At 53.8% G+C, this 57,671-nt stretch carries 45 protein-coding genes (1 of these 45 running past the window's edge); 19 read left to right on the top strand and 26 right to left on the bottom strand.

Annotation, left to right across the window (positions count from 1 at the left end):
* The first annotated feature begins 63 nt into the window (after positions 1 to 63).
* The 3 genes from J2I47_RS02025 to J2I47_RS02015 all read left to right on the top strand — a co-directional run bounded on the left by J2I47_RS02025 (position 64) and on the right by J2I47_RS02015 (position 3,217).
* Positions 64 to 1,578, top strand: a complete 1,515-nt coding sequence (locus J2I47_RS02025) for a tagaturonate reductase (RefSeq protein ID WP_207362875.1) — start codon at positions 64 to 66, stop codon at positions 1,576 to 1,578.
* Positions 1,579 to 1,756: 178 nt separating this feature from the next.
* A complete protein-coding gene (locus J2I47_RS02020; protein WP_207362874.1) occupies positions 1,757 to 2,491 on the top strand; it encodes a dioxygenase family protein in 735 nt (244 codons plus the stop codon).
* A gap of 9 nt (positions 2,492 to 2,500) precedes the next feature.
* Positions 2,501 to 3,217 carry a pirin family protein gene (locus tag J2I47_RS02015; RefSeq protein ID WP_207362873.1) on the top strand — a complete coding sequence of 239 codons (717 nt, stop codon included), beginning with the start codon at positions 2,501 to 2,503 and terminating at the stop codon, positions 3,215 to 3,217.
* A gap of 204 nt (positions 3,218 to 3,421) precedes the next feature.
* On the opposite strand, the gene J2I47_RS02010 is transcribed toward J2I47_RS02015, so the two are convergent.
* From J2I47_RS02010 to J2I47_RS01990, 5 genes are all read right to left on the bottom strand, one after another.
* Complete coding sequence (locus J2I47_RS02010; protein WP_207362872.1) at positions 3,422 to 3,913, bottom strand: hypothetical protein; 492 nt, start codon at positions 3,911 to 3,913, stop codon at positions 3,422 to 3,424.
* A 12-nt stretch (positions 3,914 to 3,925) separates the two neighbouring features.
* Positions 3,926 to 5,080 (bottom strand): zinc-dependent alcohol dehydrogenase, encoded by a 1,155-nt coding sequence (locus J2I47_RS02005; protein WP_207362871.1) that lies wholly within the window; start codon positions 5,078 to 5,080, stop codon positions 3,926 to 3,928.
* 123 nt (positions 5,081 to 5,203) lie between these two features.
* Positions 5,204 to 5,599: a thiol-disulfide oxidoreductase DCC family protein gene (locus tag J2I47_RS02000; RefSeq protein WP_207362870.1), complete on the bottom strand. Its 396-nt coding sequence runs from the start codon at positions 5,597 to 5,599 to the stop codon at positions 5,204 to 5,206.
* 211 nt (positions 5,600 to 5,810) lie between these two features.
* Positions 5,811 to 7,733 carry a DNA polymerase III subunit gamma/tau gene (locus J2I47_RS01995; RefSeq protein ID WP_207362869.1) on the bottom strand — a complete coding sequence of 641 codons (1,923 nt, stop codon included), beginning with the start codon at positions 7,731 to 7,733 and terminating at the stop codon, positions 5,811 to 5,813.
* A 113-nt stretch (positions 7,734 to 7,846) separates the two neighbouring features.
* Complete coding sequence (locus tag J2I47_RS01990; RefSeq protein ID WP_229374205.1) at positions 7,847 to 10,549, bottom strand: ATP-binding protein; 2,703 nt, start codon at positions 10,547 to 10,549, stop codon at positions 7,847 to 7,849.
* Between the two features lie 167 nt (positions 10,550 to 10,716).
* Between J2I47_RS01990 and J2I47_RS01985 the strand changes: the two genes are divergently transcribed.
* Positions 10,717 to 13,551 (top strand): alpha-amylase family glycosyl hydrolase, encoded by a 2,835-nt coding sequence (locus J2I47_RS01985; protein ID WP_207362868.1) that lies wholly within the window; start codon positions 10,717 to 10,719, stop codon positions 13,549 to 13,551.
* Between the two features lie 103 nt (positions 13,552 to 13,654).
* Here the strand turns inward: J2I47_RS01985 and J2I47_RS01980 are convergent, their stop codons facing one another.
* The gene (locus J2I47_RS01980) at positions 13,655 to 14,026 is read right to left on the bottom strand and encodes a winged helix-turn-helix transcriptional regulator (RefSeq protein ID WP_207362867.1); all 372 of its coding nucleotides are present in this window, start codon (positions 14,024 to 14,026) and stop codon (positions 13,655 to 13,657) included.
* Positions 14,027 to 14,182: 156 nt separating this feature from the next.
* Here J2I47_RS01980 and J2I47_RS01975 point away from each other — a divergent pair, with 156 nt between their 5' ends.
* Positions 14,183 to 14,800 carry an FMN-dependent NADH-azoreductase gene (locus tag J2I47_RS01975; protein ID WP_207362866.1) on the top strand — a complete coding sequence of 206 codons (618 nt, stop codon included), beginning with the start codon at positions 14,183 to 14,185 and terminating at the stop codon, positions 14,798 to 14,800.
* Between the two features lie 101 nt (positions 14,801 to 14,901).
* The gene (locus J2I47_RS01970; protein WP_207362865.1) at positions 14,902 to 15,924 is read left to right on the top strand and encodes an LLM class flavin-dependent oxidoreductase; all 1,023 of its coding nucleotides are present in this window, start codon (positions 14,902 to 14,904) and stop codon (positions 15,922 to 15,924) included.
* A 278-nt stretch (positions 15,925 to 16,202) separates the two neighbouring features.
* Here J2I47_RS01970 and J2I47_RS01965 read toward each other — a convergent pair whose 3' ends face one another.
* The 4 genes from J2I47_RS01965 to J2I47_RS01950 form a co-directional block, all read right to left on the bottom strand.
* Entirely contained in the window at positions 16,203 to 17,456 is a 1,254-nt protein-coding gene (locus J2I47_RS01965) for a dicarboxylate/amino acid:cation symporter (protein ID WP_207362864.1), read from the bottom strand.
* A gap of 24 nt (positions 17,457 to 17,480) precedes the next feature.
* A complete protein-coding gene (locus J2I47_RS01960; protein ID WP_207362863.1) occupies positions 17,481 to 18,770 on the bottom strand; it encodes a serine hydrolase domain-containing protein in 1,290 nt (429 codons plus the stop codon).
* A gap of 31 nt (positions 18,771 to 18,801) precedes the next feature.
* Positions 18,802 to 19,365: a GNAT family N-acetyltransferase gene (locus tag J2I47_RS01955; RefSeq protein ID WP_207362862.1), complete on the bottom strand. Its 564-nt coding sequence runs from the start codon at positions 19,363 to 19,365 to the stop codon at positions 18,802 to 18,804.
* 95 nt (positions 19,366 to 19,460) lie between these two features.
* A complete protein-coding gene (locus J2I47_RS01950; RefSeq protein ID WP_207362861.1) occupies positions 19,461 to 20,564 on the bottom strand; it encodes a mandelate racemase/muconate lactonizing enzyme family protein in 1,104 nt (367 codons plus the stop codon).
* A gap of 451 nt (positions 20,565 to 21,015) precedes the next feature.
* Between J2I47_RS01950 and J2I47_RS01945 the strand changes: the two genes are divergently transcribed.
* Both J2I47_RS01945 and J2I47_RS01940 read left to right on the top strand, forming a co-directional pair.
* Positions 21,016 to 22,914: a tetratricopeptide repeat protein gene (locus J2I47_RS01945; protein WP_207362860.1), complete on the top strand. Its 1,899-nt coding sequence runs from the start codon at positions 21,016 to 21,018 to the stop codon at positions 22,912 to 22,914.
* 1 nt (position 22,915) lies between these two features.
* Positions 22,916 to 24,454 carry a tetratricopeptide repeat protein gene (locus J2I47_RS01940; protein WP_207362859.1) on the top strand — a complete coding sequence of 513 codons (1,539 nt, stop codon included), beginning with the start codon at positions 22,916 to 22,918 and terminating at the stop codon, positions 24,452 to 24,454.
* A 430-nt stretch (positions 24,455 to 24,884) separates the two neighbouring features.
* Here the strand turns inward: J2I47_RS01940 and J2I47_RS01935 are convergent, their stop codons facing one another.
* Entirely contained in the window at positions 24,885 to 28,574 is a 3,690-nt protein-coding gene (locus J2I47_RS01935) for a metallophosphoesterase (protein ID WP_207362858.1), read from the bottom strand.
* Positions 28,575 to 28,705: 131 nt separating this feature from the next.
* Positions 28,706 to 29,056 (bottom strand): tetratricopeptide repeat protein, encoded by a 351-nt coding sequence (locus tag J2I47_RS01930; RefSeq protein ID WP_229374204.1) that lies wholly within the window; start codon positions 29,054 to 29,056, stop codon positions 28,706 to 28,708.
* Positions 29,057 to 29,206: 150 nt separating this feature from the next.
* Here J2I47_RS01930 and J2I47_RS01925 point away from each other — a divergent pair, with 150 nt between their 5' ends.
* The 3 genes from J2I47_RS01925 (at position 29,207) to J2I47_RS01915 (ending at position 31,747) form a co-directional block, all read left to right on the top strand.
* The gene (locus J2I47_RS01925) at positions 29,207 to 29,944 is read left to right on the top strand and encodes an electron transfer flavoprotein subunit beta/FixA family protein (protein WP_207362857.1); all 738 of its coding nucleotides are present in this window, start codon (positions 29,207 to 29,209) and stop codon (positions 29,942 to 29,944) included.
* A gap of 123 nt (positions 29,945 to 30,067) precedes the next feature.
* Positions 30,068 to 31,030: an electron transfer flavoprotein subunit alpha/FixB family protein gene (locus J2I47_RS01920; RefSeq protein ID WP_207362856.1), complete on the top strand. Its 963-nt coding sequence runs from the start codon at positions 30,068 to 30,070 to the stop codon at positions 31,028 to 31,030.
* A 117-nt stretch (positions 31,031 to 31,147) separates the two neighbouring features.
* The gene (locus J2I47_RS01915) at positions 31,148 to 31,747 is read left to right on the top strand and encodes a bifunctional nuclease family protein (protein ID WP_207362855.1); all 600 of its coding nucleotides are present in this window, start codon (positions 31,148 to 31,150) and stop codon (positions 31,745 to 31,747) included.
* 110 nt (positions 31,748 to 31,857) lie between these two features.
* Here the strand turns inward: J2I47_RS01915 and J2I47_RS01910 are convergent, their stop codons facing one another.
* The 5 genes from J2I47_RS01910 to J2I47_RS01890 form a co-directional block, all read right to left on the bottom strand.
* Positions 31,858 to 33,264, bottom strand: a complete 1,407-nt coding sequence (locus J2I47_RS01910) for a Gfo/Idh/MocA family protein (RefSeq protein ID WP_207362854.1) — start codon at positions 33,262 to 33,264, stop codon at positions 31,858 to 31,860.
* 90 nt (positions 33,265 to 33,354) lie between these two features.
* Positions 33,355 to 34,518 carry a serine hydrolase domain-containing protein gene (locus J2I47_RS01905; protein ID WP_207362853.1) on the bottom strand — a complete coding sequence of 388 codons (1,164 nt, stop codon included), beginning with the start codon at positions 34,516 to 34,518 and terminating at the stop codon, positions 33,355 to 33,357.
* Between the two features lie 68 nt (positions 34,519 to 34,586).
* Positions 34,587 to 35,018: a putative toxin-antitoxin system toxin component, PIN family gene (locus tag J2I47_RS01900; RefSeq protein ID WP_207362852.1), complete on the bottom strand. Its 432-nt coding sequence runs from the start codon at positions 35,016 to 35,018 to the stop codon at positions 34,587 to 34,589.
* Entirely contained in the window at positions 35,015 to 35,245 is a 231-nt protein-coding gene (locus J2I47_RS01895; protein ID WP_207362851.1) for a DUF8507 family protein, read from the bottom strand. The genes J2I47_RS01900 and J2I47_RS01895 overlap by 4 nt, the downstream gene beginning before the upstream one ends.
* A 98-nt stretch (positions 35,246 to 35,343) precedes the next feature.
* Positions 35,344 to 36,447 carry a tetratricopeptide repeat protein gene (locus J2I47_RS01890; RefSeq protein ID WP_207362850.1) on the bottom strand — a complete coding sequence of 368 codons (1,104 nt, stop codon included), beginning with the start codon at positions 36,445 to 36,447 and terminating at the stop codon, positions 35,344 to 35,346.
* Positions 36,448 to 36,619: 172 nt separating this feature from the next.
* On the opposite strand from J2I47_RS01890, the gene J2I47_RS01885 reads away from it, so the two are divergent.
* The 4 genes from J2I47_RS01885 (at position 36,620) to ispF (ending at position 39,220) form a co-directional block, all read left to right on the top strand.
* Complete coding sequence (locus J2I47_RS01885) at positions 36,620 to 37,858, top strand: M16 family metallopeptidase (protein ID WP_207362849.1); 1,239 nt, start codon at positions 36,620 to 36,622, stop codon at positions 37,856 to 37,858.
* 136 nt (positions 37,859 to 37,994) lie between these two features.
* A complete protein-coding gene (locus J2I47_RS01880; protein WP_207362848.1) occupies positions 37,995 to 38,345 on the top strand; it encodes a nucleotidyltransferase domain-containing protein in 351 nt (116 codons plus the stop codon).
* The gene (locus tag J2I47_RS01875) at positions 38,342 to 38,728 is read left to right on the top strand and encodes a HEPN domain-containing protein (protein ID WP_207362847.1); all 387 of its coding nucleotides are present in this window, start codon (positions 38,342 to 38,344) and stop codon (positions 38,726 to 38,728) included. The genes J2I47_RS01880 and J2I47_RS01875 overlap by 4 nt, the downstream gene beginning before the upstream one ends.
* Positions 38,729 to 38,731: 3 nt before the next feature.
* Positions 38,732 to 39,220: a 2-C-methyl-D-erythritol 2,4-cyclodiphosphate synthase gene (ispF, locus tag J2I47_RS01870; RefSeq protein ID WP_207362846.1), complete on the top strand. Its 489-nt coding sequence runs from the start codon at positions 38,732 to 38,734 to the stop codon at positions 39,218 to 39,220.
* Positions 39,221 to 39,386: 166 nt separating this feature from the next.
* Here ispF and J2I47_RS01865 read toward each other — a convergent pair whose 3' ends face one another.
* From J2I47_RS01865 to J2I47_RS01845, 5 genes are all read right to left on the bottom strand, one after another.
* On the bottom strand, positions 39,387 to 40,685 hold the full coding sequence (locus tag J2I47_RS01865) for an amidohydrolase family protein (protein WP_207362845.1): 1,299 nt from the start codon (positions 40,683 to 40,685) through the stop codon (positions 39,387 to 39,389).
* Between the two features lie 135 nt (positions 40,686 to 40,820).
* A complete protein-coding gene (locus J2I47_RS01860; RefSeq protein ID WP_207362844.1) occupies positions 40,821 to 43,892 on the bottom strand; it encodes an amidohydrolase family protein in 3,072 nt (1,023 codons plus the stop codon).
* 274 nt (positions 43,893 to 44,166) lie between these two features.
* On the bottom strand, positions 44,167 to 44,616 hold the full coding sequence (locus J2I47_RS01855) for a hypothetical protein (RefSeq protein ID WP_207362843.1): 450 nt from the start codon (positions 44,614 to 44,616) through the stop codon (positions 44,167 to 44,169).
* A 66-nt stretch (positions 44,617 to 44,682) separates the two neighbouring features.
* A complete protein-coding gene (locus tag J2I47_RS01850; protein ID WP_207362842.1) occupies positions 44,683 to 45,642 on the bottom strand; it encodes a hypothetical protein in 960 nt (319 codons plus the stop codon).
* Between the two features lie 304 nt (positions 45,643 to 45,946).
* Positions 45,947 to 46,903, bottom strand: a complete 957-nt coding sequence (locus tag J2I47_RS01845; RefSeq protein WP_207362841.1) for a hypothetical protein — start codon at positions 46,901 to 46,903, stop codon at positions 45,947 to 45,949.
* A 249-nt stretch (positions 46,904 to 47,152) separates the two neighbouring features.
* Between J2I47_RS01845 and J2I47_RS01840 the strand changes: the two genes are divergently transcribed.
* Genes J2I47_RS01840 through J2I47_RS01830 form a run of 3 tightly spaced genes read left to right on the top strand, consistent with a single transcriptional unit; the run spans position 47,153 to position 49,487 of the window.
* On the top strand, positions 47,153 to 47,836 hold the full coding sequence (locus J2I47_RS01840; RefSeq protein WP_207362840.1) for an RNA polymerase sigma factor: 684 nt from the start codon (positions 47,153 to 47,155) through the stop codon (positions 47,834 to 47,836).
* 2 nt (positions 47,837 to 47,838) lie between these two features.
* On the top strand, positions 47,839 to 48,651 hold the full coding sequence (locus tag J2I47_RS01835) for a hypothetical protein (RefSeq protein ID WP_207362839.1): 813 nt from the start codon (positions 47,839 to 47,841) through the stop codon (positions 48,649 to 48,651).
* A gap of 2 nt (positions 48,652 to 48,653) precedes the next feature.
* The gene (locus J2I47_RS01830; protein WP_207362838.1) at positions 48,654 to 49,487 is read left to right on the top strand and encodes a C1 family peptidase; all 834 of its coding nucleotides are present in this window, start codon (positions 48,654 to 48,656) and stop codon (positions 49,485 to 49,487) included.
* Between the two features lie 32 nt (positions 49,488 to 49,519).
* Here the strand turns inward: J2I47_RS01830 and J2I47_RS01825 are convergent, their stop codons facing one another.
* The 4 genes from J2I47_RS01825 to J2I47_RS01810 are packed head-to-tail and all read right to left on the bottom strand — an operon-like array spanning position 49,520 to position 53,925.
* A complete protein-coding gene (locus tag J2I47_RS01825; RefSeq protein ID WP_207362837.1) occupies positions 49,520 to 51,157 on the bottom strand; it encodes a caspase family protein in 1,638 nt (545 codons plus the stop codon).
* 3 nt (positions 51,158 to 51,160) lie between these two features.
* Positions 51,161 to 52,291, bottom strand: a complete 1,131-nt coding sequence (locus J2I47_RS01820) for a caspase family protein (protein ID WP_207362836.1) — start codon at positions 52,289 to 52,291, stop codon at positions 51,161 to 51,163.
* A gap of 12 nt (positions 52,292 to 52,303) precedes the next feature.
* The gene (locus J2I47_RS01815) at positions 52,304 to 53,122 is read right to left on the bottom strand and encodes a hypothetical protein (RefSeq protein ID WP_207362835.1); all 819 of its coding nucleotides are present in this window, start codon (positions 53,120 to 53,122) and stop codon (positions 52,304 to 52,306) included.
* Positions 53,119 to 53,925, bottom strand: a complete 807-nt coding sequence (locus J2I47_RS01810; protein WP_207362834.1) for a LamG domain-containing protein — start codon at positions 53,923 to 53,925, stop codon at positions 53,119 to 53,121. Before J2I47_RS01810 ends, J2I47_RS01815 begins: the two co-directional genes overlap by 4 nt.
* A gap of 989 nt (positions 53,926 to 54,914) precedes the next feature.
* Here J2I47_RS01810 and J2I47_RS01805 point away from each other — a divergent pair.
* Positions 54,915 to 57,671, top strand: partial view of an SdrD B-like domain-containing protein gene (locus J2I47_RS01805; protein ID WP_207362833.1) — the 5' portion only. It continues 789 nt past the right edge of the window; the window shows 2,757 of its 3,546 coding nt (coding positions 1-2,757); it begins with the start codon at positions 54,915 to 54,917; its stop codon lies off the right edge, out of view.

Below are 57,671 nucleotides of genomic sequence, written 5' to 3'. Positions count from 1 at the left end.
TAGAATATCCTTTATCGCCGGGTTGTTCTAACTTGCCGGTTTTACCGGTCTATTCTTCCGTCCATGAATCTATTGTCTGCTTCGTTAAGCCGCGCTGCATCGCCTGCCACTACCTCTCTGCCCGAACGGGTGTTGCAATTTGGTACCGGTGTACTGTTGCGCGGCCTGCCCGACTACCTCATTCAGCGAGCCAACGAGCAGGGGGTCTTCAACGGCTCTATCGTGGTGGTAAAATCGACGGGCAACGATGTAAGCGAGTTCACGGCGCAGGACAATCTGTACACGGTCTGGTCGCGGGGGATTGAAAACGGAGGGGAAATCGACCAGAAAACGGTCGTTTCGGCTATCAGCCGGGTATTGGCCGCGCCTACCCAATGGGCCGATGTGCTGGCACTGGCCCGGAAACCGTCACTTCAGGTGATCATCTCGAACACCACCGAGGTAGGACTGACGTATGTGGAAGAAAGCGTTTTCGAGATGCCACCGCGCTCCTTCCCGGCCAAGCTGACGGCCTTTTTATACGAACGTTTCAAGAGCGCCGGTGGCTCACGGAAGATGGGGCTGGTGGTAATCCCCACCGAACTGCTGCCCGACAATGGCCTCCGCCTGCGCGACGCCGTGGAGCGCGTAGCCAAGCATAATGAGCTGGGCAAGCTCTTTACCAAATGGCTTAAATTCCACGTTCGCTTCTGTAACTCGCTGGTTGACAGAATCGTAACGGGCAGGCCCGACGACGAAACGATGGAAGCCTTCGCCGCCGAAACGGGCTATACCGACGAACTGCTCACCGCCACGGAGCCGTATCATCTCTGGGCCATCGAGGGCGACGACCGGGTACGGTCTATCCTGTCGTTTGCCACAATCAGCCCCGATCAGGTTATCATCGACGAAGACATCAGCTTCTACCGCGAGCGCAAACTCCGGCTGCTCAACGGTACACATACGTTTATGACGCCCCTGAGCTATCTGCTGGGTAACGTGACCGTAGCCGAGGCCATGAACCACCCTACAATGGGGCCATTCATCGAACATCTGCTGCTCGACGACCTGGTGCCCACCGTGCCCTACGATTCCCTGGGCGATGAAGGCCCGGCGGCGGTGCAGTCATTTGCCCACGAGGTGATCGACCGTTTCAAAAACCCGTTCAACGAGCATTTTTTGTTGAATATCAGCCTGCAGCAGACCGCCAAAATGGCCCTGCGCAACGTGCCTACCCTGCTCCGGGCGGTGCAACAGCAAGGCAGTGTGCCCGACCGGATGGCCATCTGCTTTGCCGCCTACCTGCTGTTCATGCGCGTACATCGCCGCACGGAAGAGGGTGAATTTTTAGGCGAAATCAACCTCAAAAAAGGGGCCCTTGTCTACCCCATCCGCGACGAACAGGCAGCCTATTTCATGGCCCAGTGGCTGCACGTTGACCCAACCAAGGCGGGGTCGGTAACGGCACTGGTCACGTCTATCCTGTCGAACACAACGCTCTGGCAAACAGACCTGACTACCCTCCCCGGCTTCAGCAAACAGGTAGCCAGCAACCTCTTCAAAATGCTGAACGAGGGTGTAGAAACCACCTTGAAATAGCTGATTAGTAAGTTACCGGGCGATTGGCTATTCCGTTACGGATTACTTGTTAACCTAGTACGAACTAACGCCATAACCAGTATTGGGGAGATAATTCTTGGATGATGTCAACGATTGAGCGTTCTGAGGCGTATGGGGTGTAGCGACGGCAGGTAGCTGATCACAGAATCATCTCGACATGGAACGTAACGAATTTTTGAAGCGCGGATTTTCCAGCTTACTGGGGCTGGCTGTTCTGACAGCCTGTAAAAACAATGTCGTCGTGGACCCTACCACCGGCGGCACCACAGCAGGTACAGGGTCAACCAACGGCAATTCGGCTAGCAACTGTGCCGTAACACCTTCAGAAACCGAGGGGCCGTTTCCCACCAAAGTGCCGGCTAATTTTGTTCGGCAAGATATCCGCGCCGACCGAACTGGTGTGGTTACCACGATGGCCATTACGATCAAAAACGGGGCAGCCGGTTGCGCGCCTCTGGCTGGGGCTTTTGTCGATGTATGGCACTGCGACAAGGATGGTTACTATTCGGAATATGGGGGTTCGGGCATGCAAAGCCTGAACCTGACAAACGTCGATTTTCTGCGTGGTCGCCAAATCACCGATGCCAGCGGGCTGGTCAATTTCACCACCATTTTTCCAGGCTGGTATTCGGGCCGGGCACCGCACGTGCATGTACACGTATTTAATGCAGCCGGAAAATCACTGTTGGTGACGCAGATTGCGTTTCCCTACGCTGTTACCAATGTGGTGTATACTACGGCGCAGGCAAGCGGCTATACCAAGGGCACACAAGACACTACCAATGAGCGTGATAATGTTTTCAACGACGGTTATGCCAACGAATTAGGCACCGTTACAGGTAGTGTATCAGGTGGTTACTCATTAACGCATACCATCGTGGTGAATGCCTGACACACATTAATGGATAGCCACACGCAGGCCCAACTCTATTTGGCTGATAGGCGGGGAGTTTCCGAGAATGCTGTTTTACGCAGCTTTCACACGTTCAATTTCGGGGCATACACTGCCGAAGGACGCGAACCGTTTGGGTCATTATGTTTGCTCAACGACGATACCCTTTACCCTGGTGCCAGCCTGACCATGCACGCAGAAACGCCCGTTACGGTGCTGCTGCTACCCATCATGGGTGGACTGGAATACCAGTTGGGCGCGGCAGAGCCAGACTTTCTGGAGCCGGGACAGGTTGGGCAACTATCGCTGGCGGCGGGAAAAGCTTATACGGTTAGCAATCCCTACGAAACGGAGGCCATTAACTACCTGCAACTCTGGTTCAACGAACATTCAGTTACCACTAACCCATCCGCTATTCAACCCCCCTTCGACCTGACGGACCAAAACAAGCTGTTTCCCCTGTTACACGGCCAGTCAGCCAATCACGTTTACATTGGGCGATACGGCGGACGGCAGGAAGGTGTTTACAACTTGGCTAATGCTACCAATGGCCTGTTTGTGTTTGTGCTGCAGGGTGTGTTTGAAGTTGCCAACCGGCTGTTACACGCCAAAGACGGTCTCTCGCTACTGGACCCGCAAAACGGCGAAGTCGAGTTCGAGGCGTTGTCGGATGATGCCATTTTGTTACTGGTAAACGTAATGATGCACCAACAGTCAGGCCAATAGGGCTCGCTTACGCCAGTGGCAGCGGGCAAATTGGCTTCGCGCTGTGGTGGCTACGCGCGTCGTGCCCTTCGACAGGCTCAGGGTGACAACGAACTTGAATCAACTCAATTAGTTGCATCAATTGCCCTGTCACCCTGAGCCTGTCGAAGGGCCCGCAGCGCGAAGCCACCACAGCGCGAAGCCACCCTGCATACTACCGTTAGGTTACGCTTTATCTTTTTTGCGGGAGAAGAAGGCCACAACGGCCCAGGTGACTAGTGCTGTGGTGGCTACTTTCTGCACCAGGCCCAGTGGGTTGTGCTTCCACTCAGCTTTCCAACCTTTTTCGGCAAAAATGTTGGGAATGTGACCCTGCTTGAGATCATCGACCAGACCTTCTACCATATTGACGCGGTCGGCCAGCAATAACGGTAGCCAGTGCCCATAGTGCGACTCGCTGTATTTGAACGCAAACCGCCGAAGCTGTCCACTCAGGCCCTGCGGTGCCACCGTCGTACCGAAAACGGCGGGCAGGCTAGGGCGCTCGATGGATTGAAGCACTTCTACATCCTGCGATTGCTGCGCGGGACGTTCCCAGTTGTAGCCGTCGTGTTCCGAATCGGTATGGTGCTTCAGAGGATAGGTAGGGTCATTTTTCGGGTCGGCATCAATGCCCCAACCCGGTATGTGGGTGTATTTTGCTGCTAGGTTTTCCATGGTTGGTTGGCTTTACACACGGGCTGAAGGTGGAATGAGCACAGTCTTGATGCAGTTATCCAGTTTTTCGGAAAAAATGTGGTAGGCATCCGCGATTTCTTCCAGCGGCACCCGGTGCGTGATAATGGCCTTTGGACTAACGCGCCCGCTCTGGATATGGTCAATGAGTTTGGGGAGATGACGCTTCACGGCGGTCTGGTTGGCCCTGATCGTAATGCCTTTGTTTACTACGTTGCCAATGGGTACAAGGTTGTCTGTTGGTCCATACACACCCACCACCGAGACAGTACCCCCTTTCCTGACCGAGTTGATCGCCCAGTGAAGCACAGTAGCTGACCCCGCCTGTAACAGGGTTTTTCGCCCGGTAATGGTTTGCAGCACATTGCCACGAGCCTCGGCACCTACGGCGTCAATGCACACATCGGCGCCGATCCAGTCGGTGAGTTTTTTGATAAACACAACAGGATCATCCATCTCGCGGAAGTTAAACACCTCACACTGAGCATAGTCGCGCACAAACTCAAGGCGGTAGTTGACTTCATCGATCACGATCACCCGACCGGCTCCGAAGAGCCACGAACTCTTGGCGGCCATGATACCTACCGGACCGGCACCGAAAATGACCACCGTATCGCCGGGCTGGATACCACCCATTTCAGCAGCCTGATAGCCCGTTGGGAATACATCAGTTAGCAAAACGGCATCGTCGGGGTCCATGTCGGGCGGTATCACCGTAGGGCCAAAGTTGGCGTAGGGCACCCGCACGTATTCGGCCTGACCGCCGTCATAGCCACCGGCCGTGTGCGAGTAGCCGAAGATACCGCCAACGGCTGTGGCCTGGGCATTTGACTCATGGCAGTTGCCGTAGAGTCCCTGCTGGCAGAAAACGCATTTACCACATGCCACATTGAAAGGTACCAGCACGTGGTCGCCCACTTTCACTTTGTCAACAGCCGGGCCTACCTCTTCGATAATGCCCACAAATTCATGCCCAAACGTAGAGCCCACGCGGGTGTCGGGCACGTTGCCGTTGTAGAGGTGCAGATCGGAGCCACAGATGCAGGAGCGGGTTACGCGCACAATGGCATCTTCAGGATGCTTTATTTCGGGGTAGGGTTTCTGGTCAACCCGTACCCGCCGGGGTCCCCGGTAATTCATGGCTAGCATAGTCGCTTCGTTAGTTTGCTTGTACTACCTAAACTCTATAGGTTTAGTTATTTTATAACGACTATTAGTGAGGCAATGGCTTTTTATTTAGCAGTGCTTCGCGGCAGTAGTGATAAGGTGATGCTACAAAAACCGGCTTTTTAGTTCGGGCGTGGGGATCATGCAGGCGTCTTGTTTGCCAAAGACGCGGTATCGATTGCGGGCCACCAGCCGGTATACGGCATCGCGGATGAACCGGGGCACGATCATCAACCCCCACAGCAGCGACATGGCCCCGCCCATATCCCGCGCTACCCGCAACGCCGCCGTGGACTCGGTATAGAACCGCCCGTCTCTAACGTAGACGAATGAGTCGAACTGGGTGGTAGAGAGGCCAAACTGCTGTAACAAGGTCTGTCCGGCATCAGATTGCAGTGCGGCAAACCGGAACCGCCCCGCCGGGTCATGCCGGATCACAAACTGCACCACGCCGTTGCAGAGGTTACAGACACCGTCGAAGAGGAGAAGATTTGAGTTCAAGGTTTAACATTTCTGGTTGCTGACGCTGCTGGCTACGCGTGCGGTGGCTACGCGCTCTGGGTTGCTGACGCGAGGCCCTTCGACAGGCTCAGGGTGACCACAACCTTGAATCAACCCAAGAACTTGAATCAACGACCCTGTCACCCTGAGCCTGTCGAAGGGCCTCGCGTCAGCAACCCAGAGCGCGTAGCCACCGCACGCGTAGCCAGCCCTAATAATCCACTTCCAGCCCCAGCGCCTGCCGGAGTTGATGGAGGGCGGGGTTCTTGTCGGCGAGGTGGTTGTATTTGTCCTGGGGCGAGTAGAGCATCTTTTTCGTTTCCACCATCACCACTTTGTGCTCAATCTGTAGTTGCCAGTTGCTGACCGCCTGCCGCAGGTAGGCCAGCATATCGGGCAGGAGGCCGGTGAAAAGATCAGCCTGAATGTGGTTGTCCAGCTGAATGCTCACCACAGTATCGTTCAGCAAGAAATCACGGTTGAGCATAATTTGCTCACTGGCATTGTCGGTCTGTTTGTGGCGCAGCACGGCAAACTCACGCCAGGCTTTTTGCAGATCGTCCAACGTAAACGGACGGTTAACCCGTTCTACCGGAGCAACAACCGTTTCGATATCAGCCGCTAACGGGCGCGACCCTATGCCCACCGTCGACCGGAGCTTGCTGGTTACGGGCTGCACAATACCCGGCGCGGGGGCCGACGTGCGGGGCGGCAACGGCGGAATAGCCAGCTTGCCGTTAGTAACGGGCCGGGCCGGAGCCACGGTAGTGGCCAGATCAGGAGCTGGTGTTGTCTGGTAACTGCTCACCGGCTCACTCGTGAACGGCGGCGGGGGTGTGGCGGCGGGCGCTTCGCCCTCGTTGCCGAGCGGTTCGGTCGTGGCAGTGGGAGCAGGCAGTGCTACGGGACTGTCAGCTGCTGGGCTGCCGTTTTTTTTTTCGGCTGTCCCGTTCAGTGCAACGCCCTGGGTAGCGGGATTCGAACCCACCACCCTCGTGTTGGCCGCTGGTTCGGGCAGGGTTTCCCAGTTGAGCAGATCGCGCAGGCTGGCCAGTTTCATCAGCGACAGTTCGGTATGCAGTCGCTGGTCTTTGGCCTGTTTAAAATTCATGTCGCACTGCCCGCCAATGCTCAGCGCCGACAGCAAGAACGACATCGGGGCCGCCGCCGACTGCGTCAGGTACAGCTGCTGTACACGCTCCGTCACCTGCAACAACTGCACCGTAGCGGGATCTTTGCACACCAGCAGATCGCGGAAGTGCCGGTTCAGGCCTACCACAAACTGGTGGGTATCAAAACCTTTACGCAAAATCTCGTCCAGCACCAGCAGACTCTGCGGCAGGTTACCCTGCAGCAACAGATCGGTGAGGCGGAAATAATAATCGTAGTCGAGAATGTGCAGGTTGTCCAGCACCTCGCGGTAGCGCAACGTCCGGTCGGTAGAGAACGTCACGTTCAGATCAAACATGGACAGGGCATCGCGCAGACCACCGTCGGCCTTCTGGGCAATCAGTTCCAGCGATTCAGCGTCGGTACTGACACCCTCTTTCCGGGCAATGTCGGCCAGATGACCGGCCATGTCGGCGGTTTTGATCCGGTTGAAATCGAAGATCTGGCAGCGCGACAAAATCGTGGGCAGAATCTTGTGTTTCTCGGTCGTGGCCAAGATGAAGATGGCGTTACTGGGCGGCTCTTCCAGCGTCTTCAAAAACGCATTGAAAGCCGATGCCGAAAGCATATGAACCTCATCGACAATGTAAATCTTGTATTTAGCATCAGCATGAGTTGGGGCTCTCGCCATTGCATTCAGTTCACGTATGTCATCAACGGAGTTTTTAGAGGCCGCATCAAGCTCAAAAATATTGAACGAGCCGTTTTGCTTAAAACTCAAGCAAGACTTACACTGATCACAGGCTTCGGTCTGCGCTGTGATGTTCGTACAGTTGATCGTCTTGGCCAGAATACGGGCACAAGTGGTTTTGCCCACGCCACGAGGCCCGCAAAACAGGAACGCCGACGCTAACTGATTGGTCCTGATTGCGTTCTTGAGGGTGGTGGTGATGTGGCCCTGCCCCACAACGGTGTCGAAGGTAGCAGGGCGGTATTTCCGGGCGGATACCACAAAATTATCCATACCCAAATATAAGGGATATCGGATTGTGGATTTCGGATTTCGGATTGAACCGACATGAGAGTATGCTTGCGTCAGCCCAATCCGAAATCCGAAATCCACAATCCGCAATCCCTTTACCCCGGCAGGTACAACTCAAACGTGGCACCCCGACCCACTTCACTGCTGGCCCGGATTGCGCCGCCGTGGTTGTCAACTACCCGCTGCACAATGGCAAGGCCAATACCGGTGCCGTCATATTGCGACCTGGCGTGCAGGCGCTGGAATACCTGAAAAATTCGTTCGGCGTATTTCTGATCAAAGCCAATGCCATTGTCTGTTACGCTAATGCATTGATATAAAGGCACTTTGCGAACCACCATGACCTCGGGTGGCAAATCGGTTACGGCAACCAGCCGGCTACGGATTATAACAACGGGCGGCACAGCAGCCTGCCTGAATTTCAGGGCATTGGTAATCAGGTTCTGGAACAACTGCCGCAACTGCGATTCATCTCCCGGTACTGTGGGCAGGTCTATCAGTTGAATGGTGGCTCCCGTTTCGCGGATGGGTATGTCCAGATCGTCGATCACCCGCGATAGCACACCAGACAGCGCAACGGGCTTCATTTCAGCCGGTTTTGCCGACAACCGCGAGTAGGTAAGCAAGTCGTGAATCAGGCTCGACATGCGCCCCGCTGCCGTCTGCATACGCCCGATCATATCACTGCCCATTTCGCCCAGGCCGGGACCAAACCGCGCCTGTAGCACATCGCCGAAGGACTGAATTTTGCGGAGGGGCTCCTGCAAATCGTGGCTGGCTACGTAGGCAAATTGTTGCAGGCTTTCGTTGCTGCGGCGCAGGTCAGTGATCGAATGTTCAAGCTGACGCTGCAATCGTTTCAGGTTGGTATAATCGGCAAACGTGACCAGCACTTCGTTACCCATTTTGGTGGCCATGATGTCGAGCCAGGCGTCAATACCATCAGCATCATAGTGAAAGTCAAACCGTTGCGTTCGTCCTGAGGTATAAGCTTTCCGATAGGTGTCGAACAAACCGTTCTGCTTGTAGTCTGGAAACCAGCGGCTACCCAACTGCCCCGTCAAAGCGGCGGGTTCCTGCCCCACATAGGCCGCCAACTGCCGGTTAGCCAGCCGAAACCGGAAATCGACCACCTCGTTGAGGTCATCGAAAACGGGTTCAAACAAGAAAATCCCTGCCTGCGCCGTGTCGATAACGGTTGTCAGTTCGGCCGCCGACGCCTCAACCGCTTTGTTGGCCCGCTTGATGGGCGACACGTCGGTAAACGTCACAACGAACCCATCGCCGAGCTTTTGGGCAGAAATGTCGAGCCAGAAATCCAGCCCGTCGTGGTTATAGTATACTTCCGTACGGCTCGGATGGCCCGTTTCGGTGGTGTGTTTGTAAAGTTCGAACAGACCAGTTTCTACATTACCGGGAAAGATTGTCAGCAGCTTTTGGCCCATCATCTCGTCGATGGTTTTACCCAGCAAACCAATACAAGCCCGGTTGATGACCATAAATTTAAAGTCAACGATGGTGTTTTGCTGCGCCGGGTCGCGAATGGCTTCAAAGGCAATAATGCCGCTGTCTGAGCTATCCAACACGCTGTTTATCAGCTCCGTTTGGCGTTGATTATCAGCCGCTTGCTGTTCCAACGCGTGTTGTACTTCCTTCAGCAGAGTATAGTCTGTGAACGTAACAATAACCGTATCATCCAGCTTTACACTCTGCACGTCGACCCAGATATCGAACCCATCAATATCGTAGTGTATATCGAACCGCCGAATTTCGTCGGCCAGGTAAGTATGCTTAAAATGACTAAAAACGTCGGTTTCGCGGTAGCTGAGAAACCAGTTCGAAATTGGTTTACCCTGGATAGCGTCGGTCGTTTCGCTCACAAGCTGGGCCATAACCCGGTTGACGGTGGCAAAAGTAAAGTCCATCACCTGCCCCGCTTCATCAAACGTCGGTTTGAGCACTGCGATACCCGTTTGGGCCACGTCGATAATTTGCTGCAGTCTGACGGCGGCCAGTTCAGCGGTTTCACCCGCTTTATGAGCCTCTGTCGTATTTGTTGTGGTGAGCACCAGATGGCTGTCCTGCCGGGTTATCGACACCTCAAACCAGCCATTCAATTGTTCATCTTCATAATAATATTCATTGCGCCGGGGCTTTCCATCGGCCAGCGTTTGGCAGTAAAGAGCAAAAAACCCACCAGCTTTATAACCGGGATAGACTGCGCCCATTGTGTTGCCAATGATGTTCTGCACGTTAATACCAGTCATGTCGCCCAGGGTTTGGTTGGCCGCCACAATACGGAAATCCGTTACCGTCTGCTGGCTGTCGTAGACGGCTTCGAGCAGGATTACCCCATTCAGCGATCCGTCGAGCATGGCCTGCATGAGATTGGCCTGCTTGGTCACCAGTTGATTAGCCTCGCGCAGGGTTGACTCGTCGCGCAGGATGCTGAGTATGCCGCCGTTTAGTTTACTCCGGCGAACGGTATACCAACGGTTAAGGAAGTTATTCCGGTAGCCGAACTCATGGGCAACGCCGGTTGTAAATACCCGGGCGATGGCCTCGAAACCAGTTTCCTGGTTATCCGTTTCCGGAGACAGCGCCTGCCGAAACGTCATACCGGTTTGTACCCGTTGTGCATCTCCGGTCAGGTGGCGCACCTGTTCGTTGATATAGTCTATGCTAAAGTCGATGAGCTGTTGTTGAGCGTCATAAACAGGCTTCATCCAGATTACTCCGTCGGGCAGGGCGTCCAGAATATCGGTTAGCGAAACGTCGAGGAGAGAATCAGGCAACATGGTTGGAATAGCATTGAGCAACGCCCGGGGCTGACACACAGGTCACCATTCAGGCACACGAAGTTAAACCGCTGGCCGGGCCTTTCCAATGGACAACGCAACATTCGAGCCAATTGCCACCGGCGTAAGCGTTGCGTACCTTTGGTTATCCGTTTAAAGACAAACTCATGAACAAAATCTGCTACCAACGCATTGGCTGGCTTTTCTGGCTGTTGATTATCAGCACGTTAACGCCGTCTGTTGCTCAACTCGTTACCACTGTCCCCACCTTTCCCACCGCCGACAAGGAGGTGACGATCATCGTTGACCTGACCAAGTCGACGGATGGGCGAGCCAAGGGGCTGCTGGGCAAGAAAGACGACGTATATCTCTGGTCGGGCGCGGGTTCGACCGAAACCGGCGATGCCTTTCAGTTTCAGCCCCCCAACCAGAAAGATTTTAACGCCCCCTTCGCTCCCGGTGCTATGACGGCGCTGGGTAACGACCGCTGGCAGATCAAGTTTGTGCCCCGCGCCTATTATAACGTACCCGCCAACACGCCCATTCGGCGACTTGGCCTGGTGGTGAAAAGCGGCGACGGGAAGGCGCAGACCGAAGACTTTTTCGTCAAAATCTACGACGCCAAGCTGACCGTAAGCTTCGCCCGCCCAACGGTTAAGCTGCTCTTCGTGGAAACCAACACCAACGTATCGGTGCGGGCCAATGCGTCAGACAAAGCTACGCTGACCCTGACGGTGGACGGGGCCGTAGCCGCCAACGCCGCCAACGCCGACTCGGTGGTGGCGTCGGTGGCCTCTGGCGCGACCATTAACACCTTGCGGAAGGTAGTTGTAACGGCCAAAACCGCTACAGAGACCGCGTCTGACTCATTTTTGCTGTATGTAAAGCCCACACCCACGGTGGCTGCCGTGCCTGCGGGCCTGCGCGACGGCATCAACTATAGCCCCACCGACCCCACGAGTGCAACGCTGGTGCTGTATGCCCCATTGAAAACCTTTGTAAACATCATCAGCGAGCAAAACGACTTCACGCCCACACCTGCTTCGCTCATGAACCGTACGGCCGACGGCACACGCTACTGGCTACCCATCACGGGCCTCACCGCCGGGCAGGAACTCGCTTTTCAATACCTCATCGACGGGCAAATTGCCACCGGCGACCCCTACGGCGACAAGATTCTGGACCGCAACAACGACTCGTTTCTGGCCGCTACCTATGCCGGTCTGAAAGCCTTTCCGACCAAAGCGCAGGGACAAATTGTGTCGGTGTTGCAAACAGGGCAGCCGGCCTACCCCTGGAAAGTAGCCAGCTTTACGCGGCCCAATGCCAAAAACATGGTGGTCTACGAACTACTGGTGCGTGATTTTACCGCCACCCGGCAGTACAAAACCGTTGCCGATTCGTTGCCGTACCTCAAGAGACTGGGCATCAACGCCATTGAGCTCATGCCGATTATGGAGTTTTCGGGCAACGATTCGTGGGGGTACAATCCCACCTATTATTTCGCCCCTGACAAAGCCTACGGCTCGAAAAATGACCTGAAAGCGTTTATCGACAAGTGCCACGAAAACGGTATTGCCGTGATCCTGGACATGGTACTGAACCAGGCTGACTACGAGTTTCCGTACGTGAAAATGTACTGGGATGGCAGCAAACCCAGCGCCGACAGCCCATTTTTTAACCAGCAGGCTACCCACCCGTTCAGCGTCTTTTTCGACTTCAACCACGAGAGCAAAGCCACGCAGGCTTATGTGCAGCGGGTGAATCAGTACTGGCTGCAGGAATACAAATTCGACGGGTACCGGTTCGACCTCTCGAAGGGGTTCACGCAGACACCCAACCCCAACAACGTGGGGGCCTGGGGTAATTACGACGCCAGCCGCGTGGCTATCTGGAAACGTATTTACGACGAAATCCGGGCCTATGATAAATCGGCCTACGTGATTCTGGAACACTTCGCCGACAACAGCGAGGAGAAAGAGCTGGCTAATTACGGTATGCTGTTCTGGGGCAACCATAACTACAATTTCCGCTATTCGGCGCGGGGGGCGGTGAGTAATGCCGGCGACATTAACACCAACTGGATTTCGTACAAAGAGCGCGGCTGGAATAACCCCAACGTGCTGGGATACATGGAAAGCCACGACGAAGAGCGGCTGGTATATGACGTGCTGCAGAATGGCAACTCGTCGGGTACTTACAATACCAAAGACCCCGCCACGGCACTGGAACGGGCTAAACTGGCGGCGGCCCTGTTTCTGCCCGTGCCCGGCCCCAAACTCATCTGGCAGTTTGGGGAATTTGGTTACGACGTCAACATTGACTTTAATGGCCGTACGGGTGCCAAGCCCCTGAAGTGGGAGTATTTGCGTGATGCCAACCGGGCCAAGCTCCTGCGCGTATACCAGGAACTGATCAAGCTGAAGCTGACGCAGCCCGCGTTCCAGACCACCGACTTTGTATATCAGGGCGCCACACCGGTTAAAAGCCTGACCCTCAACGACGCCACCAACCCCGTGGTAGTACTCGGCAACTTCGACGTGCAGGCCAACGTGGTAGCCCTGAGCCTACCCAGGACCGGCACGTGGTACGACTATTTTTCGGGCCAAACGATTGAAGCTGGTGCGGCGCTGAACCTGAAACCCGGTCAGTGGCACATCCTGACCGCCACCAAGCTCCCCACCCCCGAAGCGGGCATTGTGCCGTGGCTTATCACCCCGCCGGTAGACCCCATTCTGGCTACCGAACCTCTCCCGAGCCTGACAATTTCGCCCAACCCCACCGCTGATCTGGCCATGCTGGACTGGAACAATGCCTACCGCGGCCCCATTACGGTGTCGGTCAGTGGCCTGTCGGGGCGGGCATTGCAGACGCAGACGGTAGAGAAAACGGCGCAGGTATTACACCACCCGATCAGCCTGCGCACCCTGCCAACGGGACTGTATCTGATTAAAGTACAGACCGATGCGGGCGTGCTGACACAGAAAGTGTTGAAGGAGTAGACGGGTAGCAAAACCGCTAATGCCATTGCTTAAAAGCAGGGCAGAAGAACTCAATCGGGGTTCTTCTGCCCTGCTTTTTGTATTACCACATCGCCCGCGGCGTTTACACAATAGCCTCAACCTGAGCAGGTTCTTTTTTGCCGATGACCTCCTGGCGGTGCATTACGCCCCATTCGCGGAGGGCCTGAATCACCGTTTCCAGGCTGCGGCTATGGGGAGTCACCTCATATTCTACCGTGATAGGGCGGGTGTTACAAACGGTGCGTGTCACCAGCTTATTCATCTCCAGTTCCTGCAACTCTTTGGAGAGGATGCGCGGCGAAATGCCGATTTCGCGCACCAGCTCCTTGAACCGCCATTTGCGCTGGAGCATGATAGAGAGAATAACGAGCTTCCACTTACCGCCAATCACGTCGAGCGTATCACGCATGGCGCGGTGGGCACCCTGGCATTCGGGAGAAGAAAACGTTTTCATAGCGGTATCCTTTTTGTAACCGGTATCCTTTAGGTAACGAGTCACAAATGTGCCACTTTTTGCCAACAACTTTGTTCTGTTAGTGTAGCAACGGTGCGAAAGCAGGGTTGTTACGCACACGCTTTATTCCAACTTACGCTTTACAACCAACGTTGCATGAACATTTTGCACCTTATCTCCAGCCCTCGTAAATGGGCATCGGCCAGTATCCAATTAGGTAACGCCATTGTTGACCAGCTTCAGAACGCCAACCCCAACAGCACCGTCACGGTGCACGACCTCACAGACAAACCGTTTCCACACCTGGAAGAGGTTCACCTGCAATCGTTCTTCACCCCAACCGAAAACCGCAGCCCGGAGCAGCAGGAAGCCGTTCGTCACTCCGATCAGGCCATTGCTGAGCTACAGGCCGCCGACGCCATTGTGATTGGTGTGCCCGTTTATAACTTCGGCGTTTCGTCGACGCTGAAAGCATGGATCGACCACATCGCCCGCGCGGGTGTTACTTTCCGGTACACCGCCAACGGTCCCGAAGGCTTGATTGAGCCGGGCAAGAAAGTATACCTGGCCGTGGCGAGCGGCGGGATCTTCTCGGAAGGGCCAGGTGCGGCTATCGACTTTGTAGTGCCTTACCTGAAAACTGCTTTGGGTCTGTTGGGCCTTACCGACGTAAGCGTGGTGCGCGTTGAAGGCACGTCTATCCCTGGGCTGAAAGAAACGGCCATGGAAAAAGCCCTGGCCAGTATCAATGTCGAGCAATTGCTGGCGGTATAACTAGTCTGGAAAGCCGTATGTAGTCGCCTTCGGCAGGCAGCCTCTACGCTTGCGTCAGCAACACTACATACGGCTTTCCAGACTATCGACTTACGACTTATATGGAAATTGGTATCGACAGTTTCGCCACCAATGTGCTCGACAACGGCAGTGGCACCATCATCAGCGGCGCGGTCGCCATGGGTCAGTTGCTGGACCGCATTGAACGGGCCGACGAGGTGGGGCTGGATGTCTTTGGCATTGGTGAACACCACCGCGCCGAATTCCTTGACTCGGCACCGGCCGTGATTCTGGCGGCTGCGGCCGCCCGCACCAAACGGATTCGGCTCACCAGCGCCGTTACGGTGCTCAGTGCCGCCGACCCGGTGCGCGTATTTCAGGAATTTGCTACCCTCGATCTGATCGCGCAGGGGCGGGCCGAAATGGTGGTAGGTCGTGGTTCATCCATTGAAGCCTTTCCGCTGTTTGGGTTCGACCTGAACGATTACGATGCCCTCTTTGCCGAAAAACTGGACCTGCTGCTCACCGTTCGCGACCATGAGCAGGTGCGCTGGAAAGGCCAATTCCGGCCAGCCCTGACGGGACAGGGCATTTACCCCCGGCCCATGCAAAACCCGCTACCGATCTGGCTGGGCGTAGGTGGCACGCCGGCCTCGTTTGTGCGGGCCGGTACGCTGGGCCTGCCCCTGATGGTGGCCATTATTGGCGGCGATACCCACCGTTTTCGCCCCCTTGTTGACCTGTATCGCGAAGCCGGTCGCCGGGCGGGGCACGCCCCAGAGCAGCTACAGGTGGGGTTGCATTCGCTAGGGTACGTAGCCGAAACAAGCGAAGAAGCCATAGAATCGTCATTTCCGGGCTATGAACGCACCTTCAATAAACGGTCGCGTGAGCGTGGTGGGCCACCCGTTTCGCGGGCAGCGTTCAACGCCCAACTGGGTCCGTTGGGGGCGTTGCTGATTGGTAATCCGGAGGAAGTAGCGCAAAAAATTATCCGCCACAGCGAGGCCCTGGGGGGCATTTCGCGCGTGACGTTCCAGCTCGACGTGGCCAGCCAACCCCACGAAAAACTCATGCACGCCATTGACCTGCTGGGTACGCGGGTGGCACCGTTGCTACGGTGACTGGCTGCGCTGACACCGAACAACCTGTTGTCCGGTTCCGATCAAGTAACAGAACCAAAAACGCCCTCCTTAGCCCAGAAATGGGCTTTTTTTATACCTAGCATATGGCTTGCGCGTAGGGCAACTGCACCAGATTGGCACTATATTTATCTCGCCCGATGGCGAAACTAAATCCGCCACGACGCCCTACCCTGTAGCCGATCCGCTAGGGTTAGAATACCCCGAAATAGGGGGTACAACCCATTTTGCTGGCTTAGCAGTCGCTGCTGCGGTACGACTTACGCTTCGTCCAGCACGGGTACGTGGTTGAGGTCAAGTTCGCCTTCCCACTTGGCTACTACGCTGGTAGCGACGGCGTTACCCATCACCGACGTGGCCGAGCGGCCCATGTCGAGGAAAGGGTCGATACCCAGGATCAGGGCCAAGCCTTCCACGGGCAGGTTGAACTGCGAGAGCGTGCCGGCAATGACCACAAGCGAGGCCCGCGGTACGCCGGCAATGCCTTTGGAGGTAATCATGAGCGTGAGCAGCATAAAAATTTGCTGTTGCAACGTCAGCGGCACGCCGTAAGCCTGGGCAATGAACCCCGTGGCGAAGGTCATGTACATCATCGACCCGTCGAGGTTGAACGAATAGCCCAGCGGTAAGACAAACCCGATGATGCGGTTGGAGATACCGAAATTCTCCAGAATCTTGATCTGCTGCGGCAACGAGGCCTCTGACGAGGCCGTACTGAACGACAGCAACAGCGCGTCTTTCATGGCTTTCAGCAACCGGAAAAACGGAATGCCCATGACCGTACAAATGGCCAGCAGCACTACAAAAATGAAGAAGATCAGCCCGCCGTAGAAGCACAGCAGCAGGTAGGCATACGACACCAGAATGCTCAGCCCCTTGCTGGCTACCACCGCCGCCATGGCGCCCAACACGGCAAACGGTGCCAGTTGCATGACGTAGCCCACCATTTTGAAAACCAGTTCGCTCAGCGCGTCCAGTGCTTTCAAAATCGACTTACCCTTATCACCGATGGCACCGAGCGCCACACCAAAAAATAGCGAAAACACCACGATCTGGAGGATTTCGTTCTCGGCCAGTGCCCGGAACGCCGAATCGGGGAAAATGTGCAGAATGAAATCTTCGAGCGAATTAAGCTTCTTCCCCTCAATGCCGAGCGACGTACCCGCCGCCGGACGGGGCCAGCTTTGGATGCTGCCCGGCTTGGTAATATTAACCACCACCAGCCCAATAATGAGTGACAGGATAGTGGCGAAGTAGAAATAGCCCAGCGTTTTGATGCCGATACGGCCCACGACTTTAAAATCACCGAGTTTGGCAATGCCCACCACCAGCGTAGAGAACACCAGCGGCCCGATGATCATCTTGATGAGTTTCAGGAAGACCTTGCTGAACAGTTGCAGCTTGGCCCCGTAGGCGGTGGCTTCTTCGGGCGAAAACGTGCTGTTGAGCACCTGCCCAATGAGTACGCCCAGCACAAAGCCGATAACGATTTTGGTAGTAATGGTGAGTTTCATGCGGGTAAATATAGCACCGGCCCTTTACTCCATGGCCTGATACACCGCCATGCGGAATTTGCGAACGAATTCGCTGTAATGGGCGTAGGGGTGTACGTTGGTGAAAACGAGCATAATTACGTTTTCAGTAGGGTCAACGGTGTATTCCGAGCAGTACATGCCGCCCCAGGTATATGACCCCGGCGAGGCCTGATCGCCATAGTGGCTATTAGCCGTAATGAGTTGTAGACCAAGGCCAAATTTGTCCTGCCGGTCCCACACGGTGCCTTCGCCAATCTGGTTGCGCACCATCATCTCTACGGTTTTGCGCCCCAGAATATGCCTGCCGTTGAACTCGCCGCCGTTGAGCAGCATCTGGCAAAATTTGGCGTAATCCTCAACCGTACTTACTAGCCCCGCCCCACCCGAAAAGTACGTTTTCCCACCCGACACCGCGAACTTCCGATACACGTCGTTGGTATGCACCGTCAGCGGACCATCGGCCTCTTTCGAGTACAGTTCCACCAGCCGGGCGGCTTTGTTGGCGGGCAGGTAGAAGTGGGTATCTTTCATGCCGAGCGGCTCAAGCACCCGCTTGCGCATGGCTACGTCGAGGGGGTCGCCGGAAAGGATTTCCACCAGCCGCCCAATGATGTCGGTGTTGAGGCCGTAGACAAATCCGTCGCCGGGATCTTTCAGCAGGGGCCGTTTGGCTAGTTTGTTTACTACGTCTTCGAGCCTGTCCGCCTCCAGCGACGCAAAAAACGGCACTTTAAATTCGGGTCGTTGATCCAGCGGGTGTTCGTAGGGGATCCCGGCATTGTGGGCCAATAGTTCGCGGATGGTAATGCCTGTTTTGGCCGGGCGGGTTTCGTAAGAACCTTTGGCGGGGTCGTTTTTGTCGTAGCTGACCAGCACCGTAGGGCTTTTGAACGCCGGAATGTACTTGGCAATGGGGTCGTCGAGCAGGAATTTCTGTTCTTCCAGCAGGGTCAGCAACGTGGCGGTGGTAATGGCTTTTGACTGCGAGGCGATCCGGTAAATATCGGTGGTACGAGATGGAATGCGCTTGGCTACGTTGCTGTATCCGTAGGCTTTATGATGCACAATCACGCCGTTGCGCGCCACGAGTGCCACCGCGTTCGGCGCAATACCTTTGTCGACAAACCCCTGCAAGAGACTGTCGAGCCGTTGCAGCCGCTGCGCCGAAAACCCCTGTTTCGCCACCGACGATGTAGAATAGAACTGCTGTGGTTTGCCGCTTGTGGCTGGCGAAGGTCCGGGTTGAGCCAGCAGCGACGACGATAGTAAACAGAGGCAGAGGGTTTTGTGCATAGTGGGTAAAAAAGGAATCGTCGGCCAAAATCTACGCCTGCCAGTCCCAGACCACCACGGTCCAGGATTCATCGGCGGCGGGTTCATGAAAGGTGTGTACCGCCCGGAAGCCTACCCGTTCGTGTGCCCGCATAGACCGCGTGTTGCGGGACGAAATATCGGTGATAAACAGGCGATACCGATCCTGAAACAGGCTTTTATGGTGGGCATACATCGCGTCGAAAATACCCTGTCCCCGGTACCCCTCCCCTACGCACACCTGCCCCACCACATAGTACGGGTATTCGCCCAGCGGCTTGCCCTGGTAATCAATCGTGTCGATGAGTTGAAACAGACTCTCCAGTTCAGGAATATGGGCGCGAACGGCGGGCAGGGTCGTAATGGCGTAGCCCACCACCTCGTCGCCGTCTTTGGCAATGACGCTCGGCGCTGCCTCGTGCATCCGTTTGATCTGCTCAAACGTGTACAACAGCGTGACAAACCCCTGCTCCTGCTGCACTGCCAGCGGTACATTTTTGACCTGATTACGCCGTTGCAGCGCCAGCAGCCCGCGCAGGTCGTCGTCAGTTTGGGTCGTGGTAATAGTTACGGGCATGGGCGGGTGAGTTTGACGTTTCAAGTCTAAAGTCCAAGGTTTAAAGTTGTTCGCGCTCTGTAAATAATACGCGAAGCAACTTTAAACCTTGGACTTTAGACTTGAAACTTTTTTTTCTCACACCCCGCCAAAAACGCCGGGTCAATCTCGGCACCAATACCGGGGGTGTCAGGCAGGGTGATGAGGTAGCCGTCATAAACGATGCCACCCAGCACGGGGTCTTCGGCGTGTTCAAAACAGGCGTCCAGGTCCAAGAAACGTACATTTTGTTTCGCCGACGCGAAATGGGCATTGGCCGTTAAGGCCAGCCGCGACTCCGACATGCAGCCCAGCATACAGGCCATACCCGCCGCCTCGGCAATGGCGTTGATCTTCAGCGCTTCCAAAATACCTCCACTTTTCGAGAGCTTGATGTTGAAGTAATCCACGGCGTCTTCGCGCACCAGCCGCAGGGCATCGGTCGCGTCGAACAGCGATTCGTCGGCCATGATGGGTACGTTGACGGATTGCCGCAGGCTGCGCAAACCGGCAATGTCGGTACGGCGCAGGGGCTGTTCGCAATACTGCACGTTCCAGTCGCCGATGGCCCCGAGCACGGTGCGGGCAGTGGGCACGTCCCAGCCCTGATTGGCGTCGAGGCGGATGGGCGTTTCGTAGCGGATGGCCTGCCGGATCATCGCCAGCCTATCAAGGTCGGCCTGGGCGGTGGTGCCTACTTTGATTTTGATGGCTTCGGCCCCGTTGGCTTCAATGCGGCGGGCATCGTCGGCCATGCGTTCGGGGTCGTTGAGGTAGATCGTTTCGTCGGTGACGAGGGTGCGGTTGCTGCCGCCGAGGTACTGATACAGCGGCATGTTGGCCCGTTTGGCGGCGAGGTCATAGAGGGCCATATCAAACGCCGAGCGGGTGGTGGGGTGGCCGGGCAGATACCGCAGCAGCGTGGCCATACACCCCTCAATATCAAGCGGATCACGATTCAAGAGCAGCCGTGCCATGTCCTGCGCCGCCGCCAGCCCCGACGCCTGCGTTTCGCCCACGATCATCCAAAACGGCGACCCTTCGCCCCAGCCCGTCAGTCCTTCGTCGGTGTCGATCTGCACGAGCATGTTCCGCGCCGCGTCGATGGTACCGAGCGAAATGGTGATGGGTGCCTTCAGCGAAATGTTATATTGGTAGAGCGTTACGCCGGTAATTTTCATAGCCGCAAAATACGCATGAACTACGAACCGTCTGGTAAGGGTCTTGAACTAGGTCTAATTAAGCTACAAAATCACCTGAGGCTTTGGACATCATGCAATCGAAAACGGCCCGCTAGGCCTTCATCGACCCCAACTTATCGGCCGGATTCGTGTGACATTAGAGCAATAGCCACTCCTTATAATCTATCTTGGGCAGATTGGTCAACAGCTCCTGATAGAGATAGTCAGTGCTGTTCAGTGCGCGGACATGGCAGGTAGCACCAAACTGGTATTTAACCAGATTAAAAGTGGACTGAAGGTCCTTGCCCACCAGATCATATGAGTTGTAATTCCAGCAAATGGTGCGTCAAGATGCGAGAAGTACGCCGGAAACTAGAAATAATTCCTAGCCTGTAAATTAATTCTTTATTTTTTAGCAAACATCTGTATTACTTCATATAAATTACTGTCTATGGATACTGTAACAGCGCTATTGGCTCAAGGCGCCCAATTTATTGTGGACAAAAATTATGCAGAAGCCCGGCGGCTCTATTCGGAGTTGATTGCACAGGACCCCAAAAACCAGAATGCCTGGTTAGGCTGGGGAAACGCTTATTTTTTGGAAGAAAAGTATGAAGAGGCTAAGAAAATATTTGAAGACGCTAATCTTGAACTGCCCGATAATCAACTGATTCTGGCCTCTATTGGTGGCTGCCTGCGCCAATTGGGTAGAGATGAGGAAGCCGAGGTGTTCAAACGAAACATCGAGGAAGCTATTTTTAAGACTAGTGTGGATGAACTCATCAAGGCCATTGAACTAAGTGTCGATAGGGCTAAGGTGGCGGATTATATAACTGAACTCGAAAAAATATACGCTCAGTCATCCATACCCCCAGCAATTGAAGGCATCAACTCGGTTGCCTGGTTGGCGAACTATATGGGCAGGTTGTGTTTAGAGCGGAAGAAGCCGGACCTAGCCATAGTTTCCTTTGTCAAAGCAATTGAAAAAGAGCCGGATTATGCAGAAGCATATGCTGGCTGGGGCCATGCGCTTTACATAAAAGTGCAGGACGCAGAAGCATTTGAAAAATATAAAATCAGTCTGTCAAAAAATCCGTCCCCCAAACTGGCCTATGAAATTCTTCAAAAGATTGGCGGTATGCAGGGCAAAACCGAGCAGGAACACTATCAACAGTACGTTATAGATACGCTTCAGGCAAAACCCGACCTTGTTCTGCCCCTGAACAGGGATTTACTAATCGGCGATAATCAGGCAAGGCTTAAGCAGTATGAAAAAGCCATTGAAGCTTACGAAAACGCCAAACGCATCAAACCCGATCAGCAGTCCATTTATGTGCCTCTGGCAAAAGCATATCATGAAGTAAAAAAGTACGATAAAGAACGGGAGAATTTACGTACTTCTCTCCATTACACAACGCAGCAGATTATCACCACACAGCAACAAACTACTGATCTTGAAGAGAGAATAAAACAGGCTGATGATACTGGCCCGACAATAAAAGAGTCTGTCGATAAATCCAGTGAGGCTAATGTCTCCCAGCTGACTGATGATCTTACAAAAAGAAAACAAGAACTGGCCGATCTTGAGTATAAAGCAGGACAGCTATTGCTGGACCTGAACGAAGACGTAACTGATGTATGGAATTATTGGCAGAAAACGATTGATGCGGCTCCTGCTTCGGAGAATACCCGAAAAATTGCTGATGCCATGTATGACAGGCATATATGGGAAAAAGCCGTGACTACCTATAAGGTTTACTTAAAAAACAATAAATCGGCTCCAGATCCGTATTCACTTGTTTATGTAGGCATTGCTCTCTCCTGTCAATACCAGTATGAACAGTCGGAGAACTATTTGAAAAAAGCGCTGGCCGTATTGGGTAACCATCAGGTCCTGGCTCACATCTGGCTGGGGCATCTTAACACTGACAAACGGATGTTTCCGAAAGCTGAAGACCATTATCGGGCGGCTTTCCGGCTCGACTCCACCAGCTACCAGGTTATTGAAGCTTTAGTGAGTCTGCTGTCGGGTCAGAAGAAAACAAAAGATGCCTTGGAAGTTTGCGAAAAAGCGATGGATAAATACGTAAAAACAGCGCCCGTTGCTGACAAGGAAGAGGAACGAATGGCTGAGGTATTTTACCTAAAGGGAAACGTGTACTTAGATTCCGGTGAGTTGGAAGAAGCCAAAGAATGTTACCGGATGGCAATCAATAAGGACGGTAAGCACGTTTTAGCACGCCATAACATGTCCTTTATTTTAGAAAAGCAGGGCCGATATGGGGAAGCCCGCGATGAGTGGGGAAGGGTAGCCCAAAGTTACAACGAGCACACACTAAACCTTACTTAAAATGATCTATTCTAATTACTTGCCGAGCATTTTCCGGGCCTATCTCGGAAGTGTTTTATTTTCCGTTGAATATGATTTTATCCTTTCAGAAACCCACCTCAAGGCGGCTTTCCGGCAAGAAGATAAAAACCTAACATTCATTCTGCTGCTCTGCCAATTGTACCAGAAGAAGCTGGAATATAGCGAAGCACAAACGAACCTAATCAGCACAGAAAGTGCTCTCTCGACCTATGCCCAATTGGGTATCAATGTTGTTAAGGAAAAGCCTGAGCCCCTTTGGAATGATGTCGATTATCGCTTTCTGGCCGAGTTTCAGCTTATGATGGCTCGGTATGATGACGCGGTCGCTTCGTTCAATAAGGCATTGATTTTAAATCCAGACTTCTTTGATGCCCGCGTTGGTTTAGGAATAGCTAAACAAAAATTGGCGAATTGGTCGGAAGCTCACGTCGCTTTTAAACACGCCATCCGTCTGGACCCCAACGACCTTAACGCCCGATGTAGTTTAGCCGAGGTGCTCATCAATCTGGAACGGTTTGCGGATGCAGAACAAGAATTAAAGAGGGTGAAACAAATCGCCCCGAATCATGTAGATATGCTGATCTGGATGGGTAAGCTATTTACCTGGCTTGGTGACGAGGCCTACAAAAAAGAAGAATATGACCATGCATGCCAGCGATTTAGCCATGCGATTAGTTCTTTTGAAAAGATATCAACAGGACAAAAAAACAGCGACTATTCGAGACGAATTACGCCTGATGAACGCGATACCATTAACTATTTTATCGGGTACTGCCGGGTAAAGCTTTGCCAAACTCAGGTGAAACCGGGAGCTATTTTACAGAGATTAGTTAAAGGACCAAAAAACTTATTAATGAGTTCAATAGAAGAGGAGGTGGATAACGCAAAGAATAACTTCAGCCAAATCAAGGAATATTCCCGAAATTACTTTGAAGCTCAACAATCGATTAGGCGGTTGGATAAATTTCTGAAAGAGCGAAATCAATTCACTAACATACAACCAAGTCGGGTTGCTGGATACACCGTGGCGACCATTACTCTAGCCGTGTTCTTGTTTGCTCAGTATTTATTTGTTATGGGCACTATGTTTTGGCCCAAGTCATACTATACCATAAAGCCTAATCAGGTTTTAATCGACGGTGCGTTATTAAAACTGGATTCTGCTCATAAAAATAGCTTGACTGACAATGTAGCCAATCTTGTTAAAATACAGTATCCAAGCCGTGATAGTTTAATAAGAGAATGGCAGCAGAAAGTAGAGCCGAAGTTACCGATCAATAGCGACTGGATTGAACGGATAGATCAAAACCAGCAAATTACCTTATCAGAAGGCACTTATATGTCAATCACATTTATATCCATTTTCTTCATCATTGCGGGCTTGATACTACCTGAGCTGACTAAATTAAAGGTAGGAAGCATTGAACTGGAAAAGGCGAAACTGGAAACCGCTACTTCTACGCCCAGCTTAAGTGTTTCGGCCGGTCCTACAACCGGCCCCACAGCATTGAGAAGTTAACCTGTTAACCCATATTTGAGGGCATAATTTTGTGCTTATTTAGGTTGATCCAATGCCCACAAGGGTTGTTGGCATACGAATTGAATTACCTCACTTCACTATGCTGAGCGGGTGCGGTCAAGCAAGCCGGATAACAGAGTCGCGGGGGTTAGGAAACGATATAGTTTCGATTATAGCCGGTGATTTAGAAGCTCTGGGTAGTGAAAAGTGAAAACGAAAAAAAACGACTCTCCGCTAAGTTAAGTGATGAGCCAATCTTCGTCCAACCTACCAAAGGCAACGAAACGGCCACCGTTCATCAGAGATAACGTCTGTGGTCTAGGTACGTTGCTGGCAGGCGTATTCAGTATTGCTCAAGTAGACAAAAGCAAAACCCGTCGCAAAGACCTTACTGGCCCTCACGACGGGGTAGTAAACGATACGATCAGGGCTAGTTCCTGACCAGCTTAAACGTTCTGATGCCGTACTCTCCTTGGCTGACCAGAATATACAAACCGGGTTGTAGGCCAGACAGATCAAGTTTCTCTAACGTACCTGACGACGTAGCCTGTGTCACTATCCGGCCCTGAATGTCGGTCAGCATGTATGACTGGTAGGGCAGAGCAGGCGAGAACGATACGCTGCCGTCGCTGGTGGGGTTTGGGAAGGCCTCCACCTTGTATTCTTCAGGTCGAGATACCCGTTCGGTGGCCAACCGTGCTGAAGATGACACGACATCAGCGGTTCGAAACACTTCAAGATCGAAGTGCATGTCTGAACTGGTAGCCTGTCCATTTTGATCGGCCGTTTGATGAACCTCTGCCGCAATAAGGTTATACTGACCTGGTTTAAAATACTGTCCATCGTTTGGAATGACAATTGTTTGCCATTCTGATTCATTAGCCACCGGGCCCGAAGCGGGGGTATCGTAGTTAATTGTTCCAAGAGGCATGTTATCGCGTTTTACCTCTTTACCGTTAATGTAGATGACAATGCCGTCGTCGCGCTTGTAATTGATAATATAGTGAGTGAAATTGTAGTAGGAGGGCACATCATTTAACAAAATCCTCGCCCTGAAATAGGTCGTCCACCACTTGACTGTACAGGGTTCCTGCCCGCAGGCTGGCACACGGGTACGTTCTCCATCTTCATAATTGGGCGAGTAGCCGAAAGGAGATGCAGGTACCGGTCCGTTATCAGGGTCTTTCGACCATTCGGCGTCATCAAATGGGGTTGCGGGGTTCGTTCCGTTCCAGTTATTGCCGGGGGCACGCCCTTTAGCAAGGTAGGTCCAGTAACTACCCGTTGTCAGCAATGCCTGCGTACCCGTAGGATTGGCACTCCCGTTGTAACCGCCAAGTCCCCCGCCTCCTCTAAGCCGCCCAACAACAATTTCACTCTGGTAATTACCCTTACCGATATACCGGCTATTCCAGGTTTCGATAGAAGACGCAGGCCGTTCCTGATCCCATTTTGCAAACCAATAAGCCAGGTTTGGGACTTCAGTGCCATACTTCGCATACCAGGACCCCAACCCTCCATCCTGCATAGTACCATAATCATATAGCCAGGCGCCACTTTTGTTGTAAGCTGTTGCTTTGGGGATGGAGGCATGGCCAGTTGCCGGGTCAGGGGTATACGCTGTGTTGTCATTCGTGATCCTGTAAGCAATCGCCGGACCAACCCCATTTCTCATGAGCGATACCTTATCAACTTCTTTGTAATAGTGCCGTACGGTCACCTGACTAGTTCCGCTCAGTTCAACAGTAGGCGTGAGCGCCCAAAACCGATTCATGGTTGTCCAGACTCCGGATAGTTGTGATGGAATGGTGGATCTGACATAATTGGTCGGGTAATTAGCACTGATTGTGCTAACACCTGGTGTGCCTTTTAACTGGAGATTGAACGTACCATCGCCTACCGTGCCGATGTTCTTTCCATTTTTCCGGATCGACAATAACAGATTGGTACTCCCTGCCGGGGTACGTTGTACGTAGTGCGTGAAGCCTGCGGCATCGGTACATTCGCAATCAGGCTGGCGCGTGGTTCCGTCGGTCAGAGGAATGGTAAAGACATTGTCGTCTTTCACGATCTTAAACTGATCCCGTACCAGTCCATCTCCGTCAATGAACCGGGCATCGAGTCGGTTTCCTTCAACTTCTATATACATGGAACCCGCAACATACTTCGAGTTCTGCATCGCCGGATGAGTGCTGGTCCCTGCGTCGGCACTACCTCCTGACCCATTGACCACGTGAACGATGTAGTTAGATCCACTGTAGGGTTTAGCGTAAATAAGGGATAAATCAGAACACTCATACAATCCCGCTTCATTAGAGCCAAGACTGAGTTTGGCGAGCGGGGCTGCCATTGTAGATCGATTGAAAGTGGTCGACAGGCCCTGGTGACCTCTGATTGGCCACGAACGCTGATACGTATGGCTATGACCGGTCAATACCAGATCTACCCCGTATGTTTCCAGAATGGGCAGCAGTTTTTTGCGAACGGCTGCCATCTCTGGATTATTGGTTTCATCGTCCGAATTGTGTTCGCCCACTGAATACGGTGGATGATGTAAAAAAACGATGGTCCACTTGATGCGCGAGTCCTTCTTGACCTTTTCTAAATCAGTCTTTAACCAGGCTAACTGCACCCCGTTCGACTTGAACACACTATCCTCATTCATTTGATACCCATAGCTGTCCAGACTGACAAAATGAATGTTGTTATGATCGAACGAGTAGTATTCCTCTTTCCCGGAGTGTACGCCCGCTGCATCCCCGGCGGTCAGATTGTTTACGACATCGTAATAATGATTTGAACTGTGATCTTTACGGTGCTGTTGGGTGACCGTTTGCCAGTCGGAGGTAATGCCACCATCATGATAATCGTGGTTGCCGGGCGTAGCAAAAATGGGCGTTTGTCTCATAATCCGTTGAGCCGCATCGTTCCGTCCGTCGTATACATCGAATACCTTTTCTTGATATTGCTCCGTCAATCCCCACCCATACGCATTGTCGCCTAACCACAGCCACAGATCAATGTACTTATCGGCTTCGTTAGCTGCATTGTCCTGAATGTACTTGTTGAATCCATCTCTCACATTTTTCTGAGCAGTACCGCCCTTACCAAAATCACCCAAAACCCACATGCGTGTCTTCTTACTATAACCTGCAATTGGATCCGGGGCCGTTTTAAAGTAATATGTCGCATCACCCCGACTCAGATCACCGCTTTCAATGGTGTATGAATAGGGCGTGCCGGGTTCAAGATTGTTCAGTGTCACGCTGTAATCATAAAGAGTAGCCTGCGTAGATCCAGGTAGTAGATTTTGATACTGGTCATAGGCTTTTGGTGCCTTATAGGGAGTAGCCATCTGACTGCCCGTAGCGGTTTTGTAAAGTACCCTCCCATTAACCGGAGCATTGGTGCTCCACCGGATAGTCATACTTCGCTTGCCAGATAGAATAACCAGCGTTGGATCATCGGAGTAGCGCTGTAGATAGGGTCCCAGCACCAGGCTGGTACTCTGTGCTGGAGAGGTAAAATCCCGAATCATAACCTCCTGTGTTTGCCTGCGCAATTCCAGGTCAAAGCGTATGTCGGAACTGGTGGATGAAACCTGGTGCACTTCGGCGGCAATCACATTATCACCCGCTCGCAGCATCGAAAGCGGTACCGCTACGGTTTTCCACAGGGGCTCTTCCGACTCGGGTATCAGCGACGCCAGGGTCGAATACGAGATGTCTCCGGCAGGCATGTATTCGCGTTTGAGTTCGGTGCCGTTGATGTAGATAACAATGCCATCGTCGCGCTTATAGGTCATGGTAAACGTACCCGACACGTTGGGGACACTGACTGTTTTACGAAAGTAGGTGGTGATGTACTTCTTCAGGGGATCAGGTCCGTAACTGACCAGTGTACGTTCGCCATCGTTACCGTAGCCCAGTTGAGAGATACCTTCTTTCCAGGCTGCCTCGTCGAAGGTACTTCCCCCTTTCCAGGCTGGCGACGCGGGCGCGGCACCAGTGTCATAGTACTTCCAGGCAGCTCCCGACTGGATCAGGGTCTGTGTGCTTTGGGCAAAAGTGCTTGTGCTGATAAGCCAGAGGGCCCCTATAAGGAGTAAGGAAGGTTTCATAGATAAATTGTTTATGAGGGGAAATATGGTATTGCCCGACTCAATAGCCGACTTATCTATGTATCGTAGCGATATAGGTGAGGTTAACAGCGCATATTGAAAAAGTTGATGGGAGCGCCAGTATTGTACGATCACAAATCCTCTTCGTCCCGGAAGGCGCGGAGGGCGCGGTTTAGCTCATCGTAGGTTTTTTCATTGCCTTGCTGGCGAGCCAGCAACAGGCCGAAGTCGTAGAGTTCGGCTGCTTTGGGGCGGTTACCCAGGTCGGCGTAGAGTTGGGCGGCGTGGTAGTAGGTGGGCAGATACTGCGGGTGCTCGGTCAGCAGCCGCTCAAAGTAGTGCTGGGCCTGACCGGGGTTCTCCGACAGGTATTCCATGCCAAGGGCATAAACATTAAAGGGTTCGCCCGGTTCTTGTTGGACAAACTGAAGCAATTGTTGGATGCGTTCCTGATTCATAAGCTGTAGAAAAATAGTATGCATGCATACTATTTAAATGAACGTGTGTAATTTCGCGGCAAGAAGTTGTTTGTCTGTTTGATTGTTTGTGTGTTGGTTCGCTATCGAAACAGTAAAGAGCCACGCAACACACATACAATCAAACAGACAAACCCACAAACAACCACAGAGTCTATGAAAATCTTAGTGTGCGTGACGAGCGTGCCCGACACGACGACCAAAATTACCTTTACCGGTAACAACACCAAGTTCAACAAAGCGGGTGTGCAATTTATCACCGGCCCCTATGACGACTACGCCCTGGCGCGGGCCGTGGAGTTGAAAGAGAAGCTGGGTGCCTCGGTAACGGTGTTTAACGTGGGCGAAGCCGATGCCGAACCCGTAATCCGCAAATGCCTCGCTATCGGTGCTGACGACGCTATCCGGGTCAACGCCGAACCCATCGACGCTTATTTCGTGGCCGAACAAATTGCCGCTGTTGCCAAAGAAACACCCTACGACCTCATCCTGATGGGTCGCGAGTCTATCGATTACAACGGTGGTCAGGTACACGGTATCGTGGGCGAAATGCTCGGTATCCCGTCGATCTCACCCGTGATGCGCCTCGACGTGGAGGGTACAACGGCCAAGATGACCCGCGAAATTGAAGGCGGCAAAGAAGATATCGAAGCCCAACTGCCGCTTGTACTGGGTTGTCAGGAACCCATTGCCGAATGGAAAATTCCGAACATGCGCGGCATTATGACGGCCCGTACCAAGCCCCTGAAGATCATTCAGCCCGCCGGTCAGGATTCACTAACGGCCGTGGCCAACTACGAAATGCCCGCCCCCCGTGGTGCCGTAAAAATGATCCCCGCCGACGAAGCCGAAACACTGATTAAGTTATTACGCACCGAAGCGAAAGTCATCTAGAATGAATGTACAATGAACAATGTATAATCTACAATGAGCTTGCATGGCATCGCTGCTCTAGAGCAAGAGCCATTGTACATTATACATTGTTCATTGTACATTCCTATACTCCCAAGCAAACACATGTCTGTCCTAATCTTTGCTGAACTCGACGAAGGGAAGCTCAAGAAGTCCTCACAGGAGGCAATATTTTACGGCTCGAAAGTAGCGGGCATGATGGGTACGTCGGCTACGGCCGTGGTTATCGGTGCTGCCGACCAGAGCGAACTCGCCACGGCGGGCCGGTTTGGAGCCACCAAAGTACTCCACGCTACCGACGCGAAACTGAACGAACCCAACGGCATGGCCTATGCCTCGGTGGTGGCCGCCGCCGCGCAACAGGAAGGAGCCAAAGTGGTGGTGCTGGCCAAATCGTCATTGGGCGATGCCATGGCGGCACGGTTGGCGGGCAAGCTCAAAGCAGGCCTCGCCCCCAACGTAATCGAGTTGCCCGACCTCAGCAGCGGCTTCCGTGTAAAGACCAGCATCTACACCGGTAAAGCGTTTGCGTTCAATGAGTTGAAAGCTGACGTGAAGATCTTGGCGATTAAGAAAAACACGATTGCAACGGAAGAAACCGATGCCACGGCCACGGTCGAAAATTTCGCGCCAAGCCTGAACGATGCCGATTTTGCGCTGCGCGTGACCAACACCGAAAAAGCAACCGGCGACGTGCTGCTACCCGAAGCGGATCTGGTCGTGTCGGCTGGTCGCGGCATGAAAGGCCCCGAAAACTGGGGTATTGTGGAAGATCTGGCGAAGGCACTGCACGCGGCCACGGCTTGCTCGAAGCCTGTGTCGGATCTAGACTGGCGGCCTCACCACGAGCACGTGGGCCAAACGGGCATCAAAGTCAGTCCGAACCTGTACATCGCGGCGGGTATATCGGGCGCTATTCAGCATCTGGCGGGTGTAAACTCATCGAAGGTGATTGTCGTTATTAACAAGGACCCGGATGCACCCTTCTTTAAGTCAGCCGATTACGGTATCGTTGGCGACGTATTTGAGGTGCTACCCAAACTGACGAAAGCAGTTCAGGCACTGTAAACCCAACAGGTTTTAAGAACCTATACGGTTTGGAAGCGGGCTATTACTCATCGTGATAGCCCGCTTTTTTGCATTATCGGGAGAACAATAAATACCGACATCGGTTAATTTTGGGACGTGGAAAAAATTAAGTTAGAGATATTAGGCTTGTCGCCAAGTCAGTCGCAGCAGGGTTCGTTTGCGCTGGTGCTGGGTGAAGAATATGGCAACCGTCGGTTGCCTATTATTATTGGCATGTTTGAAGCGCAGGCTATTGCCATCGAGATCGAGAAGATTGTGCCTAACCGGCCCATGACCCATGATCTGTTCAAGCAGTTTGCCAAAAATTTCGGCTTCACCGTACGCGAAATCGTCATTTCTGACCTGCGCGAAGGCATTTTCTTTGCTCGTATCGTCTGCTCAGACGGCGTACAGGAAACCGTAGTCGATGCCCGCCCGTCAGACGCTATCGCTATTGGCATCCGGTTTGGCGTGTCTATTTTCACCTATGAAACGATCCTCTCCGAAGCAGGTATCACGGCCTCGTCAGATGAAGAAGAGGAGGAACAGGAAGAACTCGTACGCAGCACGTCGTCGGGCAAATCACCCCGTGCTTTCGGCGAACAACTCAAAGACATGACTGTCGACGAGCTACAGAAAATGCTCGACGAAGCCCTCGGCAACGAAGAATACGAACGCGCCGCGAAGATCAGGGACGAAATTTCGAAGAGAAATTAGTAGGGAATGTACAATGCATGATGTACAATGAACAATGGCTTCGCCAGTTACTGTAAAGGTTCACAGGCGGAGCCATTGTTCATTGTACATCATGCATTGTACATTTTTGCTTACGCCAACACCTTCATCCCCACCGGGTCCCAGTTGATGGGTTTGCGCTGTTCGGCGGAGAGGTTGGCGGCTAGGGACGGGGCGGCGGCGCGGAGACCAAAAACGGCATCTTCCTTCACCATCGACGGCTTGTTTTCGCGGATGGCGTTGAAGAACACGATCATGTGGTCGAGGCGGTCGTCGTAGCCTTCGGGGGCGTTGTAGACCACCTCCGGCTCCTGCTTCACCATGCGCTGATATTGATCGGCGGGGTATTTCTGGTCGTACTGCTTCACAAATTCATCCTGCATGGCCTTCGGGTAGGTGAACAGCGCGTCGTAGCCGGTGCTGTACATGGGCGCGTTAGGGCGTTTCAGGCGTTTGAGCACAAAGTCATTCCAGCCAATTTCAATCACGCCGTCGGTGCCCACCAGCCGGGTTTGGTTTAAGCCACCGCGACCGTCGGCGAGGTTCACGCGGGTCATAAACTGAAACGACGGGTTGTTGGCCGTTTTGGGGTAATCCATCAGGCCCGTAACGAGGTCGTACGCATCGCGGCCATCTTTCCAGTAATTCAGATCACCCAGCGAATAGATGCGCGTGGGTCCAATAGCACCCGTGATGGTATGGAGGCCCGTGATGAGGTGCACAAACAGGTCGCCTGCCACGCCGGTGCCGTAGTTTTTGTAGTTGCGCCACCGGAAAAACTCTTCGACTTTGTACGGCTTCTTCTGGTCGGCCATTTGCATGTAGCGGTCCCAGTCCAGTTCGTTGCGGTCTACGGTAGGCGGCATGGTATATTGCCAGGCACCCAGCGCGTCGGCCCGGTCTACGCAGGCGTCTACGTAGGTCAGTTCGCCAATCATGCCCTGCTCATAATACTTTTTGGCCTCCAGAATGGCCGACGCACTCGCCCGCTGACTGCCCACCTGAAATACCTTGCCCGACTTTTTCTGCGCCGCAATCACCGCTGCCCCCTCTTCGATGTGGTGTACCATGGGCTTCTCGCAATACACGTGCTTGCCCGCATTGAGCGCGTCGATGGCAATGCGGTCATGCCAAAAGTCGGGTACGCAAATCAGCACCGCGTCTACGTCAGGTCGTTTCAGCACGTCGCGGTAATCGCGGGTGGTTTGAATGTCGTTGCCCCACACTTCCTTAGCCCGTACCAGGCGGGGATCGTAGAGGTCCGATACGGCCACAACTTTAGTACCTGGCACCTTTAGCGCACAGTTCAGGTCATAATGCCCGATGATACCCGCGCCAATCAGGGCCAGGTTCACCTTGTCATTGGCTGACCGCGGACGGATGGGTTCGATCAGGTATTTGTTCCCGGCATAAAGGCCGTTGAACATGGAGGGAGCTACCGTAGCCAGTGCTGAGCTACCAGCTAGTTTTTGAAGAAAGTTGCGACGGGATGCGTACATGATTTAGGATTTTTTGGCAATATAACCCTAAAATCTATGGTTTTACCCGTTTGAAGGAGACAGTTTCAGGCTGGTTCGCGCGAGCGTAGCCTACTTCTCTACTGCCGCCAGCACCCGCTTAATCAACTCATTGGGGCTGCCGTCGTGCCACCGCCAAACGATCACAATGTCGTGTTCGGGGTCGATCCAGACCGTGTTTGACCCCGCGCCAATAGCTGCAAAACTAGTGGTTGGCGCGTCGGGCCAGGGATGGGGTAACTGCTGGCTTTTGCCTGTGTTCAACCACCACAAATAACCGTAGTCGGGGCCAACAGTGCCGCAGGTGGTGGCCTGTTTCACCCACGCTGCCGACACAATTTGCCGATCCTGCCAGCGCCCCTGCCGCCCAAACAAATACCCAAACCGGGCCAGGTCGCGGGCGCTGATCCAGAGGCCACCGCCCCAGCGCGTACCACCACTCACGGAGGGCAGCCGGTTGCCGTCTACCTCAGCCACGGCATTGGGATATGGAATGTATTTCCAGGTATCCGACGCGCCGATGGGTGCCATCAGTTCGTCGCGGACCACATCGGGAATGGGCTTTTTCCAGAGGCGCAATAGCGACAGGGCCAGCCGATTCACGCGCACGTCGTTGTATTCGTAATAGGTGCCGGGGGCCTGCAACGCGCGGGGCTTACGCTCACCTTTGCCGAAGGCCTCTTTGCCTACAAAATCGCTGTTTTTACCCCACAGGCTTCCCTCCCACTCACTGCTTTGGCGCAGGTGTTGTTCCCAGGTGATGGTCTTGTTTTGGTCAGAATCGTAGCCGCCGTCGTGAATCAGATTGGCCACGGGATCGGTGATTTTGGGGATCATGCCCCGTTCGAGCGTGATGCCTGTAATGGTGGAGAGTACGCTTTTGGCGGCACTGTAGGTGGGGTCAACGGCGCGGGTATCGCCCCATTCGGCCACGATAAAACCGTGCCGCAACACCAGCCCGTTGGTTTTAGCGCGGCTCCTGGGCATGGGTCCGAGCAGTTTACCAAAGATTTCCTCCTGCGTCGAGAAGTCGGGCGGCATCTGGGTGGTCTCTTTCGTCTGGGCAAAGGCCACGGCCTCAGCCAGTTTGGTGGTATTCAAGCCCACCTGCGCGGGGTCTCGGTGTGCCCAGTTATCGCCCTTTGGCGGGAAATACGGTTTTGATGAGGTAACGGGCCGCTGACAGGCAACGGTGAGCGTGAGCAGTAGGACGACGTAGCGGAAACATAGACGCATAAAGTATGTTGTGTGGGGGCGTATGTCATACGCCAGGACCAGAAAGTTAGCCAGCCCACACTAAATAACTATTCTGTAGAGGATGCGGAAGAAAGTTTCTCCAGTAAATCCATGAATGTGTTAATAGAAATGACCTTCACCTGAGGAAAGGGAATTGCCTTCAGAACACCGAAATGTGAATCATTAGTTACAATGAAATCGGCGTTACTGGCAATAGCGCAATCGACAAACTTGTTGTCGTCTGGATCAACTTTGATGAGGTCAAAGGCAAAATAGCGTGTGGTGAAGGAGACGTTCTGTGCGTTTTCGATGGTCTCTAATGTAGCGTTGGAAACCGTCGAATTTGCCTGTACAGTTAATATTTCAGCGTATTCATCAAGAATCTCTGTAGTAACGCACAACGTATATCGCCCTTCTACAAACAACTCAAAAATCAGGTGGTAAGGAGAGCGTTCTGAAACAGATACGAGCAGAATGTTGGTATCAACAACGACCCTCATTGTTTACGATAGGGGGTTCTTAGATGCGTGTTTAGCAGTTGCTCAACTTTGGCCTTATCCCATCCTTCATGATCCCAAACTTTATTCGCTTCACTAATAGCTTTTTGAGCGAAATAACTGGTTATCAAAGTCTTTATCTGCTTCCAGTCCGAGTCATCAACAGGACGGGCAAACATCTGAAGCAACTCCAGTTGGGCATTACTCAACGGACTTTGTAAAGTTTCCATCGTGCTTTCCATTTAGTTAAACTACCTGTTCAAACGCCAACATACCATTAATTTGTTTCTGTTCAGCTTCTGACAGTGTACGCGCTCAGGCGTCCTCGTTACTTAAACGCCTTCGCCTCCCGCACCACGAATTTATATTCCGACGTGTCGAGGACTTTTTTGTAATAATTTTTGGCCGAAGCATGGTTGTTGGCGCGGGCGGCAATGCGGGCTAATCCGGCATAGGCAAGGCCGTGGTATTCTTTGGTGTAAGCAATATTGACGGGTTGTTTCAGGGCTGCATTGTACGCCACGGTTGCTGCCGAGTCGTCTTTAGCAAAGCGCTCAGCCAAAATACCCTCAAACAGATTGATGGCGGCGGGGAGCAGCCGGTGTTGCATGGTCTTCAGCTTTTTCAGTGCCACCTGCCCGTCGGCGTAGCGGCCCGCCAGCAGCAGGGCTTCCACATAGCGCATCTGGAAAATGGGGTTTTTCGGAAAGTGATCGACCAGGTAATCCATGTATTCCACCGCTTTCGGGAAATTCGACTCGTGCTTGACGTAGATGTGGGCGAGGTAGAAATTGGCCTCCGGGCGTGTGAAAATGGCCCTTTTAGCCGAAACGTCCATTTGCTTTAGCCCCAAGGCAATGTTACCATTCTTGAAGAAGACCATAAATGGTTTCACCACCGGGTGGTCGATGGGGTAACGCTCCACGTAATAATTGTAGAGGCCTGTCGAGAAGTAAAACTCCACGTTTTTGTCCATCAGGTTAAACCCGTCTTTCATGTACGCATAGGCTTTCCGCGACTCCGAAACGGCCTTCATACTTTCGTCGTCCATGTTATGCTTCATGGCCATGTAGCCGTGGGCGGTCAGGCCCAGAAACACCGCTTCGGGATCTTTGTCGTTCTTATCAATCATCTGCTCTACCCCCCGGATGGCCTGATCAACCTGGGCTACATACTGGTTAGTGGCGGCCCGGCTATCGCTGATGGGCAGGTATTGCCACTGAATGGTGAGCGCACGCAACACGGGAATGATGGGGCTTTGCGGGTACCGGCTTTGCAGTTGTTTGATGTAGGGCGCAGCCTCGGCGAATTCGTAATTATAGATATGGTCCAGTGCCTTCACCACCGTTTGTTGCGCAGCCGGATCAGTCAGGATCTGGGCACGCGAAAAGCAGGAAGAAAGCAACAGAACGAAAAGAAGTATGTGTTTCATTAGCGAGAGATATCGAATTTGGGATTTCGGATTGGGGATTTTGGATTAGTTGCTTACGCATGAATACGCTGGCGTAAACAACCAATCCCAAATCCCCAATCCACAATCCCAAATCCTTTAGACTTACTTTTGTGAATAGGTTTAACCGCCCTACTGCGCGAAACGTTTTGCAATGATTCAATACAACCAGTTTGTCTTAGACAACGGCCTGAAGGTGTTTGTGCATGAGGATGCCAGCACGCCCATGGCCGCCGTAAATATTCTTTATAACGTCGGCTCACGCGACGAAGACCCCGCCCGCACCGGCTTTGCCCACTTGTTTGAACACCTGATGTTTGGTGGCTCGAAGCACATTCCAAGCTACGACGAACCGTTGCAGCGCGTGGGGGGTGAAAACAACGCCTTCACCAGTCCCGACATTACCAACTACTACATCACCCTGCCCACCGCTAATCTGGAAACAGCGTTCTGGCTTGAGTCGGACCGGATGCTGAGCCTGTCGTTCGATCAGAACGTGCTCGACGTGCAGCAGAAAGTGGTGATCGAAGAGTTTAATCAGCGGTACCTCAACCAGCCCTACGGCGACGTGTGGCTGAAACTACGCCCCCTTGCCTACCAGCAGCATCCCTACCGCTGGGCTACCATTGGTAAAGACATCAGCCATATCGAAAATGCCACGCTGGACGATGTGAAGGCCTTTTTCTTTAAGTACTACCTGCCTAACAACGCCATTCTGGTGGTGGCGGGCAACGTGACTACCGAGCAGGTGAAGCAGCTTTGCAAAAAGTGGTTCGAACCCATACCGGCGGGCAACGAGTACATCCGCAGCCTCCCCGCCGAACCCCGCCAGACGCAGGCCCGCCTGAAAGACCACCTCGCCGACGTACCCCTGAACGCGATCTACAAAGCCTACCACATGCCCGGTCGGTTCGATACTGATTTTCAGACCGCCGACCTGCTCAGCGACCTGCTGGGTCGGAGTAAATCGAGCCGGTTGTATCAGCAACTGCTGAAAGAGCAGCAGTTGTTTAGTAACATCGGCTCATACCTGACGGCCTCAGTTGAACCGGGGTTGTTTATGGTACAGGGCAACCTCAATGAAGGCGTGACGCTGGAACAAGCCGACGCGGCCATTAACGCGGTATTGCAGGAAGTAACGGATCAACTCGTGCCGGAAAATGAACTGATTAAAGTGAAAAATCAGGCCGAATCGACGCTGGCATTTTCGGAGGTAGAACTACTGAACCGGGCCATGAATTTGGCTTTTGCCGCCAACGCCGGTGACCCCGACTTGGTGAATCAGGAAGCCGCCAAAATCCAGGCCGTCACCCCCGATTCGATCCAGGAAATAGCCCGCCAGATTCTACGCCCCGATAACAGCTCGACATTATATTACCGGCGGCGGGCCTAATAAAATTAGGGACATCTCTGGTAGACTAAAAAAACAGGATTTTTTAGTCCGCTCCGGTTTTGGCATAAATGAGTTACGTCTAAAACGGAGTAGACCTAAAAAATCCTGTTTTTTGTGTCTGTTACGGACCATTCTCATGAATAGCATATCGCTTAAACCACTATCAGAAGCTGAGCTTGGGGCGCTATCGCAGCAATTCAAGCGGGCCTTGCTGTCGATTTACGGACCTCAATTAGATCGACTGATCTTATTTGGTTCTTACGCACGTGGCGACTTCAGGAGTGATTCGGACGTGGACTACCTTGTCGTGCTTAAGCAGGATACCGTTCATTTTGGACCGGAGGTTGATAAAATCAGTACGGTAGCCAGTCAATTAGGCCTCGACTATACAGTACATGTGTCTGCCAAACCGGTGTCTGCTACAGCATATGATCAGTCGACGCGTTTGTTTTATCAAGCTGTTCGTAGCGAGGGCATTGTTGTATGAATGAGGATGTGCTTGCTTACCTGCACAAAGCTGATGAGTGTCTGATTGACTGCCAGATACTGGTTCGGGAAGGCCGTTATGAAGCAGCCTGTAACAGAGCTTACTATGCCTTTTTCGATGCTGTCCGTGCGCTGCTGGCCACTAAGCTGATCAGTATTAATTCGCATAGTGCGGCACAATCGCTCTTTGGTTTGCATTTTGTGAAGCCCGGTCTTTTCAGCGCCAAGTACAGTCGTGACGTGAACCGTCTGATGGAAAAGCGACAAGGCGGCGATTATGAACTCGATATCGTGTTATCACAACATGACGCAGAAGACAGCCTTCAAACGGCATCTGAGTTTAATGCAGTCGTGCGCCAGTATGTTAATTCATTGAGTGTATAAGCTATGAAAATCCGCGTTGGGCAGGGCTACGATGTCCATAAACTGGTGGAAGGCCACCCCTTCTGGCTGGGGGGTATCCAGATTCCGCACACGCACGGAGCCTACGGGCATTCCGACGCCGACATTATCTGCCACGTCATCTGCGACGCCCTGCTGGGTGCCGCCAACATGCGCAATATCGGCTATCATTTCTCCGATAAAGACCCCCGCTGGAAGGGCGTAGACAGCAAAGTATTGCTGACCGAGGTGATGCGTATGATCCGCGAAGCGGGTTGGGAAGTCGGCAACGTCGATGTAACGGTGGTGCTTCAGGAACCCAAACTAAACCTCCACATTCCGGCCATGAAAACCTGCCTGGCCGACGTCATGAACATTGCAGAAGACGACATCGCCATCAAAGCCACCACCTCCGAACACATGGGTTTCGTGGGCCGCAAAGAGGGCATAGCGGGGTTTTGCGTGGCGTTGATTGAAAAGGAGTTCAAGGTTTAACGTCTAAGGTTTAACGTGGCTTTGCGCTCTAGGCCCTTCGACAAGCTCAGGGTGAAAACGACCTTGAATCAACTCAGGAGGAATGTTCTAGTGACCTGTCACCCTGAGCCTGTCGAAGGGCCTAGAGCGCAAAGCCACGTTAAACCTTAGACGTTAAACCTTGAACTCACTTACCGTACTTGGTTTTGAACTTGTTATACAGGCGCTTGTGCTTGTCGTCGAGGTTAAGTTGGCGGCCCTGGATGAAGGCCTGTTCGATCACGTTGGTGCGCATGTCGAGGATGTCGCCTTTGGAAACAACAAGTGTGGCCTGTTTGCCCCTTTCGAGGGTACCTACCTGCCCGTCGATGCCCAGGATTTTGGCGGTGTTGGCCGTGACCATCTTCAGGGCCTCTTCGCGGTCCGATACGCCGAAGCCAACGGCGGTGCCCGCCAGAAACGGCAGGTTGCGGGTGCGCCACCACTCTTCAGAATAACTCAGGCCCACCATCACGCCCGCTTTTTGCAGAATGCCCGGCAGCCGGTAGGGCAGATCGACCGGTTCATCTTCGCGGTTGGGCAGGCGGTGCAGCGGACTCAGGATCACCGGCACGCTGTTTTCTTTTAGAAACCCGGTCACTTTATCAACGTCTTCGGCCCCCACAATCACCACGTTGGGTACACCCGCCGCTTTGGCAAATCGCACTGCTTCGATGATATCTTTGGCGTAGTCGGCGCGGACATACAGGTTCTGTTTGCCAGTGAAAAGGCCCCGCATGGACTCGAATTTGAGGTTCGTGGTAGCGGGCGTGGTACCCTCGGCATAGGCTTTGGCTTCGGCGAAAACAAGCTGCACAGCCCGGATGGCCTCGTCGCGCTTGTCGTTTTTCTTTACTACTGACTGAAACGTTTCCATGTCGAAATCACGGGCGTAATAACCGGGCCAGTTGAGCCAGATACCGTCGTCTTTGCGCAGCACCGCATCCTGCCAGTTCCAGCCATCGGTGTGCATGATCGACGAGGACCCCGACACAGTGCCACCAATGGGCATGGCCTGCGTAATCAGGATACCGTTGTTGCGAATGGTTGGGATAACATCGGAGTCAGAATCGTAGGCAATCAGCGACCGTACGTTGGGGTTCAGCACGCCCACTTCGCGCGAGTCGACGGTGGCGCGGACGGAGGCGATTTCCTGCAGCCCCACCAGCGAGGCGGGCGAGATCAGGCCGGGATACACATGCCGCCCCGTTACGTCGATAACCTGCACGTCGCCCGTGTTCCGGTTCATAGCCGAGGCCTCACCAACGCCGGTAATCACACCTTTGTCGAAGGTGATGTAGCCGTTGGTGATCACCTGCCCGGTGCCCGTGTGGATGGTGCCGCCCAGGAGAGCAATTGCTTTTTGCTGCGGCCCTGCCGGGGCGGGGTTCTGTGCCCACGCGCTCGTAAGCGACAGGCAGAGGAGTACGATTAGTATGTGTTTCATGATTAATGATTCAATAGATTTTTTTGGACAGGATTATCAGGATTTCGGGATGAACAGGATTTTTAGTTTGCTCAGAAGAAAAAAGAAATCCTGTTCATCCCGAAATCCTGATAATCCTGTCCAAAAAATCTGTGCCTATTTATTTTCTCCCTCAGCCATGACGCCTTCGATGTCTTCGCAATGCCACATCCGCTGGCGGCGGGCCGTGGGGCGGGTGGTGGTTTGTCCACCGGCTTTGGCCTGGATCATCTTCTGAATCAGGCGGGCGCGTTCGGCCTGCATGGCTACGCGGTTCTGCTCGTCGCCGGTTTGGCTGTAGTAGATCGCGCCGTCGATGATGGTGTAATCGGGGCGGGCGTAGATCGAGAGGGGGTGGTTGTTCCAGAGTACCAGGTCGGCGTCTTTGCCGGGCCGGATACTACCCATATGGCTATCCAGATGCAGGAGCTTGGCAGGGTTGAGCGTCACCATTTTCCAGGCATCTTCTTCCGCAATACCGCCATACTCCACCGTTTTGGCCGCCTCCTGATTCAGGCGACGGGCCATTTCGGCATCATCCGAGTTGATCGACACCGTCACGCCTTCGCGGGCCATCAGGGCGGCATTGTACGGAATGGCATCTTTCACCTCCATCTTGTAGGCCCACCAGTCAGAGAACGTCGAGCCGCCCGCGCCGTGTTTAGCCATCTTGTCGGCCACTTTATAGCCTTCCAGGATGTGGGTGAACGTATTTACTTTGAAACCCAGCGAGTCGGCCACGTGCATGAGCATATTGATCTCCGATTGCACGTAGGAATGGCAGGTGATAAACCGTTTTTTGGCCAGAATCTCGGCCAGCGCATCCAGTTCCAGGTCGCGGCGGGGAGCTGTCAACGTGGCCGTAGCATTTTTACCCCTCGCTTTGGGGGTGTTGCTCTGTGCGTTGTACGCATTCCAGGCTTTGGCGTATTCTTTGGCCCGCACGAAATGGTCCATGTACACCTGCTCCACGCCCATGCGCGTCTGCGGGAAACGCACCCGGTTGGCGTCGCCCCAGTTAGCCTGTTTCACGTTCTCGCCGAGGGCAAATTTAATGAACCCGTCGGCCCCCTTAATCAGCAGACCGTCAGCCGGTTCGCCCCACTTCAGCTTCACCAGCGCCGACTGCCCGCCAATGGCGTTGGCCGACCCGTGCAGCAGTTGCGACGACGTAACGCCCCCCGCCAGTTGCCGGTAAATGTTCACGTCGTCGGGGTTGATGGCGTCGCTCATGCGTACCTCGGCGGTGCTGGATTGCGAGCCTTCATTGATCGAAAACAGGGCAATGTGCGAGTGCTCGTCGATAATGCCGTTGGTCAGGTGTTTGCCCGTCCCGTCGATGACCGAAGCCCCCGTTGGCGCGGTCAGGTTCTTGCCTACCTGCGCAATTTTCCCGTTGCTCACCAGCACGTCGGTGGTGGTCATGATGCCGTCTTTTTCGTTGGTCCAGACCGTGGCGTTGCGAATGAGCAGGGTCTGCGGCTGTGGCTTTTTGGCGTTGCCCATGCCCACAAACGGATACAGCAGCCCACCCATCGTCGATTTTTTCGTCGTGTCGGCTTTGGTAGCGGAGGCCGAAAAGGGTTTGCTCAGTGTAGCCGACCACGTGACGGTCTGCCCGTTAGGCAGTTGCCCGTCGCCCTGCAACGTGCTTCCGTTGCGGTAACCGGTAAGGCGTGTGAGAGCATTGGGCTGCTTTTTATCCAGGGCCACCTGCATCGACACCAAATTATTGTCGATAGCCACTTTGGGCGTCAGCTTGATGGTGTCGTTGGCCGTTACCCCAAAATCGGGCTTATCGGGGTTGTTGCCCGTGATCAGCAATTTCAGATTCGACGTGCCGGCCTGGGGCGTAATGTTCAGGTCATACGTACCCCGCAGATCGGCGATGGCGCGGTTGGCGAGGATGTATTGTTTCCCGCGAATCCAGTTTTCGTAGATCACGTTATCAGCGGCAAACAGATTGCCCGACGTGACAATGAAATTGGCCAGTTTACCCACCGCCAACGTGCCAAGCAGGTCGTCGGCACGGATAAGCTGGGCGGGGCGGGTGGTGAGGGCTTCCAGCGCCTGGGCCTCGGTAAGGCCATTTTCGATGGCTTTGCGTACGTTGGCCATGAAATCGGTGCGGGTTTTCAGGCCTGAACTCGTCAGCGCAAACGGAATGCCCGCCTGCGCCAGCATACCGGGGTTGGCGGGGGCCATTTCCCAGTGCTTCATCTCGGCCAACGAGACGTTATCGGCATCCCAGGCGTCTTCTACATCATAAGCCTGCGGGTAGCTCACGGGCAAAATCAGCGTGGCCCCGGTAGCCTTAATCTCGTCGATCCGCTGATACTCGTCGCCACCCCCACGAATGATAAACTGCCGCCCGAATTCGTCACCAATTTTGTCGGCGCGGAGCACGCCGAATTTATCACCCGCCTCGAAAAACGCGGGCAGGTTAGCGGCGCGGTTCAGGGCCTCGAGTGAGAGGTTGGCCTGTTCGGCGGGTCCGTTTTTCTTGTACCAGTCGGCATCATACATCGCCTGCCGCAGCAGGGCCACCACGCCCATAATGGAGTTGGGGTTGTTTTGCCCTGACGATCCTTTGCTGAACGAAAAATGCTGGCTAAGGCCATTGCGGAGCACCACGGTGTTTTCGCGGTCGTCGGCCAGGGTCACGAGCGTGCCGTTGCCCCGCGCAATGCCATCATGGGCGTGGGTGAGCACCGCCCCAAAGCCCAGCTTCCGCAGTTCCTCGGCCTTGGGGTTGATTACTTTAAACAGCAGCCCGGCATCGGCTTCGGGCTGAATGGCCTGATTCCAGTAGTAAGGGCCCTTTTTGTTCGACTCCAGTTGCGGCGGCGTGTTAAACAGCCCTCCCCCCCGGCGGGGCGGCAAATCGGGCATGCCATAATCCGAATCAAGGTCGATGAGGCTGGGGTAAATGCGCTTGCCCTGCAGGTTCATGACCACCGCCCCGGCAGGCACCGAAACAGTGTTGCCCACGGCTTCCACCCGGCCATTCCGAATCAGCAGGGTCGCGTTTTGCAGCGTGGTTTTAGGATCAACCACGATGGTAGCATTGGTGAACGCGTACAGGTTGGGGCGTTCGTCGTAGACGCCGTTGCGGGGAAAGGTAGTCTGCGCCAGTCCAGACTGCGCCAACCCGACTGCCAACAAGAGCAACAGGAGATGTTTACGCATGTAAATAAATATTGTCGTTAGTTTAAGCCTCAAAAATAGCTCTACTAACGTAAGAGCCGTTCGCTTTTTGGCAAGGCATCGTAATAAACAGCCGCCTTCTGAGTGAAACGCCAAATAAACGTTGTTTTATCATGTCCGTTCTCCCTGGGCTTTAACCGCAGGTAACGGTACCAGCTAAAAAAAGCGCAGCCAACCGGCCGCGCTTTTCCCTGCTACTCCTCATTTCAATAACCCCTCTAGGCGTTGCCGCCACCGAGGCGAACGCTGGCGTGGTTCATGGGGTATGGCCATTTTTGAGCAGCACCCGCATGCCTCCGGTTTGCTCAATGCGCAGCGACACCCCAGTAGCCAGGCCACTGCTTTCCTGAATAAGCTGGTTGTTGTTGCCCCGCTGGATTACGTCCACTTGGCCGTTGTTTTGGCTGGCTCGCCACTGAGTCAGGTTGTTATCACCCTGTTGCGCAAAAGCATAGCGGTTGTTGCTGCCGGTCAGGTCGAGGTCAAGCGTGTTGTTCTGGCCATGCTGGGTAATACGAATCGCGTTGGCGCGGCCAGTTTGCTGAACCTGCAGTTGGTTTAGTTGCCCCGTCTGCACAAGCGTTAATTCGCTGGCAGCCAACCCGGCCAGACTCCTGTCGGCCACTGGTTGCCGGAAATACACCTCCGACTGGGCAGAAACCGTCAGTGGCAGGGCGCAGAAAAGCAGAAGATACAGGCGTTTCATAGCAGTTGGTTCGTTAGGTTGTCGTTCGTTGAAAACCAATCAATGACCGCGTAGCGTAATGACCATTTAGTATGCAGCCTGCATTACCGTAGCCGTGTTGTTATTGCCCATCTGACCAAAGCGCAGTACGTTGCCATCGCCCGTTTGGGTGAGCGTCAGCGCATTATTCATTCCGGTCTGGAACGCACTGGTTGCCCCCGGATTTAGCCCGGCCAATACGTTGTTCATGCCACGCTGTACCACAGTAGCTGTGTTCAGGTCTCCCGCCTGCAACAGGCGGGCTTCGTTGCCAGTACCAAGTTGGGTCAGGGTCGCCTGATTGGCATTGCCGGGCTGGTCGATCAGGGCCTGGTTGGCCTCGCCCGTCTGCGAAATGGTTGCCTGATTGTCCATACCCCGGCCCGGAAAAATGCCCCCCGTATGGTTCGTTCGGGCAACGTTGTCTTCTCCCGTCTGGCTGATCGTCACCTGGTTGTATGAACTGTACTGGATGTTGGCATTACTGTAGTTATCGGTCCCCGACTGGCTGATACTGACCTGGTTGTCGTGACTGTCGAACAGGGGAGCAAACCCGTCATACCCAGATGCTCTGACCGAACTCTGGTTGTTATAGCCCACCTGCGAAATAGCCACCTGGTTGTTACCCCCCCAGTTCGATTCTGCCAGCGCCGTATTTCTGTTTCCACTCTGATACAAATTGTACCGGCTCAACGAGCCCAAACTGTTGATAGATGCTCTATTGTCGTCGCCAAGCTGGGTAAGCGACGCTTCTGTGCCCGATGGCTGTAACGAGGCCACATTTCGATTCCCCTTCACTAACACGGTAGCCGTGCTACCACCGTACTGGGTCAACGAAGCCAGGTTGTTATCCCCGGCTACGGTTACAGACCCCGTATTTCCATGGCCTCCCTGCGAAACCGGCGTGCTGTTTCCTGTGCCCGACTGGCTGAGCGAGAGAGTATTGGGCTGGGCATAAGCAGTACAGACTGTAGCTGCCGCCAGCAATAATGAACTGAGCTTTTTCATGAGTGATAAGTATGTAAGGTGAACAGATTATGAGGTCGTCTCACCTGTGTATCGCAGTCATGGGGGGCAGGTTATCAGGGGCAGGTAGAAAAATGTAAACGGAGAGTATGACGAAGCCAGCATTGTAACTTGATAGCAACCCAAAAAAGAAACCGGCATGAAACGATGTTTCCCTGCCGGTTCGAGGCTACTCCCGTAGTTGGTCCCTGTCCACGCTTCCTTAGCTGCTGGGCTGGCAGCCTGTATCCGTTTCGGATGGTAGGGGCCTGACACTAACCGTTAGAGGGCCAGTGCTCGGGATCACTTAATTTGAGCCTTGCATAACAGTAGCCGTGTTGTTATTACCCATTTGCCCAAAGTGAAGCACATTGCCATCACCGGTTTGGGTAAGCGTCAGGGCGTTGCCGTTGCCTTGCTGAATAGCGTAGGGCGACGCAAGTCCGGCCAGCTTATTACTGTTGCCTTCCTGAAGCATATTAGCGGCATTGAATGACCCATCCTGTTTGAAACGAGCCTCATTCATATTACCCCTCTGAGTAAGACTAACCTGATTATAACTACCAGAAATTGAGAATGCCTCGCCAATATTATTGTCCCCTGTTTGTATTACACTGGCCTGGTTGCTAGCTCCGTAGATTGAGCCGGCAAAGCCATAGTTATAATTGCCCGTCTGGGTCAACGTGGCATGGCTACTATTACTATTATCCGTCGAAGCACCTCCATTATTATTATCCCCGATTTGTTTAACCCTAACCTCGTTATAGCTTCCACTTTCAGCAAAAGCAGTACCTGAATTGCTATTGCCAACCTGGGTGAGACTGATCTCGTTATAGCTGCCACTGGCAACACCAGCACTACCAAAATTGTTGGTACCTACCTGGACCAGAGCAACTTGATTCCCTGTCTTATTTACTTCATCAGTCGTATAAATAAAACCGAGGTTGCTATTGCCAGTCATCGACAGGGTCAGGTTATTGTTGACGCCATTCTCGTTAAAGTAAACCTGGTTATTATCACCGGTTACCGCCATTGACCCTGTGTTGCCATTCCCTTTTTGCACCGCAGGGCCAAAACTGTTGTTGACATCACGCGTTATGTTGCTATTGCCAATCAGGCTCATTGTCAAGCTGTTAGCTTTGCCCTTTTGAGTGGCGGCTGATTGGTTGTCGTTGCCCTTCTGGCTAAGCGACAGCGTGTTAGACTGGGCATAAACCGTACAGACAGTAGCTGCTGCTAGGGCCGATAGAATTAACTTTTTCATGAGTGATACTCGTTTAAGGTGAACAGATTATGAGGTCGTCTCACCTGTGTATCGCAATCAGGTTGGGCAGGTTATCAGCGTGGAAAGGAAAAAGTGAACGGGCTGATAACGGTTGGTGAAAACAGCGATACCTATAAGTAAGTAGGGCAACCGCTAAACTGAATGTCGGGCTGACAACCAGGCCGTTCGTTGTTTTCTGGCGCTCAAATCAGTACCTATGCCATACCGCTACTGTAAAAGCCGGCCGGTATGACTACGGATGACGATAACCCTTGTCTGAACGTTGCGCAGGGAAACCTGGCCTTCTATCAGGCCCTGCTCGCCGACTATAAACAGGCCTGGGAATGCCTGTATATCAATGTATTCCGCAGCTTCATGCCCTATGCCCGTCAGCGTAGTGCCATTTCTACAGACGATGCCCTCGACATTTTACAGGAAGGAATGGCTGAGTTTGCGATCAAACTGAAAAATGGGAAATACGTGTTTCAGGAGAAGCCCGTAGCGGCGTACGTCTTTACCGTTTGTCGAAATCGGTGGGTCAGTTATCTACGGAAAAATCATATTCAGAAGCTGGAGACCATGCAGGACGATATGGCGGAAGAAACCGATTCACCTGACAGCTACGAGAGCACAAGTCAAGCCGTTAGTATAGAGACGGGGGGCGATGTAAGCGGTCGAGAAGACAGTGAAGCGAGCGTAGCCGATGGCGGTTCTATCTGGAGTGACAGTGAAGTAGATTGGGAGGCTGTTGGCCGGGCGTTTGCTGACGTGGGTGCCGATTGCCAAACGATGCTGCACTGCTTTTATGTGGAGGAAAAATCACTGGGCGAGTGCGGGGCCAGAATCGGGTTGCAGGAAAACTCCGCCAAGGTGAAGCGCTTCCGCTGCGCCCAGCGAATGAAGGCATTATACAGCCAATACAAAACAGACTAGGCATGGACCTCTCCGATGAACTTCTGGAACAGATTGGCGCCTACCTGGCCGGGCAATTACCAGCCGGCGAAAAAGACCAGTTTGAAGCCCGAATACAGCAGGACCCCCAACTCCGGCAAGAGGTGGCGCTGCAACGTGAGCTGAAACAGGGACTGTCTTTTCTGGCCCAAAAAGACCGGTTCAGGCAACTTCACGCCGACCTCGACAAGCGGGGGTTACTGCCCGACATAGCCAAACAGACTGCCCAACCCGAGCTTGCCGAAGCAAAAGGAAAAGCCCCTGACTTGGGGCCGCTGCCAGCCCAGAGCCAGCCAGTTCGTCAGTTGGTTCGTTTTGGCCGGGCGAGTTGGGTGATGGCGGCTTCGCTGGCCCTGCTGCTTGGCGTCGGTTGGCTACTTTATACAAACCGGGCAGACAAACGGCAGGAACTGGCCCAAAACGAGGCTGCGTTTACCCACTTTTTTTCGCCCCACCTAAAGCCCGCTCCCACCCTGCTGCCAGATCCAGACCGGGTAGCCGCCGCACCCGAAAACAGCCAGTCGGGGCAGGATTCGGTTCGTTTACAGGTAGCTACACAAGGCTTAAACCGTGCTGACGGTCAGCCAACTATTCAGGAGCTTACGGTACTTGCGGCAAAAACAGGGCACTGGGGTGCCAGCGCGCAATGGTATCTGGCGTTGGCGTATCTGAAGGCCAACCAACGTACCCAGGCACGGCCGCTTCTGAACAAAATAGCTCAGCTAAACGGCCATCCCTACCAGCAGGAAGCCCGGCAGTTGCTGAATCAACTGTCGGCGTCGGCACCTGCACCCTGACCATGAAAACGGCATGGCTCACCGGTTATCTGCTGCTGTTGCTGACCCTTCCGGCGGCGGCCCAGACCGATAGCATCCCCGGTCTGCTGCTCGACGATGCCGGGTACGCACAGGTTCCCTATCAGGCTATTCTGATCAAAACGCCACTGCCAGACCGGGTTTCTTTTGAGGCATTATGCCCACCCGTGCGGGAGCAGGGGGCCTACGGCACCTGCGTTGGCTTTGCCTGCGGCTATTATCTGCGAACCATTCTGGAGGCTAAAGCCCGGAAGAAAACAACGAAAGCGGCCATCAGCAGGCTGGCTTTTTCACCGAGTTACCTGTACGAAAAAGCCAAGGCGACCAACGATTATGCCTGCGTGGAGGGCGTTTACCTCACCAAGGTATTTGCGGTTCTCAGAGACGTTGGCAGCGTTCCCTTTAGCCGTTTCCCGTATCCGGCCTGCGGCCAGCAGACTAGCGCGGTTGACCAGCTTGCCGCCCGCTACCGGATTCGGGACTACGAACGCCTATTCAACGTGCAGGATAGCGACCAGAAAAAAATAGACCAACTGAAAAAAGCCCTGGCCAACGGCAGCCCCGTTGTGGTGGGTATGGTGATCCCGCCCTCCTTCTATACCGCCGCCAACGTGTGGACGCCCGCCCCGACCGACAATCCGCAGAACAAGCACCTCCGGGGCCATGCCCTCTGCCTGGTCGGGTACGACGACAACCGGTTCGGAGGCGCTTTCCGGGTAGTGAACAGTTTCGGGAAACGCTGGGCTGATGCTGGTTTCTGTTGGATCCGTTACCAGGATATGGCTCGTTTTACCCGCTACGGCTTTGTGGTGAACTAGGCGGCAGGCTGCGCTGTCGCTGGTAGCGTTCGTTATCGCCCGCGCGTGACGATCTGAATTCGGTCTTCAACTACCTCGCCCCCATCTGTCGTGCAGGCAACGGCTTTCCTGATCTCGGGCATCGATCCTACGAAAACCGTATAGCCATTCTCCGGTCTAACGTACAGCTTCGGATTAGGGATGGTCGGTATGGGGCAAAAAGCTGATTCGGCAGCGTAGGCCAGCAGGTATTCCGTACCAAACGGAGCCGCGCAAACAAAGGCCGAGTCGGGGGCAATACGAACATACTGATTTTCCTGGCCGGGCTTGATCTCGGCATCGTTTTCGAGCAATACCGTAATACTGTCGGCCAATACATATACCAGCCGAATATGGCAGGGGCGGCTCACGTTTGCCTCCACAATTAACTGATTTCCCGCCCAATAGGTAACATTTGCCCGCCCTTTGTCGGTCCGAACCAATAGGCTCAGGGCCGTTGGCACAGGCACGGCTTTTGGGGTTAGTGCGGCTTTGGGTTCATTGGCAACGTACCTGACCCCGGCCTCTACCCCTACCGCCTCAATGGCCGCCCGGCTGTACTGCCTGCCGTCGGCGGTCATCTCCGAGAGGCGCTCGATGAGGTTAAGTTGCTGACTGTGGTCATGTTGCCCATAGAGCCGTTGTAGAAACGGCTCTATGCGTTGTACCTGGCTCAGGGTCGAGTTGACATAGACGTCTATACGCGCCTGCTTCACAAAGAACCCCGTCAGCCGATTCAGGATTACCTGTCGTTGGGTGGCCGGGCGTGTTGGGTTTGTTAGTTCGTTCAGCAGGCGGTTAATCAGGTCGAAACTAATGGTGGCGCGGGCGGGGGTGCGACCAGCCACGTGCACCACATAGATCGACTGTCTGGTTCGGGTGGCCTGATGCCGGGTCAATCGGGATTGGGTATCGCGGAGCAGGGTTTCCCAGCTTACCTGTTTGTTGTTCCGGCTGGCCAGTTCCAGGGCTTCGTTGAACGAACGGGTATAAAAACTTCCCGAGTCGGGGTGGGCATAGGCCTGTTGCGGGGGTTGGCTGCTGGCAATCAGCGCATCGCCCTTTACGTTCAGAAACAACGTCCGGTAGACTTCATCCAGCGAATCGTTGGTTAGCAACAGGGCCTTTGGCGCAACCGTTTTATTGACCATTCCCCGCATATTTCTGACCAACTGATTGCAGCAGTCGCCGAGGGTAATGCACAGGCGGGCGTGTTTGGCGGTCAATACCTGATGAACGGCCAGCAGACCGGGATTTCGCCCGCTGACCGCGGCGTCTTTGTCGAGCAGCATCACTGGAAAACGACCCGCCCGCCGCCGGGCATTGTAGCCATGCCCGGTATAGTACAGGAAGATGATATCGTCTGGCGCGGGCGACAGCTTGCTCACCACGTTGCGGAGGCGTTTACTGCTGAATGTTTCTCCGGCAACGACCTGTTCACGTAACTCATACCGGATAGCCGCCGCTACCTGCACAAACTGCCGGTGCATGATGTCAATATCCCGTTTGCAAACCGTATGAAGCAGTGGATCCGTGGTGTCGGCCACCAGAATAGCGTGTACCGTTTGTCCCTTGCCGGGCAAGGCTACGCCGTTTAGGCCCAGCAACAGCAGGAGCACAGCCAGTAGCCGGTGGGTCAGGTACGTAGCCATACCTCAATTGGCGTTGAACATAAACTTGCCCCGTAACCGACCCTCCAGGTAAGGAGGCTGTTTGAACCCCCGGTCTTCGAGGCCCTGATCGATGCGGTCGACCAGTTCGAAAATATCGATGCCAGGCTGCCCCAGGTGCTTCAGCAACTCACCCGTAAACAAGCCGTTTTCTTCATCGCCATCGTAGGATTGCTTCCCCGGCTCGGTGGCAAAAACGATCATGGTACCCACCGCAGGCAGCAGCGGGGTTACCATTGACTCACCAGCCCCCCGCCGCCAGGACCGGTAAGGGTTGTTCCGGCAGGCATCCCAAAAGATCAGGTTAGCCCCTTTGGGATTGGCGTAGGCCATCCGGGCTACCAGTTGCCGCAAGGGATAACACTCAAATTCCACATCAGATTCTACTTTGGGCTCCGCATCGACCGGCTGCACGTAATTCTCGCCACCAACCATTAGTCCGTGCCCGGCATAATAGAACAGGCCAACGTTGTGTGAGCCGAGGTCGGTCATAAACCCATCGAACGTTTGCTTCAGCTCGCGCAGGGGCAGGTTTTCTTTATAGGTAACGGCAAAGCCCAGTTTTTCCAACTGCTGTTTTATGGCCCGGCCATCGTTGGTTGGGTTCCTGAGCAGCGACTTACCGTAGTTTCCGTTGGCAACAATCAGCGCCAGTCGCTTTTGGTCGGAAACACCCGCTACAGGTACCTGCTTCGCCAATGACGTATCGGGTTGGCAGCTGATGAGGCGCGGCTCAGACGTGGTGGTGCCAATGGCGTTTGTTGCCATGACATACAGTTCATTCGATCCGGGCACCAGCGGAATTACCTCCGAAAACTCGACACCACCCGCCCGTTTAAAGCCGCGCGTCTCCCGGTTCAGGACCAACCCATTACGAACAAACTGTAACCGGGTCACCGCGTCGGCCGCCTGCACCCGCACCGTTACGGTATAGGTCAGCTTATGTTCGACTACCCGTTTTGCCTGCGGCACCTGCCAGGCAATCAGAGGTGCCGTTGTTGGCTCCTTTCTGATTGATACCCAGTCGCTGCGGGCCGAACTAAGCGTAGCCGGTTGAGCCGCCAGTGGGCCAGCCGCCAGCAGAAAGAAGGCCGGAAACACGAATCGATTGCTCATAAACGTACCTGATTAAAAAGAGACCCGAATACCAATCGTTGGCGTAGTGCCAACCCCGCCAACGGCCAGAAGGGAGCGGGGCAGGCTGTATCTGACCCCAACCCGCTGCCGGGCCGCCCGCTTTAGCTGTTCATTTTTTCTGCCCCGCAGAAACGTGTACGTCACGTCGGTCAACAGTAACGCCACTGCCGCCCAGGAAGCCACCAGATACTGATGGTGCAATTGGTTAGCCTCCGTATAGTCGGCCCAGTTGAGTTGACGGGTGTACAGATCATACCGGTCGGTAGACTGACTTTTGCGTGCCAGCCCATAAATCCACAGCCCCACATAAGCGCCTGTCAGTAAGGGTCGTAGCCCAATTTTCCGGTTGGGCTGCACAAAAATAGTCCCCACACCCGGGGCCAGCACCGACAGCAGCGCGTTGGTCGGGCCACCCCCAACCGTAACCTGTTCTTTGGAAACCAGTTGCCCTGGCTGCTTAACGAGCACCGTTACCCGAATGGCATCGTCAAGGTGTATTCCATCGAGCCGATAATCCCAATAAATCGTTTTGTTCCTGCCCGACAGCACCTCCGTACCCACGTCGCCGGTCACCGTTACGGCGTGTAACAAGCCCCGTTCCCGGCTTTCCACCTGGATGTATACCGAATCGTGGGGGGTCATGCCGGTGGCATCATACAGCACTTTCACCCGGTTGGTATCCAGATCGACCCGAACGTTGGACACCAGCACCGCGCCCTTCGTCACCGGCTGACTGGCAACTGGCGGCGAAAACAGGCAGGTTGCCAGCAGCGTGGCAAGGCAGATCGCGAAGAAGCCTGATTGATTCATTGCCTGTAGAGCGCATTAATTTCCGCCTGCGTCAGTGCTCTGTTGTAAATCCGTATCTCATCCATCAGGCCATCGAAATTGTTCACATCGTAAGCAGCCTGTGCACCGAAGCGCAGATTTCCGCCGACGCACCGGTCAATTGGGTTGGCGGTCAATTCCCTTTGTGCCATTTTCAATTCACCATTAAGGTAGAGTTTGAGTGTCTGACCGGAGAAAACACTGACAAAGTGATACCACTGATTGAGTTCAAATGTGGGAGCATAATGAATCATCCTGTTCTGAATGGGTTGCTCCACCACACAGAAACCGTCGTTGTTTACGTCGACATTAAATTCGCAGCACCTACCAGGTGGATTAGGTAGCCTGGACTTGCTGATGAATGCGCTGTACTGCTGCTTCTCATGCGTCGCATAATCATCTTTGTTGTAGATATGTCGCGTGCTGTCATTCGCGGTCAGTACCTTCCTTGCTTTTAACCAGAGGCTGATGGAGATTGAATCAGGACGCAATTTTGCGTTGTCAGGAATCTCGAAATAATCGTCTATGCCATCCAGTTGCAAGGCCGACTGAACCGTCTCCTTTCGGTCTGGTCCGTACGTTGCTCCGTTTATAAGCTGGCCGTTTAGTGCGTTACCACTCAGATCGAGCGTATTTCCATTTAGTGAATAATAGGCAATCAGCCCATTGGTCAGGTTATCGGTACCGGGCGGTAGATTCCAGCGTTCACAACTGAGCATAACACTAAGAACGCTGCAAAGCGTGTACGTTTTTAGCTCCTGTATGCTCACCGATAACTTTTCCATGCCCCACTCCTCTTTACCATACTTATCAGAATAATATAATAATATACTGTAAAATAACCATTTAAGCTAATCTACCCGCCAACTCAACTAGGAAAATACGCATGTACGCCACGACGGGCAGTTGACGACTAGCCGCACCTGATCGGCAAGCTACCAGTAGCACGACTGACCTCAGTTTCAACCGGATCGACACCAGGTTACTGGCAATGTTGTGCTAATATGTAAGAGCAACAATAGCAGACCGTACGGAAGAACAACCCGTTTTTCAGCCTGATTTTACCCAGCCTGATAAAAACAAAAAATACTACTTAGACGAAGCACTTAATTAGTATGCACTAAAAGCAGCGGTAATATAAGTATCAATAACTAATTGACATACAATAATTGGTCACCTTGTTTTGCTGTAATTTATTCCTTCAGCTATAGGCTACTAAGTGGTCTGTTAAACTGCATAGCTAAATAGATTGAGATTAATCACAATATTTTGTAAAACAGAAAACCAGTCATACCACTACAAGAAACCGTGATAATTCTGCCTGTAAAACGCTAAGTATTTTTCGCGGCTGCCGTTCTTCAAAGGTAACTTTTTTCGGCTTACAAATCAGGAAAAGAGACCATACGCAAAGCAGAAGGGCTTTTATGCCGAGCCAGGCCACCAGATTAATCGGGGCAATCAGACGTGACCAGCTGGGTAACTGGCATATTTTTTGACAATAGCCGGGGTTCCCAATACCGCTATTGTATGTTGTCGATTTACTTACAGTTAAGTACTCCAGTATTTAGGGATTAATTTTTAACTAAAATGCATTTGTAGTACTTATTTAGTAAGCTCAATACCAATTAATTAATGATACAAAGCTGTATTGATTTGTGCATTTTCAGCAAAATAATAGAGTAACCAATTCTTCATGCTGTCAATTGGCGCCATAGTTGTCTACGGATGTATTACTATGTTTTATTTCGCTCAACACCGCCAATAATAGAGGGCTATGAAAAAATTTTACCGCTCCGCTGTCAATCCGCAGAGCCGGTTTGTCGGGGGATGGTTCGTACTGCTGTTGCTGTGGCTGCTGGTTTCCGTAGCTCAGGCACAAACCCTGACCGGCACCGTTTTTCGTGATTTCAACGCAAACGGCCTCTACGAAGCCACCCCTGCGTCGGGCACCTATACTTATGGCGAGCCGGGTCTGGGCGGCGTTGAAGTACGTGCCTACAATGCGGCGGGGACCAACGTGACCAACGGAGGCGTGCAACTCACCACTGCCGCCGGTGCTTACACCATTACCCCTACCGGCAGCGGCCCTTTCCGGGTTGAGTTCACCATCCCGACCGCGCTAAACGTGTATTATGAAGGGGCGGCCGGCAGCGGTTCGCGCACATCGGTGCAGTTTGTGTCCTCGGCACCCGCCACGGTCAATTTCGGCGTAAACTACCCGCACGATTATTGCCAGAAAAACCCGGAGGTGGTAACGGCCTGCTTTGTCGCCATCAACCCCACAAACAAACCGGCCATTGGTGACCGCGACGTGCTGGTGGGGGTGCCTTATGCCGTCGTTGACAACGCCAAAACTATCAGTCACTACGCTACCGTCAACCAGATTGGGGCTGCGTGGGGGCTGGCCTACAGGAAAGACAAAAAGCAGCTCTTCGCGGCGGCGTTCACCAAGCGCCACGTCGGTTTCGCTTATGGCGGACCTAACGCGATCTACGTGACTGATTTCAGTTCGGCAACGGCTACCACCTCCGAGTTTTTCAGTTTCACCACCGTAGGCGGCGGGGCCGTGAGCACCACCACCGAGACGCATGGCAACGACCTGCCCACGTCGCTAAACGCCAATGGCAAGCTGGATAGCTACGATCTGCCCGCTTTTGACGCCGTGGGCAAAACCAGCCTGGGTGCCATGGACATGTCGGACGACGACAAAACGCTGTATGTAGTCAACCTGAAAGACCGTAAGCTGTATTTGATTGACGTAGCCACCAAAACACCGGTCGGCTTCGCCATCCCCAACCCCTGCGGTGGCCAGAGCTACCGGCCCTTTGCCGTAAAATACCACCAGGGCAAAGCCTATGTGGGCGTAGTCTGCACGCGGGAAGACCTCAACCTGGATGCCAACAACGACCGCAAACCCGATTCGTACACCAGCACGGCAGGGCTGAGTGCCACGGTGTTTGAATTCGATGGCAGCACCTTCACTACCGCCTTATCGTTTCCGTTGACCTACAAAAAACAGCCCACCAACGCCGACCTGCCTGGTCAGCCCCGGGCCGAGTATTGGCGTCCTTGGTCGGCCAGCTACCAGACCGACCGCACCGACACAAGCTACCCGCAGGCGTGGCTGACCGACATTGAATTTGACGTTAACGGCGACATGATCCTGGGCCTGCGTGACCGTTTCGGCGATCAGATGGGGTTTCAGAACCACCGGCCCATTGCCAACGATGCCGCCCTGGTGAGCGCCATCAGCCCCGGCGAAGTGCTCCGGGCGGGCAAATGCAGTTCAACCGCCACCACCTGGACACTGGAAAGCAACGGCGCCCTTTGTGGTGCCACCCCATCGACCCAGCAGGATACGGAGCAGGGGCCGGGTGGCGGCAAATATTACTGGGGCGACCGGGTGCAGGATGGCGCCAACCACGGCATAAGCTCCATGGCGGGGCTGGCCCTGTTGCCCGGCAGTGGCAAACTCGCCATGACCGCTATCGACTCGCAGGATGATTTCAATACGGGTGGCATTAAGCGGTTAATCAACGCTACAGGCGCTAAAGACGGCAACCCCACCGGCACGGCCCACAATCCAGGATCGGGTGCGGTGTTGTATGGAAACGATGCGTTTGGCTACGGGAAGGCCAGTGGCCTGGGCGACCTGGAAGTGCTTTGTAATCCGGCACCCATCATGATTGGCAACCGGGTCTGGAACGATGCCAACAACAACGGTACGCAGGACCCCGGCGAAGCATCGCTGGCGGGAGTTACGGTTACGCTGAAAGGACCGGGACTGCCCACGGCTGGTGCCAGCGTTACGACCAACAGCGCCGGTGAATATTATTTCTCGAACGCGGCGGGTACCGCCACCACGGGCTTTGTGTATAGCCTCACGGGCCTGACCTACGGCAGCAGCTATTCGCTGAGTTTTCCGGCCAGTGCCAGTGCATTGGTATTGAGCACCAGGCCTAATTCGGCCACCGGCACCAACGCCGACGCCATCGACTCGGACCCCAGCGCAACGGGCCTCGTATCCTTTACGCTGGGACAGGCAGGCCAGAACAACTTCACCTACGACGCCGCCTACTTGGCCGTGCCCCCCTGCAGCCTAAGCGTGGCCGTGGGTACGCCCGTCTGCAGCAGTGCCACCAATCAGTACACGGCAACGGGCAGGGTTTGGCTCTCGAACACCCCCGCCGGTTCGCTCTCTATTGTTGATAACGGCGTGGCGATGACCCCCGTCAGCGTATCGGCGGGGCAAACGTCTGTCGAAGTCTCACTCACGGGCCTGAGCAATGCCAGCAGCCATACCCTCACGGTGACGTCGTCGAATTCAACCTGCGGTACGGCTTCGACCACCTACGCGGCTCCGGTTTCGTGTAGTGTAGCACCACTAGCTACCTATGACATCGACAAAACTGTAGACCTGAAGCAGGTGGAAAAAGGCCAGATCGTTACCTACACGCTTTCGGTAACCAACACGTCGGGCGTTACGGCTACTAACCTGGAACTGACGGACCAGTTGAGCACTACGGCTGTC

Origin of the sequence: Fibrella rubiginis, assembly GCF_017353185.1 — a bacterium.
Taxonomy (GTDB): domain Bacteria; phylum Bacteroidota; class Bacteroidia; order Cytophagales; family Spirosomataceae; genus Fibrella; species Fibrella rubiginis.
The sequence above is the reverse complement of the archived record's forward strand: the minus strand, read 5'-3'. Positions and strand labels throughout refer to the sequence as shown.

Excerpts from the sequence above, each read along its gene's own strand:
- J2I47_RS01840 (WP_207362840.1), top strand. The coding sequence starts at position 47,153 with ATGACTACGGATGACGATAACCCTTGTCTGAACGTTGCGCAGGGAAAC.
- J2I47_RS01875 (WP_207362847.1), top strand. The coding sequence starts at position 38,342 with ATGAATGAGGATGTGCTTGCTTACCTGCACAAAGCTGATGAGTGTCTG.
- J2I47_RS01910 (WP_207362854.1), bottom strand. The coding sequence starts at position 33,264 with ATGTACGCATCCCGTCGCAACTTTCTTCAAAAACTAGCTGGTAGCTCA.
- J2I47_RS01965 (WP_207362864.1), bottom strand. The coding sequence starts at position 17,456 with ATGAAACTCACCATTACTACCAAAATCGTTATCGGCTTTGTGCTGGGC.
- J2I47_RS01880 (WP_207362848.1), top strand. The coding sequence starts at position 37,995 with ATGAATAGCATATCGCTTAAACCACTATCAGAAGCTGAGCTTGGGGCG.
- J2I47_RS01850 (WP_207362842.1), bottom strand. The coding sequence starts at position 45,642 with ATGAAAAAGCTCAGTTCATTATTGCTGGCGGCAGCTACAGTCTGTACT.
- J2I47_RS01990 (WP_229374205.1), bottom strand. The coding sequence starts at position 10,549 with ATGTTGCCTGATTCTCTCCTCGACGTTTCGCTAACCGATATTCTGGAC.
- J2I47_RS01930 (WP_229374204.1), bottom strand. The coding sequence starts at position 29,056 with ATGCATACTATTTTTCTACAGCTTATGAATCAGGAACGCATCCAACAA.
- J2I47_RS01815 (WP_207362835.1), bottom strand. The coding sequence starts at position 53,122 with ATGAATCAATCAGGCTTCTTCGCGATCTGCCTTGCCACGCTGCTGGCA.
- J2I47_RS01920 (WP_207362856.1), top strand. The coding sequence starts at position 30,068 with ATGTCTGTCCTAATCTTTGCTGAACTCGACGAAGGGAAGCTCAAGAAG.
- J2I47_RS01820 (WP_207362836.1), bottom strand. The coding sequence starts at position 52,291 with ATGAGCAATCGATTCGTGTTTCCGGCCTTCTTTCTGCTGGCGGCTGGC.
- J2I47_RS01985 (WP_207362868.1), top strand. The coding sequence starts at position 10,717 with ATGAACAAAATCTGCTACCAACGCATTGGCTGGCTTTTCTGGCTGTTG.
- J2I47_RS01925 (WP_207362857.1), top strand. The coding sequence starts at position 29,207 with ATGAAAATCTTAGTGTGCGTGACGAGCGTGCCCGACACGACGACCAAA.
- J2I47_RS02005 (WP_207362871.1), bottom strand. The coding sequence starts at position 5,080 with ATGCTAGCCATGAATTACCGGGGACCCCGGCGGGTACGGGTTGACCAG.
- J2I47_RS01995 (WP_207362869.1), bottom strand. The coding sequence starts at position 7,733 with ATGGATAATTTTGTGGTATCCGCCCGGAAATACCGCCCTGCTACCTTC.
- J2I47_RS01960 (WP_207362863.1), bottom strand. The coding sequence starts at position 18,770 with ATGCACAAAACCCTCTGCCTCTGTTTACTATCGTCGTCGCTGCTGGCT.
- J2I47_RS01940 (WP_207362859.1), top strand. The coding sequence starts at position 22,916 with ATGATCTATTCTAATTACTTGCCGAGCATTTTCCGGGCCTATCTCGGA.
- J2I47_RS01980 (WP_207362867.1), bottom strand. The coding sequence starts at position 14,026 with ATGAAAACGTTTTCTTCTCCCGAATGCCAGGGTGCCCACCGCGCCATG.
- J2I47_RS01885 (WP_207362849.1), top strand. The coding sequence starts at position 36,620 with ATGATTCAATACAACCAGTTTGTCTTAGACAACGGCCTGAAGGTGTTT.
- J2I47_RS01975 (WP_207362866.1), top strand. The coding sequence starts at position 14,183 with ATGAACATTTTGCACCTTATCTCCAGCCCTCGTAAATGGGCATCGGCC.
- J2I47_RS01835 (WP_207362839.1), top strand. The coding sequence starts at position 47,839 with ATGGACCTCTCCGATGAACTTCTGGAACAGATTGGCGCCTACCTGGCC.
- ispF (WP_207362846.1), top strand. The coding sequence starts at position 38,732 with ATGAAAATCCGCGTTGGGCAGGGCTACGATGTCCATAAACTGGTGGAA.
- J2I47_RS02025 (WP_207362875.1), top strand. The coding sequence starts at position 64 with ATGAATCTATTGTCTGCTTCGTTAAGCCGCGCTGCATCGCCTGCCACT.
- J2I47_RS02015 (WP_207362873.1), top strand. The coding sequence starts at position 2,501 with ATGGATAGCCACACGCAGGCCCAACTCTATTTGGCTGATAGGCGGGGA.
- J2I47_RS01945 (WP_207362860.1), top strand. The coding sequence starts at position 21,016 with ATGGATACTGTAACAGCGCTATTGGCTCAAGGCGCCCAATTTATTGTG.
- J2I47_RS01900 (WP_207362852.1), bottom strand. The coding sequence starts at position 35,018 with ATGAGGGTCGTTGTTGATACCAACATTCTGCTCGTATCTGTTTCAGAA.
- J2I47_RS01845 (WP_207362841.1), bottom strand. The coding sequence starts at position 46,903 with ATGAAAAAGTTAATTCTATCGGCCCTAGCAGCAGCTACTGTCTGTACG.
- J2I47_RS01855 (WP_207362843.1), bottom strand. The coding sequence starts at position 44,616 with ATGAAACGCCTGTATCTTCTGCTTTTCTGCGCCCTGCCACTGACGGTT.
- J2I47_RS01895 (WP_207362851.1), bottom strand. The coding sequence starts at position 35,245 with ATGGAAACTTTACAAAGTCCGTTGAGTAATGCCCAACTGGAGTTGCTT.
- J2I47_RS02010 (WP_207362872.1), bottom strand. The coding sequence starts at position 3,913 with ATGGAAAACCTAGCAGCAAAATACACCCACATACCGGGTTGGGGCATT.
- J2I47_RS01955 (WP_207362862.1), bottom strand. The coding sequence starts at position 19,365 with ATGCCCGTAACTATTACCACGACCCAAACTGACGACGACCTGCGCGGG.
- J2I47_RS01970 (WP_207362865.1), top strand. The coding sequence starts at position 14,902 with ATGGAAATTGGTATCGACAGTTTCGCCACCAATGTGCTCGACAACGGC.
- J2I47_RS01810 (WP_207362834.1), bottom strand. The coding sequence starts at position 53,925 with ATGGAAAAGTTATCGGTGAGCATACAGGAGCTAAAAACGTACACGCTT.
- J2I47_RS01890 (WP_207362850.1), bottom strand. The coding sequence starts at position 36,447 with ATGAAACACATACTTCTTTTCGTTCTGTTGCTTTCTTCCTGCTTTTCG.
- J2I47_RS01905 (WP_207362853.1), bottom strand. The coding sequence starts at position 34,518 with ATGCGTCTATGTTTCCGCTACGTCGTCCTACTGCTCACGCTCACCGTT.
- J2I47_RS01825 (WP_207362837.1), bottom strand. The coding sequence starts at position 51,157 with ATGGCTACGTACCTGACCCACCGGCTACTGGCTGTGCTCCTGCTGTTG.
- J2I47_RS01830 (WP_207362838.1), top strand. The coding sequence starts at position 48,654 with ATGAAAACGGCATGGCTCACCGGTTATCTGCTGCTGTTGCTGACCCTT.
- J2I47_RS01935 (WP_207362858.1), bottom strand. The coding sequence starts at position 28,574 with ATGAAACCTTCCTTACTCCTTATAGGGGCCCTCTGGCTTATCAGCACA.
- J2I47_RS01865 (WP_207362845.1), bottom strand. The coding sequence starts at position 40,685 with ATGAAACACATACTAATCGTACTCCTCTGCCTGTCGCTTACGAGCGCG.
- J2I47_RS01950 (WP_207362861.1), bottom strand. The coding sequence starts at position 20,564 with ATGAAAATTACCGGCGTAACGCTCTACCAATATAACATTTCGCTGAAG.
- J2I47_RS02020 (WP_207362874.1), top strand. The coding sequence starts at position 1,757 with ATGGAACGTAACGAATTTTTGAAGCGCGGATTTTCCAGCTTACTGGGG.
- J2I47_RS01860 (WP_207362844.1), bottom strand. The coding sequence starts at position 43,892 with ATGCGTAAACATCTCCTGTTGCTCTTGTTGGCAGTCGGGTTGGCGCAG.